The following is a 57533-nucleotide window of genomic DNA, read 5'->3' on the forward strand; positions in this document are numbered from 1 at the left end:
AAGAACATTTTCACCTCTATTTAAAGGAATGTGAGTGGCGTTTTAATCACAGTGACCCAAAGTCGCAATTACTACAATTAAAACAATGGGTTAAACAGGGTTTGAACTAGTTATCTAGGACAGCCCCTAACTTATTTCATTGAAAATTATCTAACTATAGATACAGACACTCCTTTAAAAATCACTTTATAGTTGACACTATCAACCTTATTCTATATAGTTGCTCCTATCAACTATATCAAAGAGTTTTTATGTCTAATAATTCATTGAGCGAAACACTACATCAATTGATGCATACCTATACTAACCTACTGCTAGAAGGTATTCGCCAGCAAGGTGTCGAGTTGTCCGTGACCAATATCAGAACCTTAAAAGGTGTCTGCTATAACCCAAACAGTACTGCGCTATCGATCTCTAAACACATGCAGCGAGACAAAGCGCAAATCACTCGTGCCTTAAATGACCTTTTGGCGGCTGAGCTAATCTTGAAGACAGATAACCCGCTTGATGGTCGCAGCCAATTACTACAGCTGACCCCTAAAGGCGAAGAAGTTATAACAAAGCTTGATGCAGCAGAAGAATGGACAAGGCAGCAATTAACGAAAGATTTAAGCCTCGTAGAGCTTGCGTTATTTTTCCGTGTCAGTCGCACCATGATAGACAACGTTAGCAGCAGCAAGACTACCGATAAATAAGTAAGGACAGATCCACATGAATAACACAATAAATCAGAAACCCGTACGCGAAATCATGACTGTTGCTCACAAGCAAATGATTACTCCGCACTACATCCGTATATACCTCACAGGCCAAGCAGATACTATTGCCAATATCGCGACCATGACAGTTGGTGCAAACAACAAAGTGCTTATCCCTGTCGATAAAGCTCAGCCAATTGACCTAAATGACAATACTACTTTCGTTATTCGCACTTATACTCATCGCGGCGTTGATGTAGCAAAACAACAGATCTGGATTGATTTTGTCGCTCATGGTGACGAAGCCCCTGCTTCAGGTTGGGCCACTCATGCTGAGGTTGGCGACGAGATTGGTATCTTAATGAAGCCTAAAACCAAAGCGCTTTGTCCTGATGCAGATGATTTTCTATTGATTGGCGATGCCACAGCGATACCAGTGCTCGGCTCAATATTAGAAAGCTTGCCTGCCAGCGCGACTGGTCAATGCATCATTGAAGTGCACGGTACAGAAGATGAGCAAGAATTGCCGACAGCAGCCAATATCACCATGACATGGTTACATAACCCAGATCCAACGCAAGGCAGTCAATTAATCGACACAGTAAAATCTCTTACTTTACCAACTGCAGAACAGAGCCGTTTTGCTTATATCGCTAGCGAATTTTCATCTGTCAAAGCCCTGCGTCATTATCTAAAGGTCGAGCAACAGTGGTCTAAGGACGAACTATATGCCTTTTCTTACTGGAAAGCAGGTGTTGCAGAAGACCAATCTGTAAGCGATCGTCAGGCAGAAAAAAATTCCGACTAACTAATCGCTCTTTATGATAGGAAAATAACTATGGCTCCAAATACTATGCCAGCAAATACCGAGACCCTGCTCATTGATGGTAATAAAAACAATGGCGCTAAGAATGATGGTGTTAAAAAAACACCGTTGCTCTACAAAGTGTTATTAATCCTTGCCTTGATGACTGTCATAGGTGGTCTCTTAACAGGTGTGATGACTTATATGAATGTCGGATATTCCGATACATTTTTTATAGACTGGTCTAGAGCGCTACTGGCAGCGTATGCGATTATGCCGATTGGCTTCTTACTGATGGGTCTGGTCACAAAATTTATTAATCATAAGCTACCTAATACCAAAGCGTACAAGCGCAATCTCATCACAGGTATATTAATGGCTTGTATAATGGAGTCTATGTTAGCCTTTAGTACTGCCTCAAAGACGATTGGTTTTGCCAATCAAACAGCATTTTTGAATGGTTGGTTAGAAGGGTTTCTAGTTGCGTTACCAGTAGGATTGACGTTAATGGTCATCGTTTCTATGACTATTAAACCAAAAATTGAGGCATTTCTAAAAAGCTAAGATATCACAACTATGCTTATTAGGCTTTTCGGTACTCTACCACGATACTAACCATATTAATAAAAAATCTTAATAAAATTGAAGAACATAAAACATGAAGGGCGTGTTGAATATTCAACACGCCCTTGTCATGTCAGAAGCTTTCTAATACTATTTTACTGCTGGTTTTGCAAAGAACTAACGTGTATTTAATAAGTCAGTCGTAACAACGTTTAGTGTTAAATTTGATTTGATACAGACTTTTTTTACCCGTCATATATTGTTACTATTCGACAATATTCCGATGACTAGACAGTACAACTGTCATAATTAATCTAGTTTTGGCTGTATACTCTACTATTATAGAAACGTATAGTCAGAATACAAACGCTAGTTATAAACAGTATCCTACTAGTAGCCATTTATTTGTATATGTTTAACACATTGGTGGTAGATAGATTCTACTCCGCTTTAGTGTTTAGACCCATAATGAGTAAGCTAAAAATCTAATGTTCCACTCTGACAGTTATTGATTATTAACTAGGTATCGATATCACAAATTTTATGAATACAGAAAACATAATATCTGCACTTAACAACCCCATGCGTCGTCAAATCATAAAGTGGTTGAAGGACAGATCGAACTTTCCAGCGTCGTTACCAGAGCACGCTAATCTGGATGGGGTATGCGTCAGCTACATCCAAGAAAAAGCTGGATTGTCGCAATCAACCATCTCAAATTATATGGGTGTGTTAAAAAAAGCAGGATTGGTTACGTCCGAACGCCACGGACAATGGACGTTTTATCAGCGTCATGAAGCTAACATCGAAGCGTTTCTCACTGAAGTTGAAAAAGAGCTGTTGAAGCTTTAAAAATTTCTCATAATCTTTAGAGCTATTTTTCTTTGTTACAAAACATCTAGATATTTCAATATAACGATTATTTATCTTCATACCGCATCATCCAAACCAGTTACTTCTTCTCTTCTAGCGACCTTTTTCCTTCTGCCGACATATTACCTTCTAAAATTTTATTCATAATAGAATATTGCCTTCTGGTCAGTCGCCAGAACAAATACCTAAATACTCATTACATTTCTATTGTCCTTAATAAGCCAATAATGAATAGTAAACTCTCTCAATAAATAGCATGTATTCTTGGTTTTAATCTGCATAAAAAAAGCCAAGATACACTCAGCTTTTCTATATTTATCAATATGACACTATTAATACGTAGCTAGTTTAATGCGCGCCTAAACTTTGCTCAGCATCTGGCTTATCATGCACACCGAAATTGTCTATCATCGCTTGGCTCGCCTCGTTCAAACCGATGAGCTCTACCTCAGTGCCTTCACGGCGAAATTTAATAATCACTTTATCTATGGCAGCGACTGCTGTCACGTCCCAAAAATACGCGCGCGACACGTCAATGACCACGTTAGAGACAGATTCTTTAATATCAAAGGAGTCAATCATACGCTCTGCTGATGAAAAAAATACTTGTCCATCAACTTGATAATAACGCGTTTGCGCTGCTTCATCCATGTGACTATGCACGCTCATATAGCGCTCAATCTTATTGGCAAAGAACAATGCTGACAGCAGCACACCAATCAATACGCCATAAGCCAAGTTATGCGTTGCGACCACCACAGCGACGGTCGTAATCATGACCACATTACTTTGCAGCGGCTTGGTTTTTAGCTCTTTAAACGAACCCCAGTTGAAAGTACCGATAGACACCATAATCATCACAGCGACCAATGCGGCCATTGGAATAATCTTTAGCCAATCGCTTAAGAACACTACCATCAATAATAAAAACACGCCTGCCACTAAAGTAGAAAGACGCGTATAGCCGCCTGATTTGACGTTGATGATCGACTGGCCAATCATCGCACAGCCTGCCATCCCGCCAAAAAAACTACTAACAACATTGGCAATACCTTGGCCTTTGCACTCTTGCGTACGGTCGCCTTTGGTATCAGTCAAATCATCTACGATCATCATGGTCATCATAGACTCAAGTAAACCAACTATCGCCAAACTGATAGAGTACGGGAAAATAATGAGCAACGTATCTAAGTTCAACGGGATATCAGGTATCAAAAACATCGGCAGAGTGTCAGGCAGCTGTCCCATATCATTGATGGTTCGAGCCTCTGCACCTAATAGGATGGCTATAGCCGTCACCAGCACAATACTAACCAATGGCGATGGAATCACTTTACCGATCTTTGGAATATATGGATAGCCATAGATAACGACGAGACCTAGCGCTACAAGACCATAAACATGTACTAGGTTTGAGCCTGCCTGCGGCAACAGCTCAGGAACCTGCGACATAAAAATCAAAATAGCCAAGGCATTGATAAAGCCGAGCACTACGGATTGCGACACATATTTCATCAGATTCCCCAGCTTTAAGAAGCCAAAGATAATCTGTATAACACCTGTCAGCACACTGGCTGCTAACAAGTACTGCAAGCCATAGTCTTTGACCAGCGTCACCATCAGTAACGCCATCGCACCAGTCGCCGCCGAAATCATCGCTGGACGACCACCGACAAACGAAATCACTACCGCGATACAAAATGAGGCATAAAGCCCTACTTGGGGATCGACACCGGCAATGATAGAAAACGCAATCGCTTCAGGGATAAGCGCCAAAGCGACGACCATGCCAGCCAAGACATCGCCGCGCGCATTGGATAGCCAATGTTCTTTAATTGTACTTAACATATGTAACTCAGTTTTGGGGAACTGCTTTAGTCTGTCAATAAACGAGGTATCTAATCATTATTTAGAAAACATCTATAATAAGAAACGTTAAAAATTTTCGCAAAACTTGTTATAAATGGCGATGCTAAAAGTTTCTTATACAGATACTTTGTTTCAAATATTCGCTATATTAGCATTATGAATTGATTGACACTAAAAAAGCCACTATCTATTTTTAGGTAGTGGCTTTTTTATTTGTGGTTAGGTTTTGATTATGAAAGATGTTAGTTCAGTGAAGCCCTAACAAAACAATCCTTAGCTTCTAGCATCTTACGCAGTCCTGCTGACTTCTCAGCGGAGGGTGGTAGCGCTTCATCCATCTGTTTGGCTAAGTCGCAGATGGGCTTTGAAGTATATAGTAGGTGCTGTGGTAGGTGGTCGTAGCTGAAGTACTGCATGATAGGTGATTGATGTTGCTGACTCATAACGGTGTCCTTTGGACGTTAGGTGTTGAGTTATGAGTGTAATGGAGCTGCTGCTCATAGGACAGCAGACCATTCTAGGAAGGGTTAAAACAACTTAAGCTGCTCACGATGTTTACGCATCTCATCAATCTTCTTTACGATTGTGCGACTGTAACCGTATGAGACGCCGTATTTAATATCGACGTCATGGAACTTCATAGTCTTTGAGTCTGCATAGATTGCCATCTGACGTGCAATTCTAAGCGGTTTGCGGCTGACATAGAACGTCTCACCAGCAAACGCGCTTGCCATTTGACAGACTATCTGGCTCACCATGTTACCCGCTTCAGACGCCTCGATATCATGTTTAACAAGCTGATCGTGCAGAACTTCGATAAAGCCTGCAAAGAACTCGCCCGCTGACGTTACATCGCTTAACTCTTTGACAGGTAGCGTGTCTGTCAATTCAAAGTTGTCTGTAGTATCAAGCTTATCAAACATATTAGTAGTCCCTTATGTACGCTAGATTGTCATTAGTTTAAATGTCGCTGTATATGGGTCTGTATCTTCTTCAGGGGCTTGATAGTCAACTGGGTTAGTATTATCAAGCGCTGTCTCATGTAGACGCCACATCACTGTAGACGTCTGGCTATCGGGATGTGTCAGCGTCATAGTTAGCTTTGGTACATCACACCAGCTACGCAATATCGTTAAGTCGTTACGCTGAACCCAAGCCCAATCGCCGCTAAGTGTGATTGGGCGTCCTGCTTTCTTTGTGCCCTGCTGAATGAACATTGAACCTGTTATTGAATACTCAGGCGCGGACTGTGCAATCTTGCTCCACTGAAACTCGTCAACCCACTGAAGATCAGTGGGTAGTGCGATGGTTTCATTGGTGTCATTGCGTTTTAATGACCAGCTCATAGTGCGTCTCTTGATGCGTTTTGGCTTATCTTGTCGATATAGCCTTGCCATTCTTTGACCTTTTCAGGGTCGTTTAATTCGTGTTCAATGCGGCTTAAAAACTCGCCTTGGCTCTCACCTGTCTTTGCGTACTTCATAGCAAAGTTGCTATCCTGGCAAAGCCTACATCCAAAGAACCTAATCTGCTTATCTGATAGCTTGTACTTCTTGCGCTCAGACTCGCTTGGTGGAGTATAACTATTTAGTACTTTCATTAAGTAGTTATGGTTCTTCAGCGGTGTAGCTAGATCGCCTTTTGCGTGGTTCTCTAGCATGATGTTAATGCCATACGCTAAGCGGTCTATGTCACAGCCTTCTAACTGCAAGTCACTGATAATCTTGGCGCGGCGACTAAGCGATAGGTTTGACTTAGCGGGCGCGAACAGTTGTGTATAGTTTAACACCAAATTTGTCAGAGGTGAGGGTACAGACAGGGCAATGCTAAAGGCCATTTCCGCGTTAGTATTATTAATATAATCACTTAAATCATGGGCTTGGTTGCAGCTGGGGCAAGTTAGTTTATTGGTCATAATATGCTTCCTAGTTAATGAGTTTACGAGATTGTGTACCATCCATCCCGTGATGCAGCTTGGCATCTTTACCAGCGACAATACCGTTGTAAAAATCATCACTTCCAGAGGCTGCTCTATTTTTTGACACTCGATCTACAGGGTTTTTAGTTCTCAAAGTTAGCTCACGGTTCATCGCATACTCAATCATTGCTATATCAGTGGTAGGCGGCACAAGCTTGCTTACTAGACGTTCAACAGTAGCAACCCAGCCCTGACAGAACGCATCCGCGCGTGCTGTTTTGTTTTTAGTCAGCCTTACTCGCTTTAGCTCTGTACGCATGTATTCAAGCCGGGCCTGCTTTAACTGGCGCGCTAAAGAGTCATAAGCGTAGCTAGCGATAGTACTGTGTATTTCTAGACCGACAAAACAAAATACAGCGGCATACTCAAGCTTGCCTTCTCCATTGCCCAGATACATCTTGCAGCCAAATAATTCCGCTATCATGTCTGCAAGATGAGCTAAATACAGCGCAGGATTGCGAGCGGTTCGTGTGCTTGAACGCTGAAACTTGATATCAGCAAGCTTCACATCATCCATGCTAATGTTATGCTGCTTCATCATGGCATGTGCTTGACGTAGTGCAGTAGCGGCCTCGTATTCATTGCTTGACTTACTTAATGCCAAGCAGCGGATAATCTTATCTAAAACACGTTTTTTATCTTGGTTACTCATATTAACCCCTTAATTACTGGCTTTAGCTTTATCACGCTCAAGTAAAAGCTCAAACTCAAGCTTAAGTACTTCAAGCAGATCATAGGGCTTGGCTTCTGGATCTATTTCACCGTCTAGCACATCCATTGAGAGCTCGACTGCTGATATAAGGGCTTTAAGGTGATGGCCGTTTAACTTTAATACAGCATAGCTCTCCTCATTTATCGACTGCAACAGTGCATCGATGAGCACTTCTACGCCGTTATGGTTTAGATCGATGCTAGTTATTTGCTCATCTTCATCTTCAGAACCGACATCTATAATATCGCTAACAGATATGCGAGTTCCCTCGGTAAGCCTATCAACGCTTATGGCCTCAACGTGATCGCCGTTAGTAATCTGATACTTATATAATTCCAACATGATTAATCCTTATTAATAGTGGTTTAGATACTGGCGAAAACGTCAGCGGTGATTTTGTCCTGGCCGATACTGGCGCAGAAGTTCATAGCACTAATGACGGCATTGTTAACGATCAATGGGTATAGCAAGCTGATAGTGTGTTTGCCGTTAGTTTGGGTGAGGCGCTCAGTGAGACCGCTCATAGCGTCTTCAGCAAATATCTTGTTATAGTCCAGTCCTGCGCGGCTAAGCTTGTGTTTGAGGTAGTCGCCAACATAAGCGTTTAGCGGTTGTAGCTCTACTTGCTCACAGCGACGCGCTACCTCACGTACATCAGCGTTACGCTCGTTAAGCTTAATCTTTAGTTCAGGCTGACCGATTAGGACGATAGCTAATAGACGACGCATACCGTCTTCTAATTCCCAAAATCGTTTTAAGTACTTGAGTACTGGCACGGTAAGATCATGCGCCTCATCGATGACCAGGCAATGCTTGTTACCAGCGCGGCTACTGTCAGTCAGTAGGCGCTTAATCTGGCGGGCTTTGGCTTCCATTGAGCGCTTTGGGTGCTCGTTGCCTTGACTGACGTCATCGATGATCGCATCGCACAAATGAGCGACGTTGAGACGAGTCTTATCAATCGCTTGTGGCTGAATGATGATGACGTTGTCCTGGTCTTGCTTGACGCCTTCGATCAGGTCACGCTTGAGCGTGGTTTTGCCTGCACCTGACTCACCAACGATGGCGATAAAGCCGCCGTGCTTGGCCGCTGAGGTCATGGTTTGGCGGATATAGCGCTGCTCGGCTGATAAATAGACATCATCACGGCTCTGGACGTCATCGATAAAGGGCGACTTGTGTAATTTGAAGGTTTGTTTGGCGGCTTGGGTCAATGCTTGCATGATGGGTAACTCCTGATTTAATTGTTTGGTTTGGTTGGTAGTGGCTGTTGCGATTGTCCAGTTGTGAATTTCCTCAACACCTAGTTTTTCTAGCGCTCGGTCAATGCTGGTATTGACCTCAGTAGTCGGTATTGAGCTTGGGTACTTACCGTGCTTAATCAGCTGGGTAAGGACGGCTGGGCTAAATCCTGCCTCGGTTGCTAGTTTGCGCTGGCTGATGCCATGCGCTTTTAGTAGATCTGATAGCTGCATAGTTAGATGACCTTCAGTTGGGGTTGATTAGGATTGAGTAATTTGTGCGCTATGGCCTCGTAGTCGCTTTCTTTGACACCGTCAGCGTACTGGGCGCGGATTTGGTCTGCCATGCCATCTATGACGCCGTGCTGCTTGACGAACCATTTGATGAAGTCTAAGACTGGCAGTATTGCTTCTTCACGCTCTACTGTGTCTGTGCTTGGGCGCTTGGGCGTGGTGACCTTTTGTAGTGCTGGCTCACCGATATCTAGTGGCTTGCCTTGGACTGGTCTATACAGCATGTTGTCTGTGTCATGCTGCTCTTTGAGATAAGTAAAGGCGTCAATCTTCCCATCAAACGCTGGGGCGCTCTTGTTATTACGGATGCGGTCAATCGTGGCCTGGTCGCGGGTGCCGTAGGCTAATTCGTCTAAGTCTTGACGGTTAATATCCGCTTGCGTCTGCTTGGCGGTATGATGATGACCATCTAGCATGGCGGTAGCTGATATAGCATCGCTGTCAAAGCCTGCGTCATCTTGCGTCAATGGTGGTATGTCATAAGTGACCATCTCACCAAAGCGGTTGGGGTGTGTGACGCGGATATTAGGGTAAGCGTAAGGGTTAACGCTGACGGTGACTTTACCGCCAATGGTGACGTTATCGACCTCAGATACGTTGTACTTTTTGCCATCCCAGCTGATGTTATAGTTGCCGCGTACCTCACGGGTCTCAGCTTTGTCCGATAGCAGCATTTTGCAGACCTCAATCGGTGGGCATACGGTCAACTGCTCAGGCTGTATGCGTCGCCAAGCTTTAAAGCGCGGCATCTTATGACGGGTGTGCGCATAACGCTCACTGCTCTGAAATGCACGCTGCCAGTACTCACAATGCAAATTAAGATCATCGATAGACTTAATCTGATGCTGACCAAGATAGAGACGGCCTTCAAAGTGACGCTCTATAATGTCGTTCGTTTTCTCTACTAAGCCTTTGGCGCGTGAGTTGCCAGCGATATGGGCTGAGTGCTTGACGCCTAGCTGATTCAGGAACGATTGAATCATGTGGCTAGTGTTGGCTGAGCCTTTATCCCAATACAGCAGCTGTGGCACGCCTTCAAACGGGTTTTTTTGCTTGTCTTTTTCGCTCATAGCCGTAACTAAGAAGTCAAACAAGGTTTCTTGGTTTTCGCCTCTGGCCATATAATATTTGCAATAAAAAGCACCGCTATAATGGTCGGCTACGACGTAGCGAAACACGCGCTCATTAGCGATTTTGTAGACGTTATCCATCTTGTTTTTGTAGAACTTATCCTTGTCCATAACGGCCATTTTGGTGCCGTCTTTGAGGTAGTACAGCACACAGATTGACGGGTCGAGCTGCCATAGCTGATTTGGGTGCTCAGTCTTGAGCTTGACGTGGGGTGTGGCTTGCTGCATGTGACGCTGTGACAGCTGATGCTCACGTAGCAGCCGCGAAACCGTACCCTCGTTATACAGCTCATTGATTGCGCCGGACTCAAAGGCAATCTCAATGGCGACCTTAATCGGCATCAGCGACTTGTGGTTGGCACGCTCAGACTGGCGGATAAGAGAGGCGATCATCTTTAGCTCATCGAGCGTGATGGCGCTGTCGCCTTTGTCGCTGCGCTGCTTGCGATCTGGGCTATAGCCTACCTTATCCAGATTGCGGTAGACCGTCATGTGAGACACGCCCAAAAACTCGCTAGCACCATCAATCAGAGCTTTACGATCACCATGCAGGGTGGCCTCTAAACGATTTTTTAGGTCACGGTAGTACGTCTCATTTTTCATGGCATGGCTCTTATAAATTTGATGAACAGTATTAGGCGCTTATTTTTTATTCTTTTTGGGCTTGGGTTTTTGGTTGTTAAATTTAATACGGTGGCGGCTGGTCAGCTCACCATCTGCCAGATACCTAACCTTCTTTGGATTGGCTTTCATCCAGCGCTCAGTTGCACGGGTTTGCTGGTGGTGATTGCACATAAAGCAGTTGCAGCGCTCTGGAGTACGCTTTAGATGTCGTAGTACTGGCATGGTATTGAATCCTTAGAAATGTGTGGAAATTTACCTTCTGCAACCATCTTTCAGAATTTAGCGTTGGCTATCTCTTCAGCGGTTTGACCTTGTAACTCAAAGTCGGTATCGTCGGTCACGTAACCTTGCTCTACTTTCCACGCCTGAAAGGTCGCTGCGTCTTGCTCAGAACTACTGACATCAACCACTTGATTGCGTGCTTCAATCTCAGCGTTGGCATCGCGCATCCATGACAGTTCATCATCGACTAAACTGACATCGCCTAGCATGTGCTGGTCAATGATAGCGTCGGCTTGGGCTTTGACCTCTAGCAGTAGATGGCCCATATTGACGCGCAGTAGCTCAGGCAGCTCGTCATCTTGCTCAATCTGCTCATAGAGGCCGCTGATATTGCCGAATAGCTGCAAGGCGTCAATCTTAAATACGTCCATTTGCGCGGCGAAGTCTTTGGCACGCTCATAGGCTGGGGCGTGTGCTCTTAGCGCTAGCTTTTCGTCTTTGATATTTAGCTCAGTGTTTTTGTCATCGATCGTTTTTTGCTTATCCGCGATGACGCGGTCTTTTGCTTTAGCTTCAGCGTTTAGGTCTTTGATTTGGCTTTCGAGCTTAGATTTATCTTTTTTGTGCTTGACGCTCATATCTTCGATAAGTTCTATCAAGCTGTCTTTATCGCCTTCTTGTATCGCCTCGCCATTGAGGATAATCTCACGATCCCCTTCAGGGATTTTGCGTAGCTTGCGTAGGTCGCGGTAGCCAATACCCATGCGCTGTGAGGTTTCCAAAAACTCTTCGCCAAACGCGGCGATATTACGGATGTCCTCGTCTACTTTTTCTCTACTATGCCCAAGGGCTTTGCAGAACTGATCCCAAGTGGTGACGTGTTGCCAGTTTCCGTCGCGGTCTAAAATCCTCAAGCCCTTGTACTCCTTGGCTTCTTTGATTTCTGCTAGCATCTTGATTTCGGTGACCGTACTCACTTTTTTGAAAAACCCAGTCGCTTTTAACGCGCCGACTTTTTCAGAGAGCAATAATTGCTCATTGGTGATAGCGTCCAGCGTAGTGTTTAGCGCTTGAGCTTTGGCAACGTCTTGTTCAAATAGCACTTCAGCATTTTTATTATCAGTACTCATAGTGGTGTCCTTTAGTTAGCGAGGCCGTAGCGGTTGGCCGTCTCGTCAAGACGACGTCTAGCGGCGTCAATATTATTCATAACTTTTATAGCTTCACGCCCCATCGCAGGAGCGATACGCCAATTCTTATCCGGTAGCTGCTCTGCCAGTCCTGCGGCCTGTAAGTTCATCAAATCCTTATAGGCTTGAGAGTTGGTCGTGTCCAACTGACTAGCGATAGCTTTTGATGAAATACCTGCTGACTCATGACCAAATAGGGCTTTGAGGGTGTTTAGCACTCGCTGCTGAGACGAGCTGACGTATTGCTGAGTATCGGTGGTCATAGCGACATCCTTAACCGTAGTAATTAAAAATATGGAGCGCACTAAGTAGTAGAGTGGCAATAAACAAGAAGAGCTTGACGTAGTCACACTTAGGGGTGATACGGTGCATCGCTTGATGACGGGCAGCGCTTCTAAATGGGTCTGACGGCTTAGCTTGGGCGTTGATCGCATTCATATCAGCGCATAGATCCTCTTCTCGCCATTCCATAGCCATGCGGGCGTTAGCAATGATGATGTCAGCGTGAATAAGCTCACGGCGAAGCTCGGTATTGTCTAAATGCAGTTGGCTTGCGCCTGTTTTGGCTGTAGCGGTCATAGTGATATCCTTAAATGATAGTTAGGTTTGATTGGCGCAGGCTCTACGCCAATCAAAGGTAGTACACTTAGGGTTTAGTGATGATTGACGCGGTCTTTTAAGGTCTTACCCGCGGTAAAGGTCGGTACGGTCTTGGCTGCTATCTCAATAGCCTCACCGGTCTTAGGATTGCGACCAGTGCGAGCACTACGCTCAGCCGTCTTAAACGTACCAAAGCCGATCAGCTGTACCTCACCGCCATCAGCCAGCTCTTGGCTGATGATGCTAGTCGTGGCATCAAGCGCCGCGCTTGCAGTGGTTTGCGTGATACCAGCGTCTTCAGCAATAGCTTTGATTAAATCTGACTTATTCATAATATTTACCTTTTAGTTTTGATTGAATGCCAGTATCCGACTGGCGACGGGTTAAAAACCTTTTAAAAACGTCTCAAGCTTGGCATCTGTCATTGCCATGAGCTGTGCGAGGCAGTGGTCATCTAAGCGAAAGTCGATACCGATACTGCGATCAGCGGCTTGCGTATTAATCACGTAGTCCTCACCGTCCCACCAGACCAGCATTTTCATTGGCTTTAAGCGATCATTTAGGGGCTTCACGGCCTTTTCTAACTTTGCGTTGAGCTTGGCACTGCGCTTCTTAAGCTTGGCAATGCTTTTGGTTTTGTCTTTTGATTGAGTAGTCATAGAACCCCCTTTATACTTTGCTAAAATCAAGCGGGATTTGGACATATTTTCCATGCTCATTGCGCTCATAGACGCGGATATACTCTTTGCTGCTGGTCACCTGCATGGCGTCTGATATGGCCTGCATGGCGTCTAGCCACTTGGGATCATCGAAGTTATGGCGGCGTAGGCCTAGGACGCGGTAAGTGCTGACCTTGCCTTCTTTGTCCACTTGAAATGCGTCATTAACCAGCGTCATAATCTTGGTGTCACTGCCAGCGCTCCAGTCGCCAATACACTCATCAATTAGGTTTTTAGCAACTTGCAAACGCTCATCAAAAACGATGGTGTCACTCACTGAGATTTGGACGCGGTATTTACCGTCAAACGATGTCAGGCTCACATTGCCTTTTTTGCCGCCGTATTCGGTGTCGTAAGCGCTTGCGGACAATTCTAAAAAGTCACGGATCAGCTCAAATAACTGGGCTTTGTTTTTTGTCATGACGCTACTTAGCGCTTTGACTCTATCGGTGATATTGATGACCGTCTCATCGCGTAGTAGGTCGATAGGTTTGATGGCATCAACAGGGATTAATCGACCTTTTTCGTCGCTCATATAGTCGATGCCTTTGATCGTGGTCTTTGGGCTACCCGCTTGCGCGTCGATCAGCGCTTGTTCGGCTTGGGCTGAATGTTCATTGGTCATGGTGATGCTCCTTGGTTGGGTATTGCTTGATAAAAGGGTAATAAAAAGGGTAATATTATTTAGAAGGAGTTGGCTTTAGACCAACAGCGACAGCAATCTCATGCGCACGGCCATAGAGACCTTTGCGCTCAGCGCTGAGAACTTTGTAAACTTCAGCGACGGGATAATCATTTTCAGCAGCCCAATCATTAATAGTTAGGCCTTGGGCATGCAGATCGTCTTTGAACTTCTTCGCTTTTTGCTCACGAGGAGTTAGTTTGGTGGTCATGATGATGTCCTCTTGATGGCATTTGTTTGGGTTAATATTCGGGGTAATAATGAGGTTATTACCTTGCTATAGGCACATCATAGGTATTCATTTGAATACTGTCAAGCAATTATTGCACTTATTTGAGTGCTTTTGAGGGAAACAATGTTTGCAGAACGATTAAAAGAAGAAAGAACACGCTTGAAAATGAGCCAAACAAACTTTGCTGAAGGCTGTGGCGTTAAGAAAAACGCGCAGATAAAATACGAAAAAAACGAGCGCAATCCTGATAGTGCCTACCTTGAAAAAGCCCACAGTATAGGGGTTGATGTTAGCTATTTAGTAACAGGCATACGCACGCCGCCTGTAGAGCTACCAAGCGATGAGGCATTGCTGTTAGATAGTTATCGGGATCTGGATGCAGACCAAAAGAAAACAGCGCTAAGGTTCTGGCTAGGAGGTATGGAGAGCATAAAAGAGCTTGCTACGCCTAATATTGAAAATAAAAACAATGATGATAATACGGGTGTGATTGCTGGTATTACGCGTGATGTCTCTATCGACAACAGCACTGATAGCTCTACTGATAACTCCAATCAGCAAGGCGTGTTTAACAGTCCTAATAGTCCGATCAACAATAGCTTTAACACTGAGAGTGGCTTTACTGAGCTACCGTTTATCTATGCCTGTGCGTTTTGTGGGTCGATGGCGTGGCTGTTAGGTGCTCTAGCGAGCTGGAAAGCGGCGACTGACATGGCGGTCAGCTTGTCATTTGGGCAGGTAGGACTAGTCTTATGGGCGATGACTATCGTACTGGCGGTATTTGGCTATTATGCAGGTAAGAAAAAGTATGATGAGGTGCAAGCTGAATTAGGCAGTCACGCATAAAAAAGCCCACTCATAAAGTAGGCTTTTTGACGTCTTAGGTACTGCTATTAGGGCTTAGGCATTGGCTTCATACAGATGCACGCTATACGGTGCTTCACCGCCTTTGCCAACTGATGCTGTGCCGACCATCTCAATAGCGTTGTAGTCATCAGAGAACCAGTCAAAGTCACCATTGACCGATAGACTAACGTTAGGTACGACCAGCTTAGCGTTTTCGCCTGTGACATCGTTCTTGCCATCGATGACGATCTTGCCGCGAAAGCTAGATACCTTAGCACCTTCGATGACAGTCTTAGTGACTTGACGGGTCTCATAACTGACAGTTAGTGCATCACCAGCCGCCGCCGCTGTACTATCTGTAATCTGTAGCAGCCCCATTTCAGGCTTTAGGTCGTATTGGTCAGGATTAACAGGGGTTACGCCGTTCATCACGGTGATCGCCTTAGACGTATCGATATCTTCGTTCGCTAGCTGATGGTAGCCGTCTAGCACTGCGATAGCTGCCTCATCGGTGACAGACTTAGTCGCTACTGTCTCTTTAGCCGATTGACCCATCATAGCCATGCCCCAAGTGCGCGGCTGGAAGGTATCAGTGCTAATAGAAAATTGCGCAGGGTTTGGGCTAGTACGACTATCTAGCGACGCGCCTGGATTGTCTTTGCGACGTGATTTGCGTACCTTTTCTTCACTCGATGAGCTGATCTTACAGCTAACAGGGTTACCAAAGAAGAAGGGCGCGGTGCCGTCATCTGGGTAAAAGTACGGTGTGCCCGTACCGATAAAGCCGTGGTCATTGTTGGTTGAGTTGTTATCCATGTGATGCCTCATTTATTTAGTGGGTTTGGGGTTGTCGGTTAAGGTTTTGGCCGTATGCGCGTGACGGGGATTTCAAACGCTATTGGGTAATAGGCCCAGCCACCAGGGCGGTAAAATGCTTCAGGTGGGTTTTCGCTGAGCGTGAACGGCTTGCCAGTGCTAGGGCTTGCGTAGTCGCCATCGATGACCCAGCCATGAATATAAAACTCAAGCATGGCCTTGACTGCGCCTGCGTCATCCATACCGTGACAGTCATTGGCGCGGTCTGGGCGGTTATTGCGCCAAGCCAGTGTCACGGTGTAAGTCTCGACCGACTTGATGCTGTTTGCGCCTTGCGTGCTGATATTGCGCGACTTGTCATAAGTAACGTAGACGTAGCCGTGATTGTGATAGCCGCTACTCAGCACGTCCGATAAGTCTTGCGCTTGTGCGACGCCGCGTATGCCAACGTCAGCGCCTTGCGCGGCGAGCTTCTCCAGATGCGCAGTTAGCGCCTTACGCGGGGCAAATAAATCAGTAGCCATTGAGCGTGTCCTCGCTAAATACTAAGTCAGTGCTAGCCGTCTCAGCGCCTAAGCTTGGCGCTTGCACAGGAGCGTCAGGCTTGTTAGTTGGGATCTTGCCAGTCGCGATTTTGTCAAACCACGCTACCCATCGATCCGCTTGGCGCTTAATCTGAGAGTCATCCGCTAGCGACTCAAATAGCCGCGCCATTGCCAAGTCCATATTGATCGTGGTCAATGTGGCCGCTGGTAGCGTGATATCACCACATAGCGCTAGTAAGCCGTTAATCTCGCTAGCGCTATTGCTGATGACTTGCTCAACGCGGTCTTTGACTTGCTGCAAGCTCACCGCTTTATCGGGTGTGGCCACGCCCGTCTGGAAGTACTCCAAAACTTCTTCAGCCGTCGGCACTTGACCATAATCGGCGCTTGCTATTTGTGATAACAAACGCGCTTGATTGGCATAGGCGATTAGATCGATGGGCGTGCAGTAGACTGGGTTCATTTTGCTGCTACCAGTACGCCAGCATCGACCAAGTCTTCAGCGTCATACTCATCAAGCTTGATCTTATCGCCTGCTTGGTAACGCTTGCCGTCGTGATGTAGCAACCACTGTACGTGGTAGGTGTCAGTGTCGTCGGCTTCGGCTTCGGCTTGCGCGTCAGCGTCTGCCTTGGCTTGAGCTTCTTGCTCAGCTTTGGCTTTAGCGTCTGCTTCAGCTTGTTCGGCTTTAGCTTGAGCCTCCTGTTCAGCCTTAGCCTTAGCGTCTGCTTCAGCTTGTTCGGCTTTGGCTTGGGCTTCCTTTTCGGCCTTTGCTTTAGCGTCAGCGTCTGCCTTGGCTTTGGCGTCGGCTTCAGCTTGAGCAGCTTTGGCCGCTTCTGCTTTTTCGGCATCAAGCTTGGCTTGTTCGGCTTTGGCTTGGGCTTCCTTTTCGGCCTTTGCTTTAGCGTCAGCGTCTGCCTTGGCTTTGGCGTCGGCTTCAGCTTGAGCAGCTTTGGCCGCTTCTGCTTTTTCGGCATCAAGCTTGGCTTGTTCGGCTTTGGCTTGGGCTTCCTTTTCGGCCTTTGCTTTAGCGTCAGCGTCTGCCTTGGCTTTGGCGTCGGCTTCAGCTTGAGCAGCTTTGGCCGCTTCTGCTTTTTCGGCATCAAGCTTGGCTTGTTCGGCTTTGGTAGGTGCTTTTTTGGCACTCATAGTGATGTCCTTTTGACTTAGAATTTGTATTTTCTACCACATGAAATAGAGACAAGACGCGCTTGTCTCTAGGTCTTAATGCTGCGAGCTTTAGCCGCTGGTATTCATGAATAAGAAGCCTGCGCCGCTATCGGTGATGATTGCTTTGTCGCGCATTAACACAGGGTTATGCCAGCTGCGGTCAGAGTTGTCGAAATACTCTTTTTCAACGACTGGATAGCCCTTGTGTACGTAGTTATAGCCGTATGAGCGCACCTCTTTAGCCTGCATGGCCTTAGGCGGTACATACGCTAAGATACTGTTATCCTGCCAAAGATCGACAAAGTCACTGTTCTCGTCCGGCGCAGTAATAGCACGTCCGATAACCACTTTTTCGATGCCGAAATAATCAGCCAGCATATCGGTATTGATACTGCCTTTACCGCTGTATTTGAATTGCTCTTTAATAGCAGCGTTGCGGCGCATGGAATCAAAGCCGACCGCATCCAAGTGGAATACGTTTGGATAGCGTCCGGTTTTGCTGCGAATAGTTGACTTGGCATCATTGACCTGCTCAAGTAAGTCAGCAGTAGGATCACTCCATAGCGATGAGCCAGACAACGTAGCCTTATTCGTTGCCGCATAGTTATTGGCATCATTAGCCAGCGAGGCTTTGTCATACTCACTCTCAAGCAACATCAAGCGATATACGGTATTAACCGAACGCGCCTTAACTGCGATATTGTTTTTGCTAGCAATCTCAATAAATTCTTGCGGGCTTAATGCTTCGAGCAAGCGATCATTGAGCACGTAAGTATCGCTAGAATACGTGATACCGACGCCGCGTACAGATTCGCCAGGGGCGCGTTTGGTATTGATGACCACGTAGGCCTCTTTGCCAAACATAATGATTTTGCCGCCCATATTATCGACTTCGACATCTGGGAATAGATGGTGGCCGCTAAACTCTTGATCCATGTCATAGCCCATGACCACTTTGGTTAAGACCTTATCGGTCACCGCTTTGTTTGTTAATACACTCATATTGTTACCTATTTAGTTATGTTGGTTTGGCTCAAAAGCTGAGGCGTGAGCGTGGGTTGCTTACTTTAAAAGCAGCTCAGCGCTATTGACGCTAGGCACTTCACTGACGGTGGCAAATACTGGGTCAGCAGTGACGGCCTTGACGGGTTCGCCTGCTACTGCCTTGATGCCGTCGCCTAATGCCAATGTGCCATCTTGCGTCACATGAATCAGACCGATGCACATAATGGCGGCAAGGTCACCTGCACTGCCGTCGTACATCGCAACACCCGCAGGCTCTTTGCCTACTGTGCCCGTGGTGGCCAGATGACCGCTGAAGCTGACGATATGACCTTTTTTGACATTTTCGCTCAGCGTGACTTTTTTACTTAGTGTGTTGTGCTGTGCCATGATTGATAATCCTTGTGTGGGTTACGTTTCTTGTTGGCGCTGTTAGTTGGGCGCTTAACAGTCTTATTCTGAGAAGGCGATAGCGGCCTCGGCGTAGCTGATGCCTTTAGCTTCAGCAAAGTCTGTGATTTGCTTATCAAGCTCATCATCAGTGACTTTAGGATAAATACCATGCTCAGGCTTATTGGCGTTATTTGGATCATCAGCGCTATGCTCGCTAAAGTCGATAGTCGCTTCTAAGCGGCCCAATACGCCTTTGAGCACATCAACTGAGGTCTTTTTATTGACTGTGCCATTTTCTGCAAAGTCAAAAGTCTTATCAGCGCTGTCCAAGTCCATCATGACGCTAACAACAGCGTCCTTTTCAGCGGGGACTATCTGACCTTTTTTGATAAGCGTGTCCGCAAACTCGCTAAAGTCAGCTTCTTTGATGTCTTGTTCACGCTTGGCAAAGGCAGCTTCACGCGCGGCAATGGCGGCTTCTTTGGCAGCAAGCGCCTTTTCTTTTTCATCCAAAGCGGCTTGTTGTTCAGTGTGCTTAGTATCTTCAGTAGCAGGATTAGCGCCGTTGTTAGTAGGGTCTTTCTCATCTTGGTTTCCCATTGGATTGTCCTTTTGGTTTGGGTCATGATTGGTTGAGGGGTTAAACTCGGTAAATTCGTAAGTAGGTAAATCATCCACATCACTAAAGTCAGTAAAGTCCTTTAGACCTTTGACCGCTGGCGGTTGTGCACCCAAAAAACCCACATGACGCAAGTAAGGCGTGCCGGGAGTTGGGTTGCTAGGATGATTTGGCGGGTAAAAACTGGCTGAGCGCTTCTTAAAGCGCCCATCTTGGATAAGCTGGGCAAACTGGGGCTCGACTTGGCTAAAATTGGCGTATAGCACACCGTCACCGTCATCGAATGACAGTGACTCAGCCCACGCATAGGCGGGGTGGTTGTCTTTTGGGTGACCGATGACCGCTGGGGCTTCGTGCGTATCAGGCGTGTAATTGTCCGCTACACTCTTTAGCATGGCGGCGCTGGCGGTCATGGGCTGACCGTTGGTCGCGGTGTGAGTGCCGACTTTAAAGATGGCAATGCGCTTCATAATAAAAAATCCAGTTATTAGGCTAATAACTGGATTATAAGTAGTGAGAATATAAGTCTAAAAAAGACTGGTTTTTTAAAAGCTTAGTTATCCTTGGCAGCCCAGCGCAGGTTACCTGCTACGCGGCGCGTCCAACCACGGCCAAAGGTCAAAAAGGTACGCAAGCGAGCGTAGAACTCCAGACGCTCAGCATTAAAGCGTAAGATGACGTCGTTTTTATCCATGCCATTTGTCGCGCCTAAAGTATTGGGCCCAATAACACCATCATCAGAGGTCTTTACAGCACGCTGTAGCATCTTAATCGCGTTGCGGTTGCCGTGATTGTACGCCGCGTCCATGACTTGCCATGCGACTGATTTATCTAGCTTATCGCCTTGGATGACGTCCCAGTAGAGCTTTTCGGCGATGTTGCGAGCCGTGGATCGTGGTAGCTTTCGCATACTGCCATTATAACCGTATTGACGAGCCACGCGCTTAGTCACGCCCCATTTGGTTTCACCGCCGGGGTCATTGGGGTGATTGACGTAACCACCTTCATGATCCATGAGTCGATCAAACAGCGGATCAAAAGTAGTGGGAACGATAGTAGCTAACGCTGACATCATCGCAAACTTGTGGAATTTTTTCATAGTACTGTCCTTTTGGGTTTGATTTTGGCTTAACGCGCTAAAATGCGATTTAAGCGGTTTTGGGTTGTTTTGTGCGTCAATATACTGTTTTGACTTTTACGCGCCATTTAGAGTGTTTATAAACACGCATAAACACTATTTAGCCCTGCTTGGCTAGCCACACCTCATAGGCGTCTGCTATTTCCTCGGCGATGATGGCGCGATCAGCGGCATTGATGCCGATAAACTTACGTGACGGGATGCCATCGCGGCCATAATGTTGACTAGCCGCTTGGATAGCATTACTGCCAAACTTGACGCCGTAATCAGTCGCTTGATGGGTGAGCGTGTCGAGCATCTTGCCTGTGTACTGCAAGATGTCTTGATAGTTTGCGTCCTCTTTCTTCTTGGCTTCATATTTTGCATTGAGCGGCGTCCAAGCGTTGCCGTCTGGGTCAATCTGCTGCTTATAGCGCTTGCGGTGAATAACTTGCAGCTGTTCACCGATAGCGTTAAATACTGACTTATCCAAAAACGCTAACGACTGCACACTGCTTAGCACATCAACGACGTCTTGTATTCTTAGCTCAGCTACGTGTATTTGAGTCATGATGTCACCTCACCATAGAGCACTTGCGCGGCTTTGATAGCAGCGGCGTTATATGGTTTAGCGCTACTGATGACGTTATCGATAACGCTAATGACGGCTTTACCTTTACCTTTGCCCATATCAACCACATACAGCAGCGCTGGGTTATCTTGGGTGGTATCGAGTAGCACCGCTTCAGGGCTTATCAGATAGTCAGCTATGTTTTGCAAAAAGCTCTTGGGTAGTGCGCGGCTGTCTTTAATGAGCTTTAGTACATCAGTATCACGTAGCGTAATGATGGCGCTAGTAGGCGTAAGGTCTTGCTCTATGAGTGCACTGACGACATCGTTTGGTAATGCACCGATAGACTTGCTGACGCCCCTTGCAAGCTGCTCATCAGCCACGGTATCGACCATTGCTTTGACCTCAGCGTTAAGCAGTGCGCGCACCTCGGCGACTTGTAAGACGTTGCCGACCATATTGGCGGCAAGGTCTGGCGGTACGGCGATGGCCTTATCCAGTAGCAACTTAGACGGCATATCGACGCGGTTAGTACCAGGTATCCGATCAAAGCCGTAGTCGATGCCTTCAGGCAAAGTAACTAGCTTTGGATTGCCGCTGCGCTTGCCTAATACCTTAGTCACATATTCAATTTTGGGACTGGTACCGACGCTCAGACCTTCACGCTTTAATGAGCGCTCACTATGGGCGATGACGCTACAGTGACAGCCGTAAGCATTAATCGGATAGTGTGACGTCCAAAAAGGATCATCAGCTGGTAGTACTAAATCATCCCAGCTTTGATGTAGTGGGCGTGGGTTTTTTTGCCCATCACGATGCACGTACTGCAAGTAAGGGCGGTAGTCCTTCATGCTTTGGTGTTGCTCATAGCGACCCGCGTTATAGCTTGAGTACAGATTGGTATCGTAGATGATACGAGAGCGCCAGCGGCGACCACCGTTATAGTCCCAACCAAACTTAGCAACGATGTCATCAAAGTCTTTACGGAACTCATCAAGCGTCGTGCCGTCAATAATCGCCTTGTCTATCGCTTGTCTAAAATCCGCTAAGATGTCATTGCGATTAGCACCAGCCACCACAAAAGCATAGTCATGCTCTTTGCCTTCCAAATCCAAATAGCTGTCAGTGGGCAGATTGAGCTTGTTTTTAAAAAACTCAATCTGCTCAGCAAATGGCAGACGAAACGTCTCTTTGTACTTAGGCGTCGTCATTGTCATCACCTGCCTCATCAATGACGCTTTGCATACCGGCTAATTTAGCGCTGATATTGGCTTGCTCAAATACGCGCGCATAGTCTGCAAAGCTGATAGACGTGGCAAGCTTGTTTAGCTCATCACGTAGCGCCTTTAAGCTGCCTGCCTTATCAAGGGCTTGATTAATCTGGTCTATCCAGCCGCCTGCGATAGGGTCAATCTCATCGCTTAATTGTTCAATGACTTCATCCATTGATAACGGCTCATCGCCTTCGGCAAAGCTGGCGGCATCGTCTTGGCTGATGGGCTGACCATTAGGGACAGGCTCCCACGTGCCGCCAAATGTCGCTTCGACGGTTTCAAGGGTTGGACGGTAGCCCACATTTGCCATATTGCGCCATGCTTGCGTCTGCTTAAGCTCATCAGCTTCAGACTTAGTCAGTAGCCATAGTTTAGGTGGGTTCGCATTAGGAAAGTTCCACTCAGTCAGCCATTTGATAACCGTATTGTTAAATGAGCTACAGATTAGATCAGCGTCGGCTTTGACGATATCTTCTTTGACTTGATTTTGTACCTCTGCTTTGTACTGGCCACCAACCGCTTGAGAGGTCATGACCTGACCTAAGATGACCAGCGCGATGGCCTCATCCATATAGCGACATAAAGTTTCGTAGTCATCAGTGCCAGCCACGCCCTTTAATAGCTCAACCGTCGTGCCTTGTGCTGTGGCAATTGCTGACCCATTCTTGATGCCGATGCCTGCTTGTAATGCTTTAGCGCGCTCAGCATTAGGGTCTTTAGCGCGTGGGTCATACTGCACATGCGGTACAGTAGTGGCGGCTTTCTCAAGCCCCAATAACCAAAATTTGATATTGGACTTTTTAAACAGTACTGCCCAAAACAGATAATGCGCCAGTCCCAAGCCATACGGGTTGTCAGTCGTATCACCGCCTGCTGAGTATGTCCAAAACTTACCATCTGGCATCTTGCGCTCAGTATCATCAGCGGTAAATAGCAGCTGCTTGTCTTTATCAAACTTAAAGTTCCCGCGATCCCGTACTAAGATATTATCGATGACGACTTTACCATCAATGACATCCCACATGACCTCGCTGACTGCATAGCCATAGTAGACGCCCCATTGCATCGCTTTGAGTATCTTGTCAAAGCAGAGGTTATCTAGTTGCGCTTTGATAAACTCAGCGGCCTCAACGTCAGCCGGATTGTCTGCATCAGCTGGCACGACTTGGCGCTCCATCTGTATCAGTCCAGATTGGCGCTGGGTCCATGTGCCGCTGACAGTCGTATCAGTCAATAGATTGCGATAGCCGTTAATCTCGCCTGACAGCTTATTGGTCAAGATGTCATCAATGACAGCCAGCTCAGTTAAATTGCTCTCGACCGCGACTTCTGTGCTGTATGCGTTGGGCGCAGGGATTGGCTGCTTGCTTTTACGTTTTTTACTCATTTGAATATCTCGGCGGTGATCTTATGAGACTTATGATAAACAGCATCGCGCGGGGTTGCTAAATGAGGGGTTTAGGAATTGATAAATGAAACTTTGTTTAAAATATTGGGTGGTGTGGTATGCTTTGAAAAAATTAATCAGATAGCGGAAGGGTTAAACAATGTCAAAGTCATTTAAAATTATTATGGTCATTATCGGTTTAGTGATTGCTTGGGCTTTTATCTCCAGCATTGGTAATAAACCCGCCACACCAGCGGTTAGCACTGAGCAGCAAATTTATGACACCGTTGCCAATGATGCGGTTGAGCAATACCAAATAGCGACAAAGCAAGGCGATAAGATGCAGATTTGCGTACAAGCGGGCTTTGTTAGTGCCGCTTACTTGCAAGCAAAAGATGAGGCAAACTACAATGAATGGAAAAAAATAGAAAAAGTCAGATGTGAGACCGCAGGCATCAAATATTAAATCAAAACCCCTGCGTCATACTCACGCTAATACCATGCTCACCAATGACACCGCCCACATAGCCCATGTCTGCCATGTAATCACCGCTGGTATTTCTACCATAAGATTGACCAGTATCGCCTTCGACCACAACGCCTGTCTCAGTCGGCTTTTCGCTGCGACTGGCATGATGCAATAGCAACAATGATATGGCAGTATCGCCATGACGCTTGTTGTTATTACCGCCATTGTTACTATCCTCACTGGTTGTACGTTTGGTTGGGATACGTGCCACACCGTTAATGACTTCAAAGCTACGCAAGTCTGCCAAGACGTCCTTGTCTTTGGGTATATCGGTCAGCTCGCCGTCTTCAAGCGCAGCTTTAAACGCCGGTGTATTTTCTCGATACCATTTTTCACTGAGCATCACCGCATCGACCAATTCGCCATACTCATCGGTTGCGCATTCTGACAGATATTGACCGTTACCGCGTGCATCCAATGACGCGCCGCTAAAGCGCGGTAGGTGCGCTAAGATAAACATCAGGATTTGCTCTTGCTGTTTAAACGGCATATTTGCCAGCTCAACGATAAACTGTACGGCCAGACTGGTATCTTGCTGCTCAGCACCGATAGAGAATGACGTCAAATCACCACTACGCGCAAAATCCTCACCCAAAAAGTGACAATGGCGCTTATCAAGCCCATCTAAAATCGGCAATAGCGTCTCATCAAGCCAGTCTTGAATCTCATCAAAGCGCATCGGCTCAGGCATAAGACTAAAGTCTTTGTCTTTGGTCAGACGGATGATCGGCGTATCGGCGCTTTGGTTCTTTTCAATCATGGCGCGGGATAGCCATTTGCCACCGCCATTTTGCGGGACACAGCAGTATTCTTCTAGCGCATCTTCAGGGCTTGCCGTGTCTGACAGCAGATTGCCTTTCCACTCATCCTCGGCGGCTTGTGACCATTCTTGCTTGGTGACTTGGCAGATACGCTTGTATAGTCCTGCCTCGCACGCTTCATCAAGCGTGATGGTGTGGACGCTGTAGCGCTTTTTACCCGCGCGACTGTCGGTGATGATCTCATTAAATAGATTGTCCACGCCATTATGCGTACTGATAATGCGGACTTTAGCGCCCCACATGGTCAATGCTAGCGCGGCCTTTAGGACTTGCCCCAAATGCTCATGGAATGCCGCCTCATCAATGACGACGTTGCCTTGCATACCGCGTAGGTTCTTGGGATTAGATGATAAGGCTTTGACTTTAAAGCCACTGGCAAAGTAGATAACGTACGTTAAGATCTCTTTTTTACCGTCGTCAGTCTCAAATACTTCTTCGGTCTCAATGATCTCACCAGCAGCATAGTTATACATGGTTGCCCACATTGCCACGGCATCGATATACTCACGCGCCATGTCTTTGCTTGAACCAATGTAAAACGTATCACAGCCACCTTGAGACTTCTTCAATGATGCGTCTAGCGCGTTGTCTGAAGCTTCCGCCCAAGTCAAACCCGTTCGCCGCGACTTCTCAGCGATCTTTAACTGACTGTCATCAGCTATCCAGCGCTTTTGATATGAGAGTAAGACTTCATTGGCGTCATACATGGTTATAGACCTAGTGGTTAAACTTTTTGACCGTTGATAGCTTCAATATCTAATGGCACGTTGTTGCGATGCGAAATATCTAGCTCATTAGTTTCATCAGACAATAGAGCCAGCACTTCTTCACATTGATCTCTTGATATAGTGCCATGACCATAGCTATTATGCGTGCCACGAATATTTCTTTGATTGTCAGTAATTGAGTAAAACTTCTCTTCACTGGCTTCATCAACACAAATAGCATAGCGCTCATTACAAGCGTGTACTGTGTACTCGTTATCAAACATTGCAAACTTAACTTTATCGTTAATTTTTAACATGGTTATAATCCTAGAATTTTCTTCTTAATTTCATTGGCAGTATCAGCGGACAGACCCGCTTCTACAATGGCTTTCTCAGTCTCATCAGCTGCCTTTTCCAAGATCGCCTTTTCAATCTCACGCTGACGCTTTTCATTGATCGTTGATGAGTTCTCAAGCTTCTCAAGCGCCCACGCTAACTCTTTAATAATCTTAGGCGGTATAGGCGCTTCTTGTTCGGCCAAGTCGATAGTCGTATTAAAAGCCAAGTTGCGGATCATCTCGTTGAGCATCTGGCCAACTTTGCCTTGCGGGGCATTGCCAAACTTACCGATCCACATATCTGCCATTTCTCGGCTCTGCTGGATCTTGGCACCGATCTCATTCATCTGCACCGCATAGCGATTGACAGCCGACTTACTACGCGGCGCTTCATCAATCTCTGCTAGCAGCTCATTGAGTCGTTCAGTAGCCTCTAGCTGAGTAATACACGGGTCACGTAGCCAGTCTTGCAGCTGCTCAAGTAGCTCAGGCGGTAAGGTTTTGATTGTGCTTTTCGCTGCCATATCAGTCCCTTAGTAGCCGTTAATCGCTTGGATTTCTGCGCGCTCAGAGGGTCGTAGGTCACGCACACCAATGGCGTTCACAATACCCTTAGCAACTTCTAATCCGCGATCGGTAAGCGCCAAATTATCAATGCCGTTATTGGTCGTGACGGTTGTTAACCCTTGCTCACACAGCCACTGCATTGTCGTCTTTAGCAAGTCAAACGAAAGCCGCTTACCATGTGCAATAAAGCAAGAATGCAGCATAGAGTCGCTGAGCTGATAATCAGGGTCATATAACAAAAACCACAGCACACTGCGTCGGTTGTCTTCGGTCTGTAATTGTCGTATGTCCATCGTGCATCTCGTAGTCAATTTTTAAGTAGTTTTTCTAATATCATGGCGTTGTTGTCAGCGATGCCTTTTAGCTCGCCTTCAATCTTGTGTAGTGTCTGTGATTGCGAGTTAATGCGCTTATGAAGTGTGTTCATAGATTGCTGATTGGGCATAGCGTCTAGCTTCGTTTCGATTGAAGTTAAACGCGTGTCCAACTCATCAATCTCGCTATCATGTCGGCTCTCAAGATCACGGATGCGCGTAGAGTTGGCTTTGTGATTTGTCATCAGCCACACATAGATTGAGATACCGACCATCACTACCGTCTGTACGATATCAAACGCAAATTTTGCAAGTTGTATGTCGTACTTTTGCATGATGTCTCGCTTAGTCGTCTCGTTGAATACCGTCACGGGTAATGCCTCGCAGTGCCATATTTGCTACGCCCACAGCAGTCGTCAATAGCCCATATGTGCGTGGATTGACGAATGGCTGGGCAAACGGCAACACTGCTTGGCTAACGCCAATAGCAGTGACACCGATGTTAAATAGCATGGTCTTTGAGCGATACCACGGCTTGCTGGTGTTTGATACTTCAGTCCAGATTTGATCTTGATACTGCTCGTTTGATGGCTGCTCTTGATATGATTCATCGAAATTCTGCTGAGTATTATGACGAGTATCGTTAGGGTCAAAAAACCCTTTTAATTCATCAGAAAACCCTTTTTTGTTGCGATCAGTACTCATGTGCTTATCCTATTCGTTGTGAGAGAGCGTAATAGTTAATAGTCTTGAGTATATAGTTAGCGGTACTGGCTATAAAAAAGACTGCTTTTTTAAAACTGTCTTACAAAACCGGTGACTGTTACCGAAAATTGAATAGGATAAAAAACAAAAAGCCCACTGCGCGTGGGCTTGAGCAAACTACGAATTATAAAAGTGGTAACGTGTCACCACTTTTACTAATCTAAACTGGGTACTCACTAAAAGTGACATCGGGAGCCTCGCTGATAATCGTGCTATCTCTGCGATTATAAAAGACATTTTTACCGGTCTCCATTTCACCTTTTAATAGTATGCTTGCGCCGCCTGTCGTCTGGGCAACAACAATACCGCCGCCGCGCTGTCCTGTAACTGTAGCAAAGGCTTGTTCGGTTCGGTCAAAGAGCTGGTCAAACTGACTGAGTAGATTCATTTTAATTATCCATATATCGATCAATAGTAACAGACTGCCCAATCTCAGGCGTGTCGTTGTTAACCTTGCAGTCCAATGCAACGCCCGTTATCACACCACGCCACGCGCCATCCGTATCATTAATTTGCCATATCTGCCCCAGCTGCGCCAGCGGTATGCTGTCATCAAATATCAAATCTAACGTCTGTATAGAGTGCGTACCGCTATCAGACAATACCGCTGAGCCTTTAGGTACAGTTACTTCACGGGCGGTAAACAGGGCATTATTGAGCGTAGACGCTGCCATATCGCGGCCTTGCGTCGCTCTAAATACTTCATGACCCACATTACCGACTAGCAGTATTGTATTGTAGCGCGTGTTTTTGACCGTCTTGTCCGTCGCGCTTTTGATAACGTGCGCAGGTATGGTCACATCAGGCGTGGTAGTAGCCAGCTCCCATGCGTTGATTTTCCAGCGCTTCTTTAGTGTCATGGTGGAGTCAGTTGGGTGCGACTCAACAAAGCCACCTGCGGCCTCAGAAATATCAGCTATCACCGCCATCGGAGTCTTGTTAGATACCGCGTAAGTGCTTGCAGGGACTAGCCAGTCGTCTATCTCAAAATTAGCAGTAAAGGGCAAGTCAGCGAGCTGCTCATTAACGATTTGGCTTGCATAGTTTGCTTGCTCAAACAATCGGTCACTAGCAGCCGCATAATCCGCGCCAAGCCTTGCGGTGATTGAGCGACCGTCTAAGCCATGCGTCGTCTTGCCAAAACTGCGACTGCGACTGGCGTTTTCAGCGATGATACTAAATCTTAAATTATTAATCGCTACGTTAATCATCGGCTCAGCACCGATTTCAACGTCTAATTTATGCTTAATTTTGGCGTGGTCATCAGGACTGATACTGACGCCGCCAGACCAGTAGTGACTATCCATATCCGTCTTGATGTTAAAGCCAAGCGGATCAACCGCGATACCGCCAATGTTGGCTGTTATTGTATGGTGCATAATATATGTCCTTAAGCTTGGTACAGTAAACGGCGGATCATCATGCCAACAAGTCAGCGATAGCGGCAAATGACTTGATAATAAGCCATTGCGCTGCCGTGCCATGCGTAACGGTAGCTGACTTGACGGCGGTCTAATACGGCAAACATTGTCTGGCTTATCAGGCGGTGGCTCTGGAATTGGATAATAACGGTCAGGTACAAGGACTGCTTGCTGAACCTTAGTAGCTTGGCATTGAGCGATACCCACGCCAGTTACTTTATGACCTGCGCCGACGCTGTAATTGACTGCCGCTTGTAGCGGTAGCGTGGCGCAGTTGCGATAATGCGCGACTTTTGCGCTATGCACGTCAGTACAGCGCGTATAGCCGACTGTGCCGCTGTGCGTGTACTGAGTCTCACCAGTTATGTGGATAAATGCGATATAGCTAATACGCGCTTTTGCTGCCAGCTCAAATACTCTTGATGTCAGTGTGGCGCTGGGATTTGCAATCGCTATCAGGCCGCGCTGGCGCATGACGTAGCGCTGACCGACGTTAATCACGTCTGTACGCATGATAGCGCGGTCATTTGCGATATGATGCCCGTTATGGTGCCAGTCACGGCAATGATTGATCGTGCGCACGCCTGTGATGACGCTACTGATATATGATGCTAGCGCTGTTAATGGTGGTGCGTACTCAGGCGGTGGTGGCTCAGGGTCAGTCGGTTCTTCAGGATCAACAGGTGGCGGCGTGATAGGCGGTACATAACCGCCCGTGACTGTGCCAAGCTTACGCGTCAATCCTAGCGGTAGCGCGTTGCTAGGTGGCTGCTCGCTGATTAGCTCAGATAAAGGCAGTGGTAGCGCGTTTGATGTGACATACATTACAGGCGCAAGCGTACCAAGCGGCTGACTGAGTGCAAGATATAGCGCATGAGGCGCTGGCTGCTCACTGATTTTACGCTCAAGCGGTAACGGCAGTGCGTCAGCATACACGTATTTATAGCGTGATAAATCGCCTAACTTACGGTCAAGCGGTAACTCTAGCGCACTAGATAAGCGGTTGCTACTTATAGCACGCTCAAGCCGCAATTGTAATGAGCTTGCCATATATCCGCCTTATTTAGTCTGCCATGACGCCCATAGTGCTTGCTGCTCATCAATCGTTAAATCGTCAGCAGGTTTGACGTAATCCCACACAAATGGTTCGTACTCTTTTTTGTAGTCTCGTGCCATGACTAGATAACGCTTGTTGGGGTCAAGACCTGAAAACATATAATGACCGTTATGCAAAGACTCCGTTTTGCGCACTACTTGCAAGTCACTAGAATCTAGCAGATAAATATCACGCTTATCTTCTTGTCCGCGCACTGTGACAATACCGTCACCTGACCCTGCGATATAACCAGCCTTTATTGCACCAACAATTACAGTATCAACTATCATTTATAGCTCCCAGTAATCTAATGGTATAAATAACGCGCGAGAGTTGGTGTCGCGATCCATCTTATTCATCCAGCGCAACATCGGGCGGCCTTTGATCGTAACCGTCTCTGTTGTTTTGTCGTTACTGTACGACGCGACGCTGATGTAAAATGGAGTAAAGTAACTATGAATAATCAATTTTTGCACAAACTCTTTGTCGGGATATAAAGAGATAGATACGTATTGCTTATCTGTAAGCTCTGCGCCGCTACGCATATCAATGAAGCTAACACCCGTACCCAGCAGCTCGTGCACGCCGTAGTCTGCTGTACCGTTAGTCGCCGCTTTATTGTTTTTAAGCATTAGCATTGGCGATCCAGTGTCGCGTAGCGGCGACATACTACCGACATACATTATGTTATTTTTTTCGCTATTAGATTTATAACCCATCTGATAGCAAAACAAAAAGCCAAAATCGCTGGCAATGAGATGCCACTCTGTACCGCAGCTAGCATCGCGAGCTATCATATTGGTTTTTGCTAAAAATGCAGCATCATTAATGCTAGACGGGTTGTCTTGACTAACAATCTGATGGAGTCCGTAGCCATTTATTATCTTGACATCGACTGGGTTACCCGTCTGTAGAGGACGCCGCAAAACTATTTTATTGGCATCCTCGTGTAACGCCGTCCATCCCGCACCTGCCTTTGCGCCATAACCTGTGACTAAACAGGCTTTGATTATCGTTTTTATTACAAGATCGGCATCAGATATCTGCGGCGCGTCAGCGTCTTTGCTTGAGTAATATTTAACAGGGTGCTGCTCTGGTGTTAATAAACTCATCTCTCTCTCCTTAAACTTCTATTTCTGTCGTATCACCATACAGACACTGCGTATAGCCGTCAGTACCCGTAGGCGGATTGGGGTTGGGTTGCACAGCGCACAGCACCCATATGGGTAATAATGTGCCCCACGTATTAAAGCGGATAATGTCTTGCGATGCCCACGGTGCATCAGCACCAAACGCCTGCTTTGGTAGCGTAAAGTAAGGCGTACCATTTGCCGGGTTAATCGGCGCAAGGTCAGTCAGCGTATCGCCGCGCATGACAAAGCCTAGTGTTTCGCCGTACAGCTCAAACGTAGACGTACCCGTCATCTTAATCATCCAGCGCTCTTTGATCGCGCCATCGTCTGTCAAGATCATGGGGTAGTCTTTCAGATTAAGCTTGTTTAAAAGCTGATCGCCTTTGGGTTCGTCACGCCAGACGTTATCCCAGCTTCGCTGGGTAAAGGGGATAGAGACGCGCACTTGCAAATCACCGCCGATAAGCACGCTTGAGACATAAGTATCAGCTATTGCATAATCGCGTCGCACAGACCATTGCAGACTCAATGTGCCGTCGATATCTGTGTCAACGATGCGGTTGCGCTCCTCTTGCGCGTGGGCTACTTTGATCGGCATCTTATACATGGATAAATCAAGCGGTGTCCGCCATGTGATAGAGCCTGCGGCTAGGTCATAGTCCCACAGCTCAGCATTGACGGGTTTGTCATCGCTATCCATGACGCTAATGCGCGTGACGTCATTGCGTGGTAGTGTGACGGTTTGACCGCCTGTATGTGCTGATCCGATGTCAGTCGTGACGCGATTACCAATGATGATGGTATCGCCGCGTCTAAAAATCGGAATGCGCCCATCTTGTGGCAGTCGTACCGTGTCGATATTGACCACATCGGCGTTGATCGGTAAGTACGTAAAGCCCTGCGCGTCATACGTGATCGTGTTTGCAAAGACCAGCTTGGGCTGCCAAATTTGCCCATCATCTGTAATAGCGTCGGCTTGATACCACGGCTCAGACTCTTTGCCAATCGCGTCTACCCAATCGCCAAATTGTGCGTCTGCCAAACCAAATTGCGTGTCAACAAAGCCCGTCACATGAGCGTCTGTCAGCTCACCTGTCAGCGCCACTTTTGCACTGACCAATGTGCCATCGAGTGCCGTTGCACGTAACGTAAGGCTGCCGGGCTTGATGGGCGCGGTAGGGACGCGAAAAGTCACGCTATCGACAACATTCCCCGTGAGGCTTGTTGCTAGCGATATTAGCTTGGGCTGCGCACTAGTTTGCCATTGCCATTGTCGCAATGATACGACACCTGTTTGGTAGTCGATACTACCAACGAGCGTGGCTGCACCCGTTACATTGTTTAAGTCGGTAAAAATGCTGCCGTTTTTGTCAAAATAGCGTTTGCCTGACCATTCAAAACTCACACTAGACGGCATGACGATCTCAGAATAATCCGGCAATAGATTGATCTCGATAGGTCCGGATGCGATGTTCTCAGTCACAGCCGATTCGCTATTGTCTTCAAAGCACAGCAGTTTGGCAGGTGTGGTGCTATCGTCTCGCACAGTGCATAGCTCATCGCTGTATGTATAGCCTGATACATAAAACGTCGTCTTTGTTGGAAACTCAAACACCAGACCACCGCCTGTCGGCAGCACGGTCTCAGTTGCCGCACCTATCTGAGCTTTTGGCAACTTAAACATCAGCGCCGGATCAAATTCACCCGCGCCTGTCGTGTAGCTGATCGTGCCGACAACCGTGCCGTTTTGATTAATTAGATTGCCTTGAGCATCGTCTGTGACCGTTGCTGTCAGCTTTTGATCGCGCTTGAGCATGAGGTTTTGATCTAACTCGCCAAAGCTCAGTGGCATGGGGAGTTCATAATCGACTTGCACAGTGCCGGGCAGGACGCTCGGTGCTGTAAACGATACTTTGCCAGATACATCCGGCGCTGATAGCGTAATGTCAGACGTTTTGATGACGCCTGTGCTGTACTGCACAGTGATATCGTACGCGCCGTTGCCGTGTAAGAAGTTCTCGCCCGTATCGATGTGTATTTGGCGGGTTTTGGGGTTATATTTACCTGTCCAGTCGCCTGTGATGTTGCCTAGCGCGTCACATACTGCTGTTTTACCAACCCATGACAATGACAAAGTGCTTGGCACAGCCTCTTGTGACAGTTGTAGCATCATTTTTGCCGTCGCAATGCCGTCTGAGCGATTAAAGTAGCGTGCGCGTGTGCCCCATGACCAGATGATCGCGCTACCTACGTCTGGCAGCTCACCCGTGGTCAGCTCAGCGCCGCCAGTCGCAAAGTTGATACTGCCTGATCCGTGTGCCGCTGATGCGCCGACCAGCGTGCCTGTGCCGTCATCGTGCAGATCATACCATTTTCCTTGCGAGCGAAAGCTGGCCATAAGACTACCAACAGCAGGCGGTGGGTTGATATTGGTTGACCATATATTTGAGCGATTATTAATCGTGACCGCTTCGCGGCGCGTATCAGCTATCTGTAGCTCGCTGCCAGCTGGTCGGAACGATACACTACGGATATAACTATTAAGGTTTGCACTATTAATTAGTAGCTCACCTGCTGCCGCATTGATTGTACCGACAGTGACATCTGCTAATATCAAATCATTACCGCGATCTGTAATTTCCCCAGTACTGCCGTCTATTCTAATACTGCCCGGTACAGCTGCATTGCCTAGATAGATAGATGTGCTGCCGCCCTTATGCTGACGATTGACCGTTAGATTGACGACGCCGTTTGCGCTGGGCTTACTGCCGTCAAACAGTGTTTGGCGTTGCCCAGCCGCATTTAAATTGGTCAAAAAAGACTCAGTGACGTTGGTTGGGACGATGCGCTCCATCAGACTTTTGACCTTGATCGTCTGACGGTCTTTTAAAACAGGCGCGGCGACAGGCTGCACACCGTAGTACTGCGCGGCATCTGCAACGCTGACCTCTTTTAATTTGGCTGGTGTATCGATATAACCCTGTCCTGGATAACTCACGCCAACAAAGTCATCTTGCAGCGCTTGTGACGTCTCAATCTTAACGACAGTGACCGTAAACCCTTGTGCGCTGCCGCTTGATTGCTTTGTAAATGTGCGATCCTCAGATGTGACGCGGGCAACTTGGATGTACTGCTCACGGTAGGGATATCCTGCTTTATCCTGCGTAATACAGTAAATATCACCCACCAGTGGTAGTGGCTCACCGACGCGCTGGTAAGCTTGCACCAGCTTACTGCGCTTGGTCTGCGTAGACAGTAGCGTCATGCGCGACTCGATGCTAGCAACGTTAAACGCTTCGATACGTTCTAAAATCTCATGGCGCAATTCACCAAACTTGGTTGCCGGGAACATTAAATAGCTAACCGTGGGATCACTTGGCGGCTTAGTAATCGCTGCAAAAGCGCCGATTAGCGGCTCATCGTCAGCACGCTGTACGCCAGCGTACACCAGCCGCGCATAAAAGCCACCGTTAACCCGTGCGATAGATGATATCGGGTTAAACAGCTCATTAGCTTCGCCGCTGATGGGCGTACCCAATGGCATACCGCCGCCATCGTCGTTGTCGGTTAACCTTTCGGACGGGAAAAACTGTAGGTCGGATCGTACTATTTTGGTCTCTGGTGTGGTCATTTTTTGTCCTTAAGTTCGGCGCTTGGCATCATCTTGTAATTGTTTCAATATCTCTTGTGCACCGATATCTTTGATGTACTTAATCATTCGATCATCAAGCGCATCTATGATGTCATCGGCTGTCACTGGATTAGCGATAGTTGGTATTGGTACATTTTTGTTTTGAGGCTGCGGTCGTGGCTGTGGTTCAGGAGTTGGGCGCGACGGTGAGGACGGTGACTGCGGTGTTGGTTGATTAGCGCGGCGTACGGCACGTTCGCTATCACGAGCCGACTTTTCTTTTTCACGGTTGATGTCTTGCTGTAGCTTGAGCGCTTTGCTGTAGTACTTGATCTCTTCTTGATTGCCGCGCAGCCGTGCTTCTGAGAGCTTAGCTTCAATCTCCGCTAGCTCTTTGGTTTGCTCAATCTTGCGGGCTTTGTCGTCTTTGCCCTGCAACCTTAATAATTCACCCTCTAGCTGATCGGCAGTATCTTTGGCTTCTTTTGCCAGATCAGTCATTTTTTGCTTAGTGTCGTCTATCGCTCTTTTTAGATTATCGAGAGTCGATTGATCGAGACGTATCATGCCTTGTACATTAGCGTCAGTCGCTTGACGCAAAGCATGTTGCGCTTTAACTAAGTCACGGCTCGTCACAGAGGTGCCACTTAGTGCTCTGGTCATGTCTTCAGCTTTATTCTTTGCATTAGTAAAGCTAGTGATTTGCTGATCGACAGTAGCGTTAACATTCTCCATGTCGCGGGCAAAATCGCGCAAGCCCAGCCACTGCTTGCCGTCCATACTACGCATCAAGCTTGACCAAGCTGCATCTGTTTGCTCAGTCGTAGCGCCCATCTGGTCAAGTGCAGATATTTTGTCTTTGATACTTGCAGTGACGCGTTGCATAAAACCAAGACTAACGCTCTCATTCTGCGTCGCGTTGGCGGTAGCAGTAGCAGCGCTGTCAGTTGCGGCCGCTTGCTCTTTTTTAGCTTGAGCATTGTCTTTACTAGCATCGCTGTTATAGGTATTAGCTATGACGTTATTATTAAGCGCATCTGTCTGCGCATCGATAGACAAGGCCGCAGCTTGCGCAGCATCAGCGCCGCCTTGCATACCCGCTTGCAATAGCTTAATTTGCTCAGCACTGACTTGACCTGACAGACCCGCTTCTTTGAGCGTCTGATTAATAGCATCAAAATCCGCTTTGGTTTTTGCAGCAGAGAGGGAGGTATCGAGCGCTTGAGTAAGAGCGGTTTTGAGTGCGTCGGCGCTAGTCGCTTGCTCTTTAATAGCAGTGATACCACTGCGTAGAGTCGTTACCATTTCAAGACCAGACGCAGACATACTTTGATTAACGGCATCCATGCTGATGCCAAGGCGGGATAGTGCAGCGGCTTGGTCATCCGCTGCGCTCTTTGCATTACGCTGCTCAACAGCGAGACGCTTAACTTCGTCTGCTAATTGAGTATTGCCGTTGGTTGATGCGAGGAGTTGTTGTTGTAGTTGCGCTTGAGCTTGTGCGTTAGTACCAACTTGCTCAGAAGCAGCACTATAAGCCCGCGCCAGCTTTGCCGTATCATCACCAGCGAGCTTAGCGACTTCACTAAATGCAGAGAGTGACGCGGTTGTCTTACTACTGAGACCAGTGGCAAATTCTTGCGCATCAAGCCCTAAAGTCTCAAATGCAGCAGAGGCGAGATCTAAATCAGACTTCAGTAACTCGCCAATATTGTTTTGCTTGGCTTCGATGTGCATCGCGGCGAGGCGATCTTTAGTGTCATCAAGATCATTAGATAAGTTTTGATAAGCGGTGCTGTTGGCTTCTCCATTTGTCGCCATTTCGGTCAAAGCCGACGTCATCTGTTTGACGTTCGCTTCAGCGATCAAGATATCATTGGCTAATTCACGATTAGCATTGGCTTGCTCTAACGCAGCACTAGCCGCTTCTTGTTCAGCAATGACTAACTCATCAGCAGACGTTACCGCGTCTTTTTGTGCAGCGGCCAAACGTGCAGCTGACTCAGCGCTAGTTTCAAAGTTATTACGCACATCTTCGAACGATCGCTCAGTAACCATCGCATCAAGATAAGCTAAGCCGCGACCTAACTCATCACCGAACGATCTAACGGCTGAGCTGTTTTCATACAAGCTATCGCCAATTGATGTACCAATCGTCCAACCAGCCGCGACAGCGAACAGGCCGCTTAAGCTAGTCATTCTAGCGATTAGAGTGTTGGTAACGCCGACTGTGCTTAGTATTGATGTATTCGCCATCGACATACCAGCTTTAATACTTGCACCAGCTTTAACGCCAGCAGCACCCGCTAGTGCCATAGAGCTTTTGATCGCAACTAAGCCGACTTGAGCACTTGCAAGCAATACAGCAAATTGAGTAAGCATTGGGAAGCTTTCAGCGATGCTATTAACGGCTTCAGCCATATTAGCGACGCCGCTGGCCGTAGCACTGACAACGGGTAGTAAATATTGACCGAGCGTTTGCGTAATTGTTGTTAGAGCTGCTTCAGCGCGATTGATAGAAGCTTCAGACGTTGACATCTGCGCTTCAAACTCAGTCTGCATCGCGCCCGCTGTTTTCGTTTTATCTTCTGTTAACCCTAATGCATCGTTGTAAGTACCTAAGCTACCGATCAGCAGATTGACGTCATCAGCGTATTCTTGGCCGAACAATTTAAAAGTAGCGATTGAGCGTTGCTGCTCATCAAGATCGCCAAGCGTCTGCAAGAAGTTAGACAGCGCTTCTTGCGGATTGGCATTGATGCTTTCTGCTAACTTATCAGCAGACAAGCCCATCCCGTCGAGAGCTTCCTGGAAGCCTTTACCTTGTACTTGTGCCGTTTGTAATTTAGTCAGTAAGCCGTTAATCGCAGTACTAGCGACTTCTGGCGACTTGCCCAGTGAGATAAACGCGGTTGCTAATGCCGCCGCTTGCTCTTCAGCGAGTCCAAATGATCTAGCGCTACCACCGATTCGTAGTAGAGCATTAACGATAGCGGGTTCTTTGGCAGCCGTATTATTACCAAGCGTATTGATGGCATCACCAAGCGCTTCGACATCCGTCATTGATATCTGGAATACGTTGGCAAGCTCAGCCGCCGACTGACCGGCTTCATCAGCACTGATACCAAACGCAATGGACATTTTCCCGGCCATCTCAGTAAACTGACCTAATTGCTCAATCGGTATACCAAGCTGTCCACCTTGCGCGGCAATATCTGCAACAGCTTCACTACTAAGTCCAAGGTCAATCGATAACTGCTGGATTTCACTTGATAGTGCTTTTATTTGTTCAGGTGAGCCATCAACGGTCTTTTTAACGCCAGCCATTGCCGCTTCAAAATCCATCGCGGCTTTGACAGCGACAGTGAGGCCACCCGCAGCAGCTGTAACTTTACCCAGCTCTGTTGCAAAGTCTGTCGTCTCATCTGTTGCTCCAGATAAGCTATCTTCTAACTCTTGGACTCGCTGCGTGTGTATTTCTGTTGCAGCGGCAAGCTCTGTACTAGATAACGTGCCGCTATCACGTAGCAGCTCATAAGCTTGATTGATCTCTTCGATTTGCGCTAAGGCAGCATCGTCAGTTTCAATACCGAGGGTAATTTTAGCTTGCGCAATCGCATTGAGGTTTTCAGCTTCAGCAGTCAGCTCATTTAGTGACTCTGTAGCAGCAGCGCTTTGCTCACGTAGCTCAGCGGATTGAGCGGCTAGGTCAGTAGTAGATAACCCAGTATCAGCCATAGCTTGACGGGTTTCGCTAAGTTGGCCATTTAGGTTGGTGTGTTCATCTTTGAGTTTTGCAGCTTCAGTAGCGGATTTGGCATGTGCTTTAGCGTAGTTTTCGACTTCTTTTGCAGCGGCTTGATATTCTGCTTTTTGCTCTTTGGTGACTTCGTCCGATGCTTCCATCGCTTCTTTTAGCTCATCGGCTTTGTCAGCAGCGGCTTGCCATTCTTTCGCTAAGTTTTTCGTATTATCTTGGGCATCTTTCCAAGCGGTATTTGCTTCGACGACAGCCGTTTTTTGCTCACGGAATAAATCGATAAGGCCTTGCTTAGTTTCAAGAGTATTAAAAGTATCGTTAAGGTGTTCGCTTTTTTCACTTAATCCAGAGACATCAACGCCCAACGCTTTTAACTCTTGAGTTAAAGACGCTAAATCTTTAAGATTGCTGGTCTGGAGTGCAATTTCTAAGGCAAGTTTTAGATTTGGATCGCTCATAGAGTGGATTCATTTAGGTAATGATGTCTATAAGCGATTTTAGGTAGGTTTAGCTAAATGCTAAATTAGAGTGTTTTCTTATTTTTTTAATCCTAATTTTTTGAAACTTTATTTATTTTCACTTCCCATTGTTATTTACTATTTCCCATATTATCCCAGTTTATAACATCTCTCAGTGTCTAGTTATAACAGGTGTGATTACATCTAATTGGAAAGTATCTAAAAAGTAGTTAAAAATCAGCTCACATAAAAAGTCTGACACATCTTTATTTAGATCCTTTGCTATCTAGGCGCATCTCTATCTAGGTACTTTGCCCATTACGTGTCAGATAATGAATATAAAAATGTGAACGATCATAGTCAGCGAGTTATCGTCATAACGTACTTTTAGTGGAGTAATCTTTATGATCCACTAGATATATCGAATAGTGATACAAACGTTAAAGCAGTGCGTGCGCACAAGAAAAAGCGTTAGACGCTTTATGAGAGTAATTGCTATAGGAAGCAATCATTACTGAGGAGAGGGTCAGCTAGGGTGGCGTATTCATCTTTGTGGTGACAGCTTTTATAGAGTTAAGAAGTGATATTTGGCGTCATTTTAACATACATAAAGTAGATCAATAAAAACATCTCCCTTTTGGCGAGGATTCAACCCCTTTATCTATCCCAATTACCGATCTTAAGTAATCACCGTACTCTTTTGTTTGAATAAATTTATAGCCTTTTGGGCTTTACAGAACTCGTTTCTATATTAGAATCACACGAGACATTGAATAGTGTCTCCATATACCCCATCGCTAGGAAACTGACATGATTGTCCGGCAAACACCCAATGCCCTTAAGATATTTTTCACCCTGCGTGGATCAATCATTCCAAAAATCTATCCGCAAATTTTGCTGATTACTATTCTTAGTACGCTTGTCACGATTATTCAGCACTGGCTTCCTGACTCGTTTCCTTATTATGGTATGGCAACGTTTACCTTACTCGGAATTGCCTTATCGTTGTTTCTTGGGTTTCGGAACAATGCCAGTTATCAGCGTTGGTGGGAAGCGCGCGGACTATGGGGTCAGCTAGTATATGACTCTCGTAGCTTAACGCGCCAAGTGCTATCCTTTATAGATGAGGACGGTGCGACTGGTATAGAAGATGACGAGGATAACAATGCAACTGGACGAGATACTCAGCGAACAATGGTATATCTGACCATTGCTTTTGCCCATGCGGTGCGCCACCGATTGCGTGGTACGCCACCTTGGACGGATATCGAGCCTCTTGTTGCAGCAATACATTATGACCGTATGCGCCAAGCGAAAAACGTACCTGATTATATAATGCGCCTGATGGGTAAGCAGCTTGGCGATATTCGGCGTCAAGGACTGGTATCGGAGCAAGTCATACAAAATATGGATGAACGCCTGACCTCTATGACAATTGTACTGGCAGCGTGCGAGCGCATTCATAACACACCACTGCCCTTTGCTTACATGCTGCTGGTACATCGCACGACCTATTTATATTGCATTATGTTGCCCTTCGGGTTGGTGGCATCACTCGGTTGGGCAACCCCGTTGGTTTGTGCGGTGATTGCTTATACCTTTTTTGGTTTGGACGCGCTTAGTGAAGAGTTAGAAGAACCTTTTGGCTTGGCGGCTAATCAGTTACCTTTGACTGCCTTATCACGCACCATCGAGATTAATCTAAGAGAAGCATTGGGAGAGACGGATATTCCGCCTGATATCACTCCTATCAATGGTTATTTGCAATAGCTTCTATTAACAGTTTTAATAAAAGCCACTTAGCTTACTTCAAGATGGAACGGACTAAATACAGACTTCACTTGAATAATCGTCCATAGACCACTATAAACAGTGCATATATTCTCTGCCTAATATAGCCATTCCACTATAAAAGTATGACAGCGTTAACCTCGCTTGAAGTATCACAGTTACATCTACACTCGGTTGCCTTGTACTACTTTTAAATTGAATCGACTATAGCTTGACTGATTTAAGTGCCACTTACGACCATACTGAGCCTGTCTCAGATTTTTGCGTTATGCTTTTGGCATGATTTGAGCAGATGTTTAACTAACTAAATGTCTATAGCAGCGATTTTCGAATGACTTAATGTTAGTTACTTACTTATTTACTACTAATGACTGATTAACTTTTTCCTATTTATCTATATAAGCGAGGCTCATATCATGAGTGATGATTCAAAAGACAACAACGACAACAGCCCAAATAACCCAACCAGCAATCAGCCATCAGTTAAAGTCACTGACCTGACGCCAAATAAAGGCGCATTGGTAGGCAAAAAAACCGATATTCAAAACCCAGAGCTTTGGGAGTTCCCGATGAACTACCCATTAAGCATCATCGGTCATGAAGGTGAGCATGAAAGCTTACTGAATGAGATAAAGCTGATCTTGGGTAGTCAGTTCCCTGATTTTGATCTGGCGTCTATCGAAGTGAAACCGTCTAAAACAGGTCGTTTTCACTCGGCACGGGTCAATTTATACCTAACGGCTGCTGAGCAAGTAAATGCGCTTTATGCCTCACTTGATAATGCAAAAACGGTTCGTATTGTTTTATAAGTCGCATAAAAAACTTTAACGCCTTTTTAGTCCAAATCGTCACTCGCTAGTAATAAGTTATGGGTGGCGATTTTTTGTGGTTTGATGTACAATCTGCGCCCGCATTGTTGCCGCCATGACTCGCAATATCAGTCGACAATAACCGAGAGAATGAAAAGTAAATCTCACGATATTTTTACAAAAATTTTATTATTGACCGCATTTGCGTCTAACCCTTATCCCATCGTCCTTTGCCAAAATTTGGACTGCCTACAACCTTGTAGCAACATAGTTTTATTCTAAAATCAATATAGTATTTTCAAAATTTTCCCGCTATATTGTGCCTACCAATTAACAAACACGCTATATGTAGTACTCAGTGATTTTAACCGTCACTATGAGTAGTGGTAGCTTTTTGTCCAAAAAAACCAGCTAGCACAACCCCACATAATAGCGTTATAAAGAATGTCTGCCGCCCACTCGGCGCGCAGCATCACAATAAGCAATCAAAATAGAGGCCAGCATGACACATATTGACAAAATCCAAGTAACCAAACGTGATGGACGTTTAGAGCCTATTGATTTAGACAAAATTCACAAGGTAATAGCGTGGGCAGCTCACGGCTTGGACAACGTGTCTGTGTCTCAAGTTGAGCTAAAGTCGCACATCCAGTTTTATGAAGGTATCAAGACTCGTGACATTCACGAAACCATCATCAAATCTGCCGCCGACCTAATCTCTGAAACCACGCCTGACTATCAATATCTGGCTGCGCGTTTGGCTATCTTCCACCTACGTAAGATTGCTTATAACAAATTCACCCCGCCGCATCTATATGATCATGTCAAAACTTTGACTGATGCTGGCAAATACGATCAACATATCCTAGCGGACTATAGCCGTGCTGAATTTGATGAGTTAGAAGAATATCTGGATCACTGGCGCGATATGAATCTTGCTTATGCTGCTGTTGAGCAAATGGCTGGTAAATATCTGGTACAGGATCGCGTGAGCAAAACTGTTTATGAGAGCCCGCAGTTCTTGTACATGCTGGTCGGTATGTGTCTGTTTAGCCAATACGACAAAGCTGAGCGCTTAAGCTACGTCAAACGCTTCTATGATGCGACCTCAGAATTCAAAATCTCACTACCGACGCCTATCATGTCAGGTGTACGTACGCCATCGCGCCAGTTTAGCTCGTGCGTACTGATCGAATGTGGTGATAGCCTAGACTCTATCAACGCGACTACTAGCGCCATCGTACGCTATGTATCACAGCGCGCTGGTATCGGCATCAATGCGGGTCGTATCCGTGCCCTTGGTAGCCCGATCCGTGGCGGTGAAGCACAGCATACTGGCTGTATCCCATTCTACAAACTGTTCCAAACAGCGGTGAAATGCTGCTCACAGGGCGGCGTCCGTGGCGGTGCAGCGACTCTATTTTATCCACTATGGCATTTAGAAGTGGAGTCATTACTGGTACTGAAAAACAACCGCGGCGTCGAAGACAACCGTGTCCGTCATATGGACTACGGCGTACAGTTAAACAAAACAATGTACACGCGCCTAATCAAAGGCCAAGACATCTCGCTATTCTCTCCAGGCGATACTCCTGGCTTGTATGATGCGTTCTTTGAAGATCAAGACAAGTTCGAAGAGTTGTATACCAAGTACGAAAATGATCCTAACGTACGTAGCCGCCAAATCCCAGCTGCTGATTTGTTCAGCCTAATGATGCAAGAGCGTGCTAGTACGGGTCGTATCTATATCCAAAACGTCGATCATTGCAACACCCATAGCCCATTTGACGCGACGGTTGCCCCGATTCGCCAGTCAAACCTATGTATGGAAATCGCGCTACCGACTAAGCCACTAGATAACATCAATGATGAAGAAGGGGAAATCGCCCTTTGTACGCTATCAGCGGTCAACTTGGGTAAAGTCGATAACGTCAGCGACATCGAAGAGCCAGCCGAGCTAATCGTCCGTGCGCTTGATGCCCTGCTCGACTATCAAGACTATCCAGTAAAAGCGGCTCAAAACGGCAGTATGCGTCGCCGTACGCTAGGTGTGGGCGTAATCAACTATGCGTACTACTTAGCCAAGAATGGCGCACGCTACTCTGACGACAGCGCGCTTGGTCTGACTCATCAGACGTTTGAAGCATTGCAGTTCTATCTCTTGAAAGCGTCAAACAAATTGGCAAAAGAGCAAGGCGCGTGCCCTGCGTTCAATGAGACCACCTACTCACAAGGCATCTTGCCGATTGATACGTACAAAGCCGACTTGGACAAAATCTGCCAAGAGCCGCTACATCTCGATTGGGAAACGCTACGTGGCGAGATCATTGAGCACGGTCTACGCAACTCTACCCTAACCGCCTTGATGCCGTCTGAGACCTCAAGTCAGATCGCCAACGCGACCAACGGTATCGAGCCACCACGTGGTCTGGTCTCTATCAAAGCGTCCAAAGATGGCATCTTAAAGCAAGTCGTGCCTGAGATTGCTAAACTAAAAGATCAGTACGAGCTACTATGGCAAATGCCAAACAATGACGGTTACCTAAAGCTGGTCGCTATCATGCAGAAGTTCGTCGATCAAAGCATCTCTGCCAATACCAACTACGATCCCGTTCGTTATGCAGGTGGCCGTGTACCGATGAAAATATTGCTAAAAGACTTGCTAAACGCTTATAAAATGGGTGTGAAGACGTTGTACTACCATAACACTCGTGATGGTGCGAACGATGCGCAAGCGGATATGGAAGATGATTGTGCTGGCGGTGCTTGTAAGATTTAGGTTTGCAGGAGAGGCTCTTTAAATAGAATTTCTGATGGATGGCGGGTTTGGCTTTTGGGTTAAGCTCGCTATGCTTCAATATTTAGACTTACTACATGAGACCATATTTCATGATTGACAAAGAACTCCTAACTTCCTACTTCACAACAAACCAAAATACTTATTGGCCTTGTTCAACTTGTTCTAATGGTTATCTAATGATTAATGAGGATACCTTTTCTAGCAAAGAAACTTCTGTTTCTCAAAAAGGACACCCTCTTTATGAATCGGATCATGAATCGGTTCGTTTCGTATATAGTTGCATCTTTAGATGTTCAAACAACAATTGTAATGAACAGTTTGCAAGCTCAGGTCATGGTTGTTTGGAGTGGGATATAGAGGAAGATGAACACGGTAACAAAAAGCAAGTTTATTCACCATGTTTCGAGCCTTATTATTTTTATCCATCATTAAAAATCATCGATATACCTAAAAATGTTCCAGATGATATTACTAATCAACTTAATAAGTCTTTTGAGTTATTTTTTAGCTCTCCTTCTGCTGCAATAAATCATGCACGCTCCGCCTTGGAGCTAATATTGAATCATTTAAGAGTACCAAAGACTACTATAGACAAGAAAAAAAATAAGAGAGTCAAAATAAACTTACACAATAGAATTGATAAACTAGCTAAGGAACATTCTGAAATCAAAGAATTACTCTTCGCAATTAAATGGATTGGCAATGAAGGTAGCCACCCAGAAAAGAGATTAACCAAGAATAATGTCATTGACTTGTATGAAATTTTAGAGCATGTCCTATCTGAATTATTCGAAAAAAAATCCAAAACTATTCTAGCTAAAGCAAAAAAGATCAATAAAGCAAAAGGCATTAAATGAATAATATAACTCAGACTAGCCAAGGTCATAGGATGCGACCAGCGCTACAATGATATAGAAATTTAGCACGTAGGTTGGGTTGACGAAGGAAACCCAACGGTTTGAGTCTTTGTTGGGTCTCGTACCTCGACACCAACCTACTCAAAAGCATAGGAAGCGGATAACAAATTAAGCCCAAACAGAAGAATCGTTAAGGACAAATAAAGATGCCCTAGTAAGGCTTTTTAGCCCCGACTATAGCGGTATCCTGCTGACGACGATGGCGATGCAGTCTGTGACTGAGAGCAGTATCGAGGTAACAGGAATGCGGTTAGACACAATAGACTGCACGCCAGCGGCAAGGCAGATACAAGCGGTAGGCGGGATTGGCTACTAAAATATTTATTTTAACAGAGTAACAAATAAGACCTAATTTTCGTGCTAAAATTATCCCTATATTTAGAGCTTAATTTTAATGGGGAATAGGTCATGCAACCAATATTTGCGACACAAACAGCCAGTATCTCAGAGCTAAAAAACAATCCTTCTGCCTTGATTAAACAGTCGGACGGTGAGTCGATTGCGATTTTGAACCACAACAAACCCGTGGCGTACTTGGTCTCATCAGACGTGTTTGAGCGCATGATGGAAGCGATGGACGATATGGCACTCAGCCAAACCGTAAGCGCACGGATCAATGATGGGCAAACGCCTATCAAGGTCACGTTAGATGACTTATAGTCTTGAGTTTCACCCGTTAGCATTAAAAGAATGGAAAAAAATAGCGCCAAGTATCCAGCAGCAGTTTAAGAAAAAATTACAGCAGCGACTCTCAAATCCTCATGTGCCTGCGTCAAAACTCTCTGGACACACTGATACTTATAAAATTAAATTACGCACCATAGGCTATCGTCTGGTATATACCGTCAAAGATGACGTGGTGGTGGTTTATGTATTGGCAGTTGGTAAAAGAGAAAACAACAAGGTATATGACAGTCTGGCGACGCGTCAGCCATAATCAAAACCTAGACAAAACTAAAACGACGGAGGTCATGTGCAATATACCGCAATCATCAAAGACGGTGGTTTGTTTATCCCAAACGTATTTTCAGACCTAAACGATGGTGGCTCGCATATCGTACAAGTCGAGGTTGATATTGCAGCGGTGCGTCAGCAGTTAAATATGGATGAAGCACCAAAAGCAGCTGTCACCAAAAAGGCTGTGGCAAAAGCAGTCAAAAAACCAGCATCGAGAGCAGCTAAAAAAGACGTAAAAACAACAGCGGAAGAGTCGGATGTGAGTACCCTACGCAAAAGCGCACTTGATGAATTAGAAGCACTTGATGATAGTGAACTGAGCGAGATATTCAAAGCCTATATGAACGATGGCAAAGAGCCCTCACAGATATCACTAGAGAACCTTTAACCCAAAAAGCCATTGACCAAAATTTATAATATAATCATATCCAATTTGTATAATTTCATAACCATATCAATGATAAAGGCAGTCCCATGACTTACTCGATTTTTTCTCAAACGCCAAACAATGCGCTAACAGAGCCGATGTTCTTTGGTCAGCCCGTCAACGTGGCACGCTATGACCAACAAAAGCACCCTATCTTTGAGCAATTGATTGAAAAGCAGCTGTCGTTCTTTTGGCGTCCAGAAGAAGTCGATGTGTCACGCGATCGTATCGACTTTAGCAATCTATCCTCGCACGAGCAGCATATCTTTTTGAGCAACCTCAAGTACCAGACCCTACTCGACTCTATCCAAGGTCGTAGTCCAAACGTAGTGCTACTGCCGCTGGTGTCTATCCCTGAGCTTGAGACATGGATTGAGACATGGTCGTTTAGCGAGACCATTCACTCACGCAGCTATACGCATATCATTCGTAATATCGTCAATGACCCAAATATTATCTTTGATGACATTATGCAAAACGAGCACATCTTAGGCCGTGCCTCTGATATCGCCCAGTACTATGATGAGCTATACCGCAACTCACAGCTATATAGCTTGTACGGTCCAGGTACGCACAACATCAATGGCGAGCAAGTCACGGTTGATTTAAGATCATTGAAGAAACAAATGTACCTATGCATCATGGCAGTCAACGTGCTTGAGGCCATTCGTTTCTATGTATCGTTTGCCTGCTCGTTTGCCTTTGCTGAGCGCAAATTGATGGAAGGCAATGCCAAAATCATCAAGCTCATCGCTCGTGATGAAGCGCTGCATTTGACAGGTACGCAGCACATGTTAAACCTCATGCGTAATGGTCGTGATGATCCTGAGATGGTCGAGATTGCCGCAGAGTGCTATGAAGAAAGTATCGAGATTTTCCGCAAAGCTGCTGAACAAGAAAAAGAATGGGCAGGCTACCTGTTCAAAGATGGCTCGATGATTGGTTTAAACAAAGACATCCTTTGCCAATATATCGAGTACATCACCAATTTACGTATGGAAACTGTCGGCTTGCCAGCTGCGTTCCCGAACTCAAAATCAAACCCAATCCCGTGGATCAACACGTGGTTGTCATCTGACAATGTGCAGGTCGCCCCGCAAGAGACTGAGATTAGCTCGTACTTGGTTGGTCAGATTGACTCTGACTTATCAGACAGTGATTTTGATGACTTTGAATTGTAAGAGCTTTGAGAGATAAAGGCTTGAGCAGTAGAGATTTGAAGCTATAAAACTTCTACCGCTGTAATCGTCTTATGGGTTAATAGTAGGGATAGCAATAGCACAGACATATCCCAATAGGATTAACAATGACTTGGGTAATGACCAGTAAAAAGCAGTTCTATCTACATGATGACGAGAGTCTGCTAGATGGACTGCTACGCACCGGACACGATGTAAACTATCAATGCCGCGAAGGCTATTGTGGTAGTTGCCGAGTCAAACGTATTGCTAGCTCACATACAGTTGATTATCCATTTGACCCATTGGCGATGATTGAAGAAGATGAAATTCTGCCCTGCTGTTGCCGTGTGCAAGGTGTCATTTATATCAATCATGACCCTATTGAAAAGTTATAGCAGGGTTACGTATAAATGAACCTAGCCTTTAAAATTTAGAAAAATCAGCTCCAACAAAAAGCGCGCTCCTTTAGATAAGGAGCGCGCTTTTTTATGCTATTAGCTAAATAAATGTGCTGACTCATATATACATTATGAGTCAGCACCCAGTGGTAACAATAACTACGACTTACTGAGACGCGGCATCTTGTTCAAACAGTTTCATCAGCTCTTCGCGCATACGATCACGCTCTGCCTTTGACATCATTGGCGTTTCTTCATCACCTTGGATGTTTGGCTGCTCCATTCCGCCCATGCTCTCATTTTGTAGTACGACAGGAGGCTCAAGCGGCTCTTGTGCTGGACGCTCTTCTAGCGTGATTTTTACTTGAGCATTTTTACCTTGGCGTAGTATCTGCGCATCCAGTTCAGTATTTGGTGGCTTACGAGCAACATACTGAATCAAAGTATTGGCATCTGTCATCTCGACATCGTCGATGGTTAGGACAATATCACCGACACGTAGACCACTTTTTGCCGCTGGGCTGTTATCAATGACGTTTAGTACTTCTACGCCTGTTGACGTCTCTAACTGTGTTGGGTCACGTAGCTGTGACTGAATCTCGATACCCAACCAGCCACGACTGACACGGCCGTCTTTGATCAAGGCATTCATCACTTGCTCAACCAGTGCCGTCGGAATCGCAAAGCCAATACCCATCGAACCACCAGAGCGCGAGAATATGACGGTGTTGATACCGACTAGCTCGCCATGAGCATCGACCAGTGCACCGCCTGAGTTACCCGGATTGATCGCCGCATCAGTCTGGATAAAGTCTTCAAACTTATTGACACCCAGTCCAGTACGACCAGTCGCTGATATAATCCCCTGCGTCACTGTCTGACCCACGCCAAATGGATTACCAATCGCTAGCGCCAAATCACCCACACGAATCGGATCTTCGCGGAATCCGAGTGGTGTTAGCCCTGTCATATCAACCTTGATCACAGCTAGGTCACTATCAGGATCTGTACCAATGATTCTGGCGCGGCTCTTACGACCATCATTAAACGCGACTGTGATTTCATCGGCCTTTTCGATCACATGGGCATTGGTCACGATATAACCGTCTTCTGATACGATCACACCAGAGCCTAAATTGGTATTGCCCTGTTCTTGTGATGGGCCACCATGATACTCAAAAAACCGGCGCAGTACGGGATCATCCATATAAGGATGCTCGGTCATCGTTTGCGTCGTATAGATATTGACTACAGACTGCGAAGCACGCGCCACCGCATTATGATAAGAAGAAATAGGCGCTGGCGTGTCCGACACTGGCTCTGCTGCTTGCTGCTCCGCAGGCGGGGTTCTCGGCGGCTCCCATGTGGCCTCCGATGTCGATTTCATACTTGTGAACAACCAGATAAACGCCGCCAACACTAGCAGCAATAAGACCCAAGGTAACCATTTTAATAAAGACGCCTTGTTATTGGTGTTCCGGGATGACGACATATAAAACCTCTATAAATTTATTGCAAACAGACAGTGAAAAACGAAGTGAGATAATAGCAACCGCTTAGCTAGTCTTGACCCATTCATAGGATGGTCAAATGCTATACAGCTAGGCAGACTCACGTGTATAAATTATAACCGCAATACCAGTAAATAGTAACGTATCGTGTACCATTTCAGTTATCCAGCTTGTCTGCTTGCTTACAACGGCATGTTAAAATAACTTTTATAAAGCTAGAGAATTGAACATAAAGTCAAAAGATCAAAACCAAACACTCTCAAACATGACAGATAATACATAATTTTTGCTTAGTGAATCCATAGTACCTTACGACATACACTTTATTGATGACAGGAAAACATAATGACTGCAAATCATACGACAGCTGAATCGAACACTCAAAGCATTAGCGCTCAGGCGTTGACACAGTTCTGTGATGACTACTTATCTACCAGTGCATTCAAAGACTATGCGCCAAATGGCCTACAAGTCGATGGTGGACGTCCGATTCAACGTATCGTTACTGGTGTCACGGCTTGTGAAGCCTTGATAGATGCTGCGATCGCTGACAATGCCGATGCGATTATGGTGCATCATGGATACTTCTGGAAAGGTGAACCTGCTACGCTCACTGGGATGAAAGGTCGACGCGTGCGCAAGCTGATGCAACACGGTATTTCTATGATTGGCTATCATTTACCGCTTGATGCACACCCAATCTCTGGCAACAACGCAAAACTTGCTGACATGCTCGGCCTGACGATTACTGGTGCGCTCTATCCTACCGAGTCACATCCTGTAGGCAATATCGCCACTTGCACACCGCAGAGTGCTGACGATCTCATTGCCACCATTACTCAAGCTTTAGGTCGCGCGCCATTACATATTTCAGCTGAGTATCATGCAGACGCCTCTGCTCAGACAAATGGCAGGCTGATCGAACGTGTGGGTATATGTACGGGCGGTGCGCAGGATATGATTGAGCAAGCAGCTACTATGGGCTGTGATGCGTTTATCTCTGGTGAGATATCTGAGCGTACCACGCATAGCGCGCGCGAGCTTGGGATTGACTATTTTGCTTGTGGTCATCATGCAACGGAGCGTGGCGGTATTCAGGCGTTAGGAGAGATAGTCGCTCAAAAATTCGGTCTACCAGTTACTTTTATCGATATCGAAAATCCAGCATAAGGTAGCCACTTAAATTATTAGTTTAAACGGTTGTCATTTATAGAGAAAAATTTGCAGAGAAAAACTTGTAGAGAAAATGATAGCTCAAAAGCCAAACTAGACTTGCTAACAGCTATCGTCACACCATAAGCATAAAGTCTAGTTTGACTACCATTTAAACTTTGTTATTCTATTTTTGATTGTTATGTACCAAATATCTGGAAAATTAACCGTTTATATCTTAATTGTTAAGTTTTATCGCTTTTTTCTTAACTCCACTTGAATAATGCAATTAGTAACCGCATATTACTACCCGTAAGAAAGAACGTTTTGTCATGAAACTTCCCATTATTACAGCTTCCGGTTATGGCACTAAAATAATGCTGGTAGTTGTTTAAGACTTTATCATGCTATATCAGCGATAAGATTTTAAACCGCTACCCATTGAAATACTATGTTTGCACTATGTATGTTAGCGACATGGTATTTTTTTATTTTTCGTGTCGCGATGACGGTTTGACATAGTCAGTTTGATAGACCGCTATAAACTATCAATTCTGGTTATTTTGCTTATCCTCATCGCTGGACAAACAACCTTAGTAGCCAGCTATCCTATTACTAGTAACTTAATATTAGTGATTCAAAGTATAGCCAGCCATCAAAGTTAGCATAGTTAAAACAGATGAATGTATTTGCCTCATTGGCAAATCCTTACATCAGTGTTTCAAGCTATGTCTTTGTCTCAATAACTTAATCATGACCTTACCTATGTTTGATATATAGTTGTTTGGCCACTAGCCATATTTAGTTATCGATGAAGGAATCATCTGATTTATATCCTTCGCGTCGTTGTGCGTTCAGTATTTTAAACCAGTACTTATAAATACTATTTAGAACGTTTTTATGACATATCGATAGCTGGCTGACGACAAACTATCCCACTAACTCTTAGAGAGAGTATGCTAGTGGCGCTATAGTCAAACAAGATAGAGCGGCATTTATCCTATTAAAAATGCCGCTCTATTTAAGATACGATATCGATATATGTCAATATTATGCACATATATTTATACGTGTTTTTACGGTAAGAAGGATGGCTAAAATCAGGAGACATCCATGCAGCGTATTACTTATCGTGTAAAAGTATCTGCGCAAGGGGCCAAACGCCGTATTTCTTATTTACTGCGTCCATCTAAACGCCTACTAAACACCAAAAGTAACATCGTTTCATCCGTTACCCCTATTGCGTCTAATCGTTTTGCCAGAACCAAGAAGCTGGCACAAATCTCTAGCATCGCTATGCTCTCTCTACCTGCTGAGAGCCTGACGACCATGAATACATCGGTACCAGCCTATGACAATGTCATGCTGGAAAACACTTTGACCATTGCTGCGGTACCAGGCGATAGCACTTACTTTGCTACCGATGGCTTCCAACATGGTTTTGGGTTTGATCTGGTGCGCACTTATGCCGACGAGCTCGGTGTCGATATCAATCTAAAAGCCTATGCCAGTGAAGAAGCAGCGCTAAAAGCACTAAGAACTGGCAACGCTGACATGGCGTTGACTACGGCTAGCACCAAGCTAAAAAGCCAGCTGAACCTATCGTCTATCAATGTCAGCTGTGGTTATGACTCTAGTCTGACTAAGAATGGTCTACATCCTAAGGTAAGTTGGACGTTTAGCTCATCCAATGACCCACTATCAAGAAAGGCCAGTTACTTTTTGTGCGATAGCGTCAAGCTAAAAAACACACAGAAACTTGCTGCATTCTACAATCAAAACTTGCTTAAAGATGCCTATAGTCAGGATCATTTCCAGAGAACCTTAACGGAAAAATTACCGGACTATCAGTCTTCGTTTGAAGAGCAAGCACGTAATTATAATCACGATTGGGAACTATTGGTCGCGATGGGTTATCAAGAATCGCATCTTGATGCCAATGCTGTGTCGCCGACTGGCGTACGCGGGTTAATGATGCTGACCAACAACACTGCAAAAGCGATGGGCGTCTCAGACCGTGTTGATCCTTACCAAAGTATTGGTGGCGGTGCGCGCTATCTAGAGCAAGTGAAAGCAGACTTCTCTGACGTGCCCAAAACTGACCGTATCTGGTTTGCCCTTGCAGGTTATAACATGGGTCCCAATGCGGTAAAAAGAATCCAACGCGAACTACGAGCTCAAGGTATCGATGATAAGAGCTGGGCGAACGTCTATGCTTATTTAGCAGATAATAGAGCATCGAATAGCCGCTACGGGCAAGCGATGCATTATGTCAGTAATATCCGAAGCTATCTTGAGACTATTAAAACTCAGATGGTCTAATTCGTAGCTATTACTAGACGGTTCGCAAGCTAATTTTTTACAGTAATTTATTCTTATTAAATAAAAAAGCTGCTCTTATAAAGAGCAGCTTTTTTGTGCGATACGATTCATAGTTAATATTAATGACGTCTTATTTAAACGGTATCCATTAATATCTTATTCGTTAACGATTAGGTACAGTCAGACGCTGACCACGCTGCAACATAGTATCAGCGGCAATATTGTTCATATCAGCCAGCTCTTGAGTTGAGACACCATATTTACGTGCTAGACCAATCAGGCTATCGCCCGAACCAACCGTATAGCTTACTGTCGCTTTTGGTACTTTAAGCGTTTGGCCGCGTTGTAGCTGTGCATTAGTCGCTAGATCATTGGTCGCTGCCAAATCCTCTACCGATATGCCAAACTGACGTGCTAGAGCAATTAGGCCATCGCCAGATTTAACTTTGTAGCTTTCAGTGTTACCTAATTTCGTACCACTGCTTACTGAGCTATTACTGCTGCTACTAGCAGAGCTGCTGCTTTGGCTGCTACTAGATGCACTTGCCACACTGCCGCTAGCAGGGATGGTAATAGTACGGCCCAGTATCAGATTCGAGTTGGTATTCAAGTTATTCGCTGATGCCAAATCGCTTAAGCCAATGTTGTAACGTTTAGCAACACCCGTTAGCGTATCACCTGATTTTACTTTGTAGCTGACCGCTTTGTCATTTAACTGACGATCGACCAATTCTTTAGAAGCAGGTACTTTAATCGTTTGACCACGTTGCAGGCGAGCCTTTGCATCAAAATTGCTGTTTACTGCAGCAATTTCTGTTGCACTAACTCCGATGCTGTTTGCAATGCCAATCAGCGTATCACCTGATTTTACTTTGTAATTGGTGGTCGCGACCGAGCTTGAGCTGTTACTACTACTATTGCTTGCAGTATCAAAATCAACACTGGCTGGAACTTTAAGCGTCTGACCAACATATAGCGAACTTGTGCTGTTGATGCCGTTGAGTCTGGCTAAAGTATCTGTCGACACGTTGAATTGACGTGCCAATGCAATTAATCCGTCCCCTGCTTTCACTTTATAGTTTTTGGTCGCGGTGCTTGATTTACTCGGCTTAGTAGAAGGCGCGGCAGGTGTTGTCGCAGGCGCAGTCACTTTACCCGGTATAAGCCATAATTTTTGACCTCTGAGCAGATCAGCACGGCTGCTCAAGTTGTTGTAGCTGGCTAGCTGAGTAACCGATAATCCAAAACGATTGGCCGTACCGATAAGCGTATCACCACCTTGTACAATATAACTGTCAGGCTGACTAGCGGCGGCGTTATTAGCAGTGCTTAATGGCTCGATGGTCTTAGCATTATATAAATATAACGTGCTGCCAGATAGCAGATTGGCACTAGCATCTATCTGGTTCCATTCTGCGATATCACGCCAGCTAACCCCTGCTCGACTCGCAATGTTCGAAAGCGTATCACCACGTTTTACCGTATAAGTGGTACGCGTGCCCTGTGGTTTTGGCTTACTTACTGAAGTTTTGGCAAAGCTAAGTTTCTTCTCTGCACCACTCGCTTCTAAGATAGACTGCTGCGTCTGTACGGCTGATAGATTAATATTGCCATCCGCATTGATGACATTGGTCTCAGATGTGTTTCTACGGATTTGATTGGCAATAAAATCACGCTCTTCTTTGCTAAGCGGTGGCTCTTGGACAATCGTATTGTTCTGAGTAATCTGAGCTGAGGTAGTTGGTAGACTGTTACTACTCTTAAGTTCAGCATTGATCTTGTTAGTCTCTGCAGTGGTCAGTGGTGGCTCAGTACGAGCTGAGGAATTGCCACTGTATACCGAGCTGCTAGTTGGTGACGCAGACGGTGAGATATAGCTGGTAGTCTGCTGAGGTACACTTGCGCTAGCTGCATAATCGGCCAATGCACTACCAGTAGATGGCAGTGATGAGGCAGTATATGGTTTGTTATTATAGCTTGGCGTGGTCGCTGTCGTACTTGAGCTACCTGCGTTGCTTGAGGCGAGCACATTGCCTGTACCGTTACCTCTGAGCCCACTTAATTTGGCATCGGCATTGAGACTGACGTCGTTAGGAATGATGACACGCTGCGGACCTGAAGAGTCAACGCGGCCTGATGTCAGTGCAGTGTTTAGGCGCTCTAACTCATCATAGCTAACGCCAGTTAACTGTGATACTTCTGCCAAACTCACACCGTAGTTAACAGGTACACTACGGAAATGCTGGCGGTTAGCGATAGCTGGTAGATACACACCATACTGCTCAGGCTTGGCAACGATTTCAGCTACGGCTAAGAAACGCGGCACATAGTTCATCGTTTCAGTCGGCAGTTGAAGTGACCAATAGTCTGTTGGTAGTCCGCGCGCTGCGTTGGCATCGATTGCTTTCTGTACACGGCCAGGTCCAGCGTTATAAGCAGCCAATGCTAGCTCCCAACTACCGAATTGGTTGTGCAATGCTGTCAAAAAGTCATAGGCAGCACGTGTCGACTCAATAACATCACGGCGACCATCATAAGTGCTACTTTGGTTCAAACCATAGATACGGCCTGTACTTGGAATAAACTGCCATAAGCCCGCAGCTGCTGCACTACTCGTACCACTTGGATCGTAAGAGCTCTCGATAACTGGCAACAAGGCAAGCTCTGTTGGGATATTGCGACGCTCTGCCTCACGTACCGTATGATAGATATAACGACTGGCACGTGCAGTTAGACGATTGAGGTAATCCTGTCTACTGGTAAACCAGCTTTTCTGACCTTCAATACGCTGATTATAGATTGGCTTACCACCATTCATGCGGTAGCCTGCACGTAGACGATTCCACAAATCACCATATTGCTGAATAGCAAGCTGGTTGCCTTCTACCATGGTCATATCAGTGGCTTCTAACAGGTCAGCCAATTCATCCAAGCTCTCTGCGTCCAAAAACGCAGTTGAATAGTCTGCACTACCTGTATTAGCCCCTTGACTGGCAGGACTTTTGGTGATGACAGATGAGCTATTGGTCGCACCTTTGTTTTTTACCGCTGATGTATTGCTACACGCACTAATCAGTAAAGTGGATACCGCAAGCGTCAATGGCAACGCAATAAATGAGCGAGAATGTGATAGCACAGTAGACATGATATTGGAGGTTTCCTAACGACAGAAATTAATAAGATAAAGTTGATGGATAGTATAGTATGCAATGTAAAGCAAAGACTAGCCTAATATAAAAGATAATAATAGAAGCTCAAGTAGCCTATAAAACTAAGTAATGACTATTATTAGCCAACTAAGACTTTTTATAGGTCGAAATCGCAGCTAGCTCGATCAGCTATTGCTTATGTTACCTATTGTATTTTGAGTCTTGTTTGGTCAATAGCGACTTAATTAATAGCCACCTGTGATACTGCGCGCAAAAGCACTGCATTACCAGTAGACAAGGTCAAGGTCACACGAGATGTGGTGACAAATGATACTTGCTGACCATTTTTTACCCAGCTCTCATTGGTCGTCACATTGGCTTTGGCTTGTGAACCAGTAATCACCAC

General features: G+C 45.8%; 60 protein-coding genes and 1 pseudogene (1 of these 61 running past the window's edge). 18 read left to right on the forward strand and 43 right to left on the reverse strand.

Annotated features, from left to right (window positions below; translation table 11 throughout):
* The 5 genes and pseudogenes from QL898_RS05375 to QL898_RS05395 form a co-directional block, all read left to right on the forward strand.
* A pseudogene (locus tag QL898_RS05375) lies at positions 1 to 110 on the forward strand (IS1595 family transposase); the annotation flags it as partial.
* Between the two features lie 141 nt (positions 111 to 251).
* Positions 252 to 695: a winged helix DNA-binding protein gene (locus tag QL898_RS05380; RefSeq protein WP_290176065.1), complete on the forward strand. Its 444-nt coding sequence runs from the start codon at positions 252 to 254 to the stop codon at positions 693 to 695.
* Positions 696 to 711: 16 nt separating this feature from the next.
* Positions 712 to 1506, forward strand: coding sequence for a siderophore-interacting protein (locus tag QL898_RS05385; protein ID WP_290176066.1), 795 nt, complete (start codon positions 712 to 714; stop codon positions 1504 to 1506).
* A gap of 30 nt (positions 1507 to 1536) precedes the next feature.
* Positions 1537 to 2067, forward strand: a complete 531-nt coding sequence (locus QL898_RS05390) for a DUF2798 domain-containing protein (protein ID WP_290176067.1) — start codon at positions 1537 to 1539, stop codon at positions 2065 to 2067.
* A 543-nt stretch (positions 2068 to 2610) separates the two neighbouring features.
* A complete protein-coding gene (locus QL898_RS05395; protein WP_290176068.1) occupies positions 2611 to 2919 on the forward strand; it encodes a metalloregulator ArsR/SmtB family transcription factor in 309 nt (102 codons plus the stop codon).
* A gap of 369 nt (positions 2920 to 3288) precedes the next feature.
* On the opposite strand, the gene QL898_RS05400 is transcribed toward QL898_RS05395, so the two are convergent.
* The 17 genes from QL898_RS05400 to QL898_RS05480 all read right to left on the reverse strand — a co-directional run bounded on the left by QL898_RS05400 (position 3289) and on the right by QL898_RS05480 (position 14412).
* Positions 3289 to 4788 (reverse strand): SulP family inorganic anion transporter, encoded by a 1500-nt coding sequence (locus QL898_RS05400; protein WP_290176069.1) that lies wholly within the window; start codon positions 4786 to 4788, stop codon positions 3289 to 3291.
* Positions 4789 to 5051: 263 nt separating this feature from the next.
* A complete protein-coding gene (locus tag QL898_RS05405) occupies positions 5052 to 5252 on the reverse strand; it encodes a hypothetical protein (protein WP_290176070.1) in 201 nt (66 codons plus the stop codon).
* An 84-nt stretch (positions 5253 to 5336) separates the two neighbouring features.
* Positions 5337 to 5732 carry a Mor transcription activator family protein gene (locus QL898_RS05410; RefSeq protein ID WP_290176071.1) on the reverse strand — a complete coding sequence of 132 codons (396 nt, stop codon included), beginning with the start codon at positions 5730 to 5732 and terminating at the stop codon, positions 5337 to 5339.
* Between the two features lie 21 nt (positions 5733 to 5753).
* Positions 5754 to 6155 (reverse strand): hypothetical protein, encoded by a 402-nt coding sequence (locus QL898_RS05415; RefSeq protein ID WP_290176072.1) that lies wholly within the window; start codon positions 6153 to 6155, stop codon positions 5754 to 5756.
* Positions 6152 to 6724 (reverse strand): hypothetical protein, encoded by a 573-nt coding sequence (locus QL898_RS05420; RefSeq protein WP_290176073.1) that lies wholly within the window; start codon positions 6722 to 6724, stop codon positions 6152 to 6154. The genes QL898_RS05415 and QL898_RS05420 overlap by 4 nt, the downstream gene beginning before the upstream one ends.
* Before the next feature lie 10 nt (positions 6725 to 6734).
* Positions 6735 to 7439, reverse strand: coding sequence for a DUF2786 domain-containing protein (locus QL898_RS05425; RefSeq protein ID WP_290176074.1), 705 nt, complete (start codon positions 7437 to 7439; stop codon positions 6735 to 6737).
* A 9-nt stretch (positions 7440 to 7448) separates the two neighbouring features.
* Positions 7449 to 7841 (reverse strand): hypothetical protein, encoded by a 393-nt coding sequence (locus tag QL898_RS05430; protein ID WP_290176075.1) that lies wholly within the window; start codon positions 7839 to 7841, stop codon positions 7449 to 7451.
* 23 nt (positions 7842 to 7864) lie between these two features.
* Positions 7865 to 8974: an AAA family ATPase gene (locus tag QL898_RS05435; protein ID WP_290176077.1), complete on the reverse strand. Its 1110-nt coding sequence runs from the start codon at positions 8972 to 8974 to the stop codon at positions 7865 to 7867.
* A gap of 2 nt (positions 8975 to 8976) precedes the next feature.
* Positions 8977 to 10767, reverse strand: coding sequence for a transposase family protein (locus QL898_RS05440; RefSeq protein WP_290176078.1), 1791 nt, complete (start codon positions 10765 to 10767; stop codon positions 8977 to 8979).
* Between the two features lie 39 nt (positions 10768 to 10806).
* Positions 10807 to 11010: a hypothetical protein gene (locus tag QL898_RS05445; RefSeq protein WP_290176079.1), complete on the reverse strand. Its 204-nt coding sequence runs from the start codon at positions 11008 to 11010 to the stop codon at positions 10807 to 10809.
* 50 nt (positions 11011 to 11060) lie between these two features.
* Complete coding sequence (locus QL898_RS05450; RefSeq protein WP_290176080.1) at positions 11061 to 12140, reverse strand: hypothetical protein; 1080 nt, start codon at positions 12138 to 12140, stop codon at positions 11061 to 11063.
* A gap of 11 nt (positions 12141 to 12151) precedes the next feature.
* Positions 12152 to 12463 (reverse strand): hypothetical protein, encoded by a 312-nt coding sequence (locus QL898_RS05455; RefSeq protein WP_290176081.1) that lies wholly within the window; start codon positions 12461 to 12463, stop codon positions 12152 to 12154.
* A gap of 10 nt (positions 12464 to 12473) precedes the next feature.
* Positions 12474 to 12779: a hypothetical protein gene (locus QL898_RS05460; RefSeq protein ID WP_290176082.1), complete on the reverse strand. Its 306-nt coding sequence runs from the start codon at positions 12777 to 12779 to the stop codon at positions 12474 to 12476.
* Positions 12780 to 12853: 74 nt separating this feature from the next.
* Complete coding sequence (locus tag QL898_RS05465; RefSeq protein ID WP_290176083.1) at positions 12854 to 13132, reverse strand: HU family DNA-binding protein; 279 nt, start codon at positions 13130 to 13132, stop codon at positions 12854 to 12856.
* Positions 13133 to 13183: 51 nt separating this feature from the next.
* Positions 13184 to 13459 carry a hypothetical protein gene (locus QL898_RS05470; RefSeq protein ID WP_290176084.1) on the reverse strand — a complete coding sequence of 92 codons (276 nt, stop codon included), beginning with the start codon at positions 13457 to 13459 and terminating at the stop codon, positions 13184 to 13186.
* A gap of 10 nt (positions 13460 to 13469) precedes the next feature.
* Complete coding sequence (locus QL898_RS05475; RefSeq protein ID WP_290176085.1) at positions 13470 to 14144, reverse strand: DUF3164 family protein; 675 nt, start codon at positions 14142 to 14144, stop codon at positions 13470 to 13472.
* Between the two features lie 55 nt (positions 14145 to 14199).
* Positions 14200 to 14412 (reverse strand): DNA-binding protein, encoded by a 213-nt coding sequence (locus QL898_RS05480; protein ID WP_290176086.1) that lies wholly within the window; start codon positions 14410 to 14412, stop codon positions 14200 to 14202.
* A 186-nt stretch (positions 14413 to 14598) separates the two neighbouring features.
* Here QL898_RS05480 and QL898_RS05485 point away from each other — a divergent pair, with 186 nt between their 5' ends.
* Positions 14599 to 15279: a helix-turn-helix transcriptional regulator gene (locus QL898_RS05485; protein ID WP_290176087.1), complete on the forward strand. Its 681-nt coding sequence runs from the start codon at positions 14599 to 14601 to the stop codon at positions 15277 to 15279.
* Between the two features lie 54 nt (positions 15280 to 15333).
* On the opposite strand, the gene QL898_RS05490 is transcribed toward QL898_RS05485, so the two are convergent.
* The 11 genes from QL898_RS05490 to QL898_RS05540 form a co-directional block, all read right to left on the reverse strand.
* On the reverse strand, positions 15334 to 16095 hold the full coding sequence (locus QL898_RS05490; RefSeq protein ID WP_290176088.1) for a hypothetical protein: 762 nt from the start codon (positions 16093 to 16095) through the stop codon (positions 15334 to 15336).
* Between the two features lie 38 nt (positions 16096 to 16133).
* Positions 16134 to 16619: a hypothetical protein gene (locus QL898_RS05495; protein WP_290176089.1), complete on the reverse strand. Its 486-nt coding sequence runs from the start codon at positions 16617 to 16619 to the stop codon at positions 16134 to 16136.
* Complete coding sequence (locus QL898_RS05500; RefSeq protein WP_290176090.1) at positions 16609 to 17103, reverse strand: phage protein Gp36 family protein; 495 nt, start codon at positions 17101 to 17103, stop codon at positions 16609 to 16611. The genes QL898_RS05495 and QL898_RS05500 overlap by 11 nt, the downstream gene beginning before the upstream one ends.
* Entirely contained in the window at positions 17100 to 17789 is a 690-nt protein-coding gene (locus QL898_RS05505) for a hypothetical protein (protein WP_290176091.1), read from the reverse strand. The genes QL898_RS05500 and QL898_RS05505 overlap by 4 nt, the downstream gene beginning before the upstream one ends.
* A 90-nt stretch (positions 17790 to 17879) precedes the next feature.
* Positions 17880 to 18812, reverse strand: a complete 933-nt coding sequence (locus tag QL898_RS05510) for a major capsid protein (RefSeq protein WP_290176092.1) — start codon at positions 18810 to 18812, stop codon at positions 17880 to 17882.
* Between the two features lie 60 nt (positions 18813 to 18872).
* Positions 18873 to 19202: a hypothetical protein gene (locus QL898_RS05515; RefSeq protein ID WP_290176093.1), complete on the reverse strand. Its 330-nt coding sequence runs from the start codon at positions 19200 to 19202 to the stop codon at positions 18873 to 18875.
* 63 nt (positions 19203 to 19265) lie between these two features.
* Positions 19266 to 20294 carry a hypothetical protein gene (locus QL898_RS05520; RefSeq protein WP_290176094.1) on the reverse strand — a complete coding sequence of 343 codons (1029 nt, stop codon included), beginning with the start codon at positions 20292 to 20294 and terminating at the stop codon, positions 19266 to 19268.
* Between the two features lie 83 nt (positions 20295 to 20377).
* Complete coding sequence (locus QL898_RS05525; RefSeq protein WP_290176095.1) at positions 20378 to 20923, reverse strand: glycosyl hydrolase 108 family protein; 546 nt, start codon at positions 20921 to 20923, stop codon at positions 20378 to 20380.
* A gap of 139 nt (positions 20924 to 21062) precedes the next feature.
* Positions 21063 to 21512, reverse strand: coding sequence for a phage virion morphogenesis protein (locus tag QL898_RS05530; protein ID WP_290176096.1), 450 nt, complete (start codon positions 21510 to 21512; stop codon positions 21063 to 21065).
* Complete coding sequence (locus QL898_RS05535; RefSeq protein WP_290176097.1) at positions 21509 to 22723, reverse strand: phage minor head protein; 1215 nt, start codon at positions 22721 to 22723, stop codon at positions 21509 to 21511. Before QL898_RS05535 ends, QL898_RS05530 begins: the two co-directional genes overlap by 4 nt.
* Positions 22710 to 24173 carry a DUF935 family protein gene (locus QL898_RS05540; RefSeq protein WP_290176098.1) on the reverse strand — a complete coding sequence of 488 codons (1464 nt, stop codon included), beginning with the start codon at positions 24171 to 24173 and terminating at the stop codon, positions 22710 to 22712. Before QL898_RS05540 ends, QL898_RS05535 begins: the two co-directional genes overlap by 14 nt.
* A 160-nt stretch (positions 24174 to 24333) precedes the next feature.
* Here QL898_RS05540 and QL898_RS05545 point away from each other — a divergent pair, with 160 nt between their 5' ends.
* A complete protein-coding gene (locus QL898_RS05545) occupies positions 24334 to 24639 on the forward strand; it encodes a hypothetical protein (protein WP_290176099.1) in 306 nt (101 codons plus the stop codon).
* Position 24640: 1 nt separating this feature from the next.
* Here QL898_RS05545 and QL898_RS05550 read toward each other — a convergent pair whose 3' ends face one another.
* The 12 genes from QL898_RS05550 to QL898_RS05605 all read right to left on the reverse strand — a co-directional run bounded on the left by QL898_RS05550 (position 24641) and on the right by QL898_RS05605 (position 39713).
* The gene (locus tag QL898_RS05550; protein ID WP_290176100.1) at positions 24641 to 26230 is read right to left on the reverse strand and encodes a terminase family protein; all 1590 of its coding nucleotides are present in this window, start codon (positions 26228 to 26230) and stop codon (positions 24641 to 24643) included.
* Between the two features lie 17 nt (positions 26231 to 26247).
* On the reverse strand, positions 26248 to 26547 hold the full coding sequence (locus QL898_RS05555; protein ID WP_290176101.1) for a hypothetical protein: 300 nt from the start codon (positions 26545 to 26547) through the stop codon (positions 26248 to 26250).
* A 2-nt stretch (positions 26548 to 26549) separates the two neighbouring features.
* Positions 26550 to 27092 (reverse strand): DUF3486 family protein, encoded by a 543-nt coding sequence (locus QL898_RS05560; protein ID WP_290176102.1) that lies wholly within the window; start codon positions 27090 to 27092, stop codon positions 26550 to 26552.
* Between the two features lie 9 nt (positions 27093 to 27101).
* Positions 27102 to 27428: an ArsR family transcriptional regulator gene (locus tag QL898_RS05565; protein ID WP_290176103.1), complete on the reverse strand. Its 327-nt coding sequence runs from the start codon at positions 27426 to 27428 to the stop codon at positions 27102 to 27104.
* Between the two features lie 14 nt (positions 27429 to 27442).
* Entirely contained in the window at positions 27443 to 27820 is a 378-nt protein-coding gene (locus QL898_RS05570; RefSeq protein ID WP_290176104.1) for a DUF2730 family protein, read from the reverse strand.
* Positions 27795 to 28154, reverse strand: coding sequence for a hypothetical protein (locus tag QL898_RS05575; RefSeq protein WP_290176105.1), 360 nt, complete (start codon positions 28152 to 28154; stop codon positions 27795 to 27797). Before QL898_RS05575 ends, QL898_RS05570 begins: the two co-directional genes overlap by 26 nt.
* 220 nt (positions 28155 to 28374) lie before the next feature.
* A complete protein-coding gene (locus tag QL898_RS05580; RefSeq protein ID WP_290176106.1) occupies positions 28375 to 28602 on the reverse strand; it encodes a hypothetical protein in 228 nt (75 codons plus the stop codon).
* A gap of 1 nt (position 28603) precedes the next feature.
* Complete coding sequence (locus tag QL898_RS05585) at positions 28604 to 30685, reverse strand: hypothetical protein (RefSeq protein ID WP_290176107.1); 2082 nt, start codon at positions 30683 to 30685, stop codon at positions 28604 to 28606.
* A gap of 9 nt (positions 30686 to 30694) precedes the next feature.
* Positions 30695 to 31021: a hypothetical protein gene (locus QL898_RS05590; RefSeq protein ID WP_290176108.1), complete on the reverse strand. Its 327-nt coding sequence runs from the start codon at positions 31019 to 31021 to the stop codon at positions 30695 to 30697.
* Positions 31022 to 31843: a hypothetical protein gene (locus QL898_RS05595; RefSeq protein ID WP_290176109.1), complete on the reverse strand. Its 822-nt coding sequence runs from the start codon at positions 31841 to 31843 to the stop codon at positions 31022 to 31024.
* A gap of 10 nt (positions 31844 to 31853) precedes the next feature.
* Positions 31854 to 35495 carry a hypothetical protein gene (locus QL898_RS05600; protein ID WP_290176110.1) on the reverse strand — a complete coding sequence of 1214 codons (3642 nt, stop codon included), beginning with the start codon at positions 35493 to 35495 and terminating at the stop codon, positions 31854 to 31856.
* A 9-nt stretch (positions 35496 to 35504) separates the two neighbouring features.
* Positions 35505 to 39713, reverse strand: a complete 4209-nt coding sequence (locus QL898_RS05605) for a phage tail tape measure protein (protein ID WP_290176111.1) — start codon at positions 39711 to 39713, stop codon at positions 35505 to 35507.
* A gap of 810 nt (positions 39714 to 40523) precedes the next feature.
* Between QL898_RS05605 and QL898_RS05610 the strand changes: the two genes are divergently transcribed.
* From QL898_RS05610 to yfaE, 9 genes are all read left to right on the forward strand, one after another.
* Complete coding sequence (locus QL898_RS05610) at positions 40524 to 41483, forward strand: bestrophin family ion channel (protein WP_290176112.1); 960 nt, start codon at positions 40524 to 40526, stop codon at positions 41481 to 41483.
* 518 nt (positions 41484 to 42001) lie between these two features.
* Complete coding sequence (locus QL898_RS05615) at positions 42002 to 42313, forward strand: DUF493 domain-containing protein (RefSeq protein ID WP_356638619.1); 312 nt, start codon at positions 42002 to 42004, stop codon at positions 42311 to 42313.
* 502 nt (positions 42314 to 42815) lie between these two features.
* Positions 42816 to 45092, forward strand: a complete 2277-nt coding sequence (nrdA, locus tag QL898_RS05620) for a class 1a ribonucleoside-diphosphate reductase subunit alpha (protein ID WP_290176114.1) — start codon at positions 42816 to 42818, stop codon at positions 45090 to 45092.
* Positions 45093 to 45202: 110 nt separating this feature from the next.
* A complete protein-coding gene (locus QL898_RS05625) occupies positions 45203 to 45970 on the forward strand; it encodes a DUF4145 domain-containing protein (RefSeq protein ID WP_290176115.1) in 768 nt (255 codons plus the stop codon).
* A gap of 468 nt (positions 45971 to 46438) precedes the next feature.
* A complete protein-coding gene (locus QL898_RS05630) occupies positions 46439 to 46690 on the forward strand; it encodes a type II toxin-antitoxin system Phd/YefM family antitoxin (protein WP_290176116.1) in 252 nt (83 codons plus the stop codon).
* The gene (locus QL898_RS05635) at positions 46680 to 46967 is read left to right on the forward strand and encodes a type II toxin-antitoxin system mRNA interferase toxin, RelE/StbE family (RefSeq protein WP_071001399.1); all 288 of its coding nucleotides are present in this window, start codon (positions 46680 to 46682) and stop codon (positions 46965 to 46967) included. Before QL898_RS05630 ends, QL898_RS05635 begins: the two co-directional genes overlap by 11 nt.
* A 36-nt stretch (positions 46968 to 47003) precedes the next feature.
* The gene (locus QL898_RS05640; protein WP_290176117.1) at positions 47004 to 47375 is read left to right on the forward strand and encodes a hypothetical protein; all 372 of its coding nucleotides are present in this window, start codon (positions 47004 to 47006) and stop codon (positions 47373 to 47375) included.
* Positions 47376 to 47461: 86 nt separating this feature from the next.
* Positions 47462 to 48595, forward strand: a complete 1134-nt coding sequence (nrdB, locus tag QL898_RS05645; RefSeq protein ID WP_290176118.1) for a class Ia ribonucleoside-diphosphate reductase subunit beta — start codon at positions 47462 to 47464, stop codon at positions 48593 to 48595.
* Positions 48596 to 48720: 125 nt separating this feature from the next.
* Positions 48721 to 48990 (forward strand): class I ribonucleotide reductase maintenance protein YfaE, encoded by a 270-nt coding sequence (gene yfaE / locus QL898_RS05650; RefSeq protein WP_057759542.1) that lies wholly within the window; start codon positions 48721 to 48723, stop codon positions 48988 to 48990.
* Positions 48991 to 49159: 169 nt separating this feature from the next.
* Here yfaE and QL898_RS05655 read toward each other — a convergent pair whose 3' ends face one another.
* Positions 49160 to 50485, reverse strand: a complete 1326-nt coding sequence (locus QL898_RS05655; RefSeq protein WP_290176119.1) for a trypsin-like peptidase domain-containing protein — start codon at positions 50483 to 50485, stop codon at positions 49160 to 49162.
* A 364-nt stretch (positions 50486 to 50849) separates the two neighbouring features.
* On the opposite strand from QL898_RS05655, the gene QL898_RS05660 reads away from it, so the two are divergent.
* Positions 50850 to 51674, forward strand: a complete 825-nt coding sequence (locus QL898_RS05660; RefSeq protein ID WP_290176120.1) for a Nif3-like dinuclear metal center hexameric protein — start codon at positions 50850 to 50852, stop codon at positions 51672 to 51674.
* Between the two features lie 1095 nt (positions 51675 to 52769).
* On the forward strand, positions 52770 to 53978 hold the full coding sequence (locus tag QL898_RS05665; protein WP_290176122.1) for a transglycosylase SLT domain-containing protein: 1209 nt from the start codon (positions 52770 to 52772) through the stop codon (positions 53976 to 53978).
* A gap of 163 nt (positions 53979 to 54141) precedes the next feature.
* Here the strand turns inward: QL898_RS05665 and QL898_RS05670 are convergent, their stop codons facing one another.
* Positions 54142 to 57123, reverse strand: a complete 2982-nt coding sequence (locus tag QL898_RS05670; protein WP_290176123.1) for a LysM peptidoglycan-binding domain-containing protein — start codon at positions 57121 to 57123, stop codon at positions 54142 to 54144.
* Between the two features lie 245 nt (positions 57124 to 57368).
* Positions 57369 to 57533: the 3' end of a hypothetical protein gene (locus tag QL898_RS05675; protein WP_101205368.1), read on the reverse strand. It continues 330 nt past the right edge of the window; only the last 165 of its 495 coding nucleotides appear in the window; its start codon lies beyond the right edge, outside the window; the stop codon is at positions 57369 to 57371.

The organism is Psychrobacter sp. APC 3279, assembly GCF_030407795.1.
In the GTDB taxonomy this organism is placed as follows: Bacteria; Pseudomonadota; Gammaproteobacteria; order Pseudomonadales; family Moraxellaceae; genus Psychrobacter.

Excerpts from the sequence above, each read along its gene's own strand:
- QL898_RS05380 (WP_290176065.1), top strand. The coding sequence starts at position 252 with ATGTCTAATAATTCATTGAGCGAAACACTACATCAATTGATGCATACC.
- QL898_RS05630 (WP_290176116.1), top strand. The coding sequence starts at position 46,439 with ATGCAACCAATATTTGCGACACAAACAGCCAGTATCTCAGAGCTAAAA.
- QL898_RS05660 (WP_290176120.1), top strand. The coding sequence starts at position 50,850 with ATGACTGCAAATCATACGACAGCTGAATCGAACACTCAAAGCATTAGC.
- QL898_RS05525 (WP_290176095.1), bottom strand. The coding sequence starts at position 20,923 with ATGAAAAAATTCCACAAGTTTGCGATGATGTCAGCGTTAGCTACTATC.
- QL898_RS05495 (WP_290176089.1), bottom strand. The coding sequence starts at position 16,619 with ATGGCTACTGATTTATTTGCCCCGCGTAAGGCGCTAACTGCGCATCTG.
- QL898_RS05610 (WP_290176112.1), top strand. The coding sequence starts at position 40,524 with ATGATTGTCCGGCAAACACCCAATGCCCTTAAGATATTTTTCACCCTG.
- QL898_RS05420 (WP_290176073.1), bottom strand. The coding sequence starts at position 6,724 with ATGACCAATAAACTAACTTGCCCCAGCTGCAACCAAGCCCATGATTTA.
- nrdB (WP_290176118.1), top strand. The coding sequence starts at position 47,462 with ATGACTTACTCGATTTTTTCTCAAACGCCAAACAATGCGCTAACAGAG.
- QL898_RS05475 (WP_290176085.1), bottom strand. The coding sequence starts at position 14,144 with ATGACCAATGAACATTCAGCCCAAGCCGAACAAGCGCTGATCGACGCG.
- QL898_RS05670 (WP_290176123.1), bottom strand. The coding sequence starts at position 57,123 with ATGTCTACTGTGCTATCACATTCTCGCTCATTTATTGCGTTGCCATTG.
- QL898_RS05600 (WP_290176110.1), bottom strand. The coding sequence starts at position 35,495 with ATGACCACACCAGAGACCAAAATAGTACGATCCGACCTACAGTTTTTC.
- QL898_RS05540 (WP_290176098.1), bottom strand. The coding sequence starts at position 24,173 with ATGAGTAAAAAACGTAAAAGCAAGCAGCCAATCCCTGCGCCCAACGCA.
- QL898_RS05550 (WP_290176100.1), bottom strand. The coding sequence starts at position 26,230 with ATGTATGACGCCAATGAAGTCTTACTCTCATATCAAAAGCGCTGGATA.
- QL898_RS05530 (WP_290176096.1), bottom strand. The coding sequence starts at position 21,512 with ATGACTCAAATACACGTAGCTGAGCTAAGAATACAAGACGTCGTTGAT.
- QL898_RS05505 (WP_290176091.1), bottom strand. The coding sequence starts at position 17,789 with ATGAGTGCCAAAAAAGCACCTACCAAAGCCGAACAAGCCAAGCTTGAT.
- QL898_RS05450 (WP_290176080.1), bottom strand. The coding sequence starts at position 12,140 with ATGAGTACTGATAATAAAAATGCTGAAGTGCTATTTGAACAAGACGTT.
- QL898_RS05435 (WP_290176077.1), bottom strand. The coding sequence starts at position 8,974 with ATGCAGCTATCAGATCTACTAAAAGCGCATGGCATCAGCCAGCGCAAA.
- QL898_RS05595 (WP_290176109.1), bottom strand. The coding sequence starts at position 31,843 with ATGAGTTTATTAACACCAGAGCAGCACCCTGTTAAATATTACTCAAGC.
- QL898_RS05465 (WP_290176083.1), bottom strand. The coding sequence starts at position 13,132 with ATGAATAAGTCAGATTTAATCAAAGCTATTGCTGAAGACGCTGGTATC.
- QL898_RS05555 (WP_290176101.1), bottom strand. The coding sequence starts at position 26,547 with ATGTTAAAAATTAACGATAAAGTTAAGTTTGCAATGTTTGATAACGAG.
- QL898_RS05590 (WP_290176108.1), bottom strand. The coding sequence starts at position 31,021 with ATGATAGTTGATACTGTAATTGTTGGTGCAATAAAGGCTGGTTATATC.
- QL898_RS05390 (WP_290176067.1), top strand. The coding sequence starts at position 1,537 with ATGGCTCCAAATACTATGCCAGCAAATACCGAGACCCTGCTCATTGAT.
- QL898_RS05665 (WP_290176122.1), top strand. The coding sequence starts at position 52,770 with ATGCAGCGTATTACTTATCGTGTAAAAGTATCTGCGCAAGGGGCCAAA.
- QL898_RS05535 (WP_290176097.1), bottom strand. The coding sequence starts at position 22,723 with ATGACGACGCCTAAGTACAAAGAGACGTTTCGTCTGCCATTTGCTGAG.
- QL898_RS05490 (WP_290176088.1), bottom strand. The coding sequence starts at position 16,095 with ATGGATAACAACTCAACCAACAATGACCACGGCTTTATCGGTACGGGC.
- QL898_RS05455 (WP_290176081.1), bottom strand. The coding sequence starts at position 12,463 with ATGACCACCGATACTCAGCAATACGTCAGCTCGTCTCAGCAGCGAGTG.
- QL898_RS05430 (WP_290176075.1), bottom strand. The coding sequence starts at position 7,841 with ATGTTGGAATTATATAAGTATCAGATTACTAACGGCGATCACGTTGAG.
- QL898_RS05635 (WP_071001399.1), top strand. The coding sequence starts at position 46,680 with ATGACTTATAGTCTTGAGTTTCACCCGTTAGCATTAAAAGAATGGAAA.
- QL898_RS05575 (WP_290176105.1), bottom strand. The coding sequence starts at position 28,154 with ATGAGTACTGATCGCAACAAAAAAGGGTTTTCTGATGAATTAAAAGGG.
- QL898_RS05625 (WP_290176115.1), top strand. The coding sequence starts at position 45,203 with ATGATTGACAAAGAACTCCTAACTTCCTACTTCACAACAAACCAAAAT.
- QL898_RS05605 (WP_290176111.1), bottom strand. The coding sequence starts at position 39,713 with ATGAGCGATCCAAATCTAAAACTTGCCTTAGAAATTGCACTCCAGACC.
- QL898_RS05470 (WP_290176084.1), bottom strand. The coding sequence starts at position 13,459 with ATGACTACTCAATCAAAAGACAAAACCAAAAGCATTGCCAAGCTTAAG.
- QL898_RS05425 (WP_290176074.1), bottom strand. The coding sequence starts at position 7,439 with ATGAGTAACCAAGATAAAAAACGTGTTTTAGATAAGATTATCCGCTGC.
- QL898_RS05565 (WP_290176103.1), bottom strand. The coding sequence starts at position 27,428 with ATGGACATACGACAATTACAGACCGAAGACAACCGACGCAGTGTGCTG.
- QL898_RS05520 (WP_290176094.1), bottom strand. The coding sequence starts at position 20,294 with ATGAAGCGCATTGCCATCTTTAAAGTCGGCACTCACACCGCGACCAAC.
- QL898_RS05405 (WP_290176070.1), bottom strand. The coding sequence starts at position 5,252 with ATGAGTCAGCAACATCAATCACCTATCATGCAGTACTTCAGCTACGAC.
- QL898_RS05585 (WP_290176107.1), bottom strand. The coding sequence starts at position 30,685 with ATGGCAAGCTCATTACAATTGCGGCTTGAGCGTGCTATAAGTAGCAAC.
- QL898_RS05500 (WP_290176090.1), bottom strand. The coding sequence starts at position 17,103 with ATGAACCCAGTCTACTGCACGCCCATCGATCTAATCGCCTATGCCAAT.
- yfaE (WP_057759542.1), top strand. The coding sequence starts at position 48,721 with ATGACTTGGGTAATGACCAGTAAAAAGCAGTTCTATCTACATGATGAC.
- QL898_RS05655 (WP_290176119.1), bottom strand. The coding sequence starts at position 50,485 with ATGTCGTCATCCCGGAACACCAATAACAAGGCGTCTTTATTAAAATGG.
- QL898_RS05560 (WP_290176102.1), bottom strand. The coding sequence starts at position 27,092 with ATGGCAGCGAAAAGCACAATCAAAACCTTACCGCCTGAGCTACTTGAG.
- QL898_RS05410 (WP_290176071.1), bottom strand. The coding sequence starts at position 5,732 with ATGTTTGATAAGCTTGATACTACAGACAACTTTGAATTGACAGACACG.
- QL898_RS05395 (WP_290176068.1), top strand. The coding sequence starts at position 2,611 with ATGAATACAGAAAACATAATATCTGCACTTAACAACCCCATGCGTCGT.
- nrdA (WP_290176114.1), top strand. The coding sequence starts at position 42,816 with ATGACACATATTGACAAAATCCAAGTAACCAAACGTGATGGACGTTTA.
- QL898_RS05580 (WP_290176106.1), bottom strand. The coding sequence starts at position 28,602 with ATGAATCTACTCAGTCAGTTTGACCAGCTCTTTGACCGAACCGAACAA.
- QL898_RS05510 (WP_290176092.1), bottom strand. The coding sequence starts at position 18,812 with ATGAGTGTATTAACAAACAAAGCGGTGACCGATAAGGTCTTAACCAAA.
- QL898_RS05440 (WP_290176078.1), bottom strand. The coding sequence starts at position 10,767 with ATGAAAAATGAGACGTACTACCGTGACCTAAAAAATCGTTTAGAGGCC.
- QL898_RS05460 (WP_290176082.1), bottom strand. The coding sequence starts at position 12,779 with ATGACCGCTACAGCCAAAACAGGCGCAAGCCAACTGCATTTAGACAAT.
- QL898_RS05415 (WP_290176072.1), bottom strand. The coding sequence starts at position 6,155 with ATGAGCTGGTCATTAAAACGCAATGACACCAATGAAACCATCGCACTA.
- QL898_RS05445 (WP_290176079.1), bottom strand. The coding sequence starts at position 11,010 with ATGCCAGTACTACGACATCTAAAGCGTACTCCAGAGCGCTGCAACTGC.
- QL898_RS05515 (WP_290176093.1), bottom strand. The coding sequence starts at position 19,202 with ATGGCACAGCACAACACACTAAGTAAAAAAGTCACGCTGAGCGAAAAT.
- QL898_RS05480 (WP_290176086.1), bottom strand. The coding sequence starts at position 14,412 with ATGACCACCAAACTAACTCCTCGTGAGCAAAAAGCGAAGAAGTTCAAA.
- QL898_RS05385 (WP_290176066.1), top strand. The coding sequence starts at position 712 with ATGAATAACACAATAAATCAGAAACCCGTACGCGAAATCATGACTGTT.
- QL898_RS05400 (WP_290176069.1), bottom strand. The coding sequence starts at position 4,788 with ATGTTAAGTACAATTAAAGAACATTGGCTATCCAATGCGCGCGGCGAT.
- QL898_RS05545 (WP_290176099.1), top strand. The coding sequence starts at position 24,334 with ATGTCAAAGTCATTTAAAATTATTATGGTCATTATCGGTTTAGTGATT.
- QL898_RS05485 (WP_290176087.1), top strand. The coding sequence starts at position 14,599 with ATGAGCCAAACAAACTTTGCTGAAGGCTGTGGCGTTAAGAAAAACGCG.